Genomic DNA, 57,671 nt, shown 5'->3' with positions numbered 1-57,671 from the left:
CAATAAGATCAAACAAAATATTCAAGATATTAAAGGAATTGAAGATGTTACAACGAACCAAGACGAAAAGAAAACCATTTATTCATTCAAGGTAGATCCGGCTAAAGGCAACACAGAACAAATAGGGCAACAACTTGGTATCATGCTTAATAGAACCCCAATAGGCAATATTACCTTGGAGGATAAGCAGACACCTGTAGTCCTTGAACCAATCTTAGATCCTAAAAAACCAAAGGATTTAAAGAATATTCCTATTATGACAGATGGTGGTTTAGTCCCGGTGTCAAAAGTTGCTTCTTTAAAGAGTGAAGAGAGTGCAACTACCCAGTTCCATAAAGACGGAGAAACGTATCTTCAATTAACTGCAACCGTAGATCCGGCTAAGCTTTCTGATATTGCAAGCAAAATAAATCTTGAGATTTTTGGAGACAAGGAGAACAAAGGCCTTGCTATTCCGAAAGATGTAGATATATATGTTGGAGGAGCTAGCGCTCAGCAAACAGATGATTTTACTGATTTGTTCCTTACCATGTTAATATCTATAGGCATTGTCTTTCTAATCATGGTTATAACATTTAAATCAATTAAAGCACCGGTCGCGATTTTATTTTCATTGCCGTTCGCTGCTATTGGAGCAGTGTTAGGATTGGTTATCAGTCGAATTCCAGTGGATATTACAGCACTGTTGGGTGCGCTTATGTTAATTGGAATTGTGGTGACAAACGCGATTGTGCTTCTGGATCGAGTCAAACAAAACGAACAAAAAATGATTATTCGTGATGCAATTATTGAAGCAACGGCTACAAGATTCCGTCCGATTATTATGACGGCTGTAGCAACCATTTGTGCAATGCTGCCTCTTTTATATAAAAAGGCAGAAACAGGAAGTCTGGTTTCACAAAGCTTAGCCATCGTTGTCATTGGCGGGCTAGCTGTTTCTACACTGCTCACACTTATCGTCATTCCATGTATATACGAATTGCTACACTATAAAAAATCGAAAAAACAGAGAAAGAAAAAGAGAGAACCCGTTAACGAACACATCGAGATGTAAGGAAGCTTAATAAAAAAGTTTGTAGAGAAAGCGACGCTTTCTTTACAAACTTTTTTTTCTGTAAAATGGATATAAAACTTACAGTTACAAGAGCCAGTCAAAGAATAGGGAAGATGGCCTTTAGATTCTTTGTCTGTTTTTCCTGTAGTCCTTTAGATTCAGCGTAGATATATATCAAAATACATATGATCATCTCATGCTTTTTAAATTTTATTTAAAAAATAGTTGACTTCCGTTCAACCTGTAACTAAAATAGTTACAGCAGAGGTGATAAATAAAACAACCGCAAGAATCAATGGAACAAGTAGTTACATCACTACTAAATCAAATAATGCTTGCACAGTGAATGTGTAGTTAATCAATTGCATTCTATATTGTAGAGAAAGCATATTTTTTTACCTTTATTGTAACTAATTAAGTTACAAGTGGAAACTATTGATAAAAAGAGAGGATTATAATATGACTGTAAAAATTAAAGCTTATTCTGATTTCATTTGTCCATTTTGTTTTTTAGGAAAAGGTCCTTTAGATGAAATCGTAAAGGAAAAAGATGTAGAAGTAGAATGGATGCCATTTGAATTGCGTCCGAGTCCATATTCCAAAATTGATCCATGGCAAGAGCCTGAAAAATTGAATTCATGGGATTCTTATATTCTTCCTACTGCGAAAAAGCTCGGAGTCGATATGCGTTTACCACGTGTTTCTCCACATCCATATACACATTTGGCTTTTGAAGGGTGTCAGTTTGCAAAGGAGCATGGAAAAGGGAATGAGTTCCACAGCAGAGTGTTTACGGCATTTTTTCAAGAGGAACAAAATATTGAAGATATTGAAGTATTAACAAAATTAGCAGGTGAAGTTGAACTGCCTGAGGATGCTTTTAGAGAAGCGTTAGTGTCACGTAAGTATCGCGAAGTGCATCAAGAAGCTCTAAAGCATGCTTACGAAGAAGCTAACATTATGGCTGTTCCAACGTTTATTATTGGTGATGAAGTTATTCAAGGACTAGCTAGCAAAGAAAGGTTAGCACAAGCCATTGAGAACGAAGCAGAAAAAAATAAACAAAATGAATTTGATGGCTTGCAATGTGATATGAAGGGAAATTGCTAATAACGGTTTAAACTATTAGAAAAAATCTATGAATATATAATTTTAAAATTAAACATAATTTGGAGGAATCAAAATGTCAGTAACTAAAACAAATTTAAAAGACGCAATCATCAATCGTCGTTCCATTCGAAAGGTGAAAAAGAACGAAAATATTACGAAAGAAAGAATCAATGAAGTATTAAAAACCGCAATACATGCACCATCTTCATTTAATATGCAAAGTGGACGTATAGTGGTAGTGATGAATGACGAGCATGAAAAGTTTTGGGATATTGTAAAAGAAACACTTCGTTCTCGTGTTCCAGAAGAGAACTTTGGAGCGACTGTAGAACGATTACAAGGATTTCGTGATGGAGTAGGTACAATTCTATTCTTTGAAAACCAAGAAACAATAGAGCAAATGCAAGATAAAGCACCATCATATAAAGAACAATTTCCATATTGGTCCCATCAAGGAAGTGCAATGTTGCAGTATGCAATATGGATGTCTTTATCAGCAGAAGGTATTGGGGCATCTTTACAACACTATAATCCAATTATTGATGAAGAAGTAAAGAAAACTTGGGATATTCCAGGAAAATGGAGTTTAGTAGCCCAAATGCCATTTGGTGAGCCGAATGAACAACCGGGAGAAAAAACCTTCTTACCTTTCGAAGATGTTGTGAAATTTTATTAATACAAGCAAGTATATGAAGGAGAAAACATGTCAAATTTACAATTTGAAGTCTTTACAGAATCTACGTCAGCATATCAAGCAGATTTTGGTACATGTTTAGGAACTTCAAAATAAGAAAATAGTGAAATTTAATCAATATGTGGATAGTCATGTTGTTCAAAAGGCTATTACAGTCTAAAAAGATCAAGTTTCTTAATGTAACATTCCAACCATTAAATAAAAAGAGCCTGTTTACTTTTAACGTAGTAAAAACTGGCTCTTTTTTTGGCGGCATTTGCTAAGCTGGATAGTAAATTAGTAAGGAATTTTAAGAACTGGTGATCTATCAGCTGAAGAAAGGCATCTCATAATTAAATTAATTGTAAACAGACCACCATTTAAATTTTAGATGGTGGTCTGTGCTTATCATTGATAAGAGTTATTATCCAAATTTTATATAGTTAGTTTCAATTGTCTGCGATATATCGTATGGCCCCTCATCTTTATTTGAAGGTATGACTGTTGTAATTCCAGACTGCGGATAATAAGAAGAGTTAAAACTGACACCTGGGTCATAACCCATGACATGATATTTACAAATTGTATTATCCTTCTTACTTATCCAAATCCCGTATCCATAATATTCTTCGTCCTCCTCACAAATGTGAGGGGCCAAAAGTAGATGGGTTGTCTCTTCTTTTAAAAGTTTATAGCTAAGTAGAGCTTCCCAAAACTTCATCATATCAGGTGCCGTAATAAATGCTCCTCCATCTGCCCCACCTTGAATTGGGACGGCATAATTATTGGTTTTCCATGTTCCAGCGTCCTCTAAATGTATATAGCCAATTGCGGTATTTTTAGGTAGTCTATCTAAAGAGAAATAACCAGAATCATGCATATCACACTTTGCAAAAAGATTCGTTTCTATATATTTAGTAAAACTTATACCTGTTTGTTGCTCAATAATTAGTCCTAATAGAATATAGCCAGCATTATTATAATGAAACCTTTCTCCAGGAGTAAACATCATCTTATTATTTTGAAACATAGGTAAAAAATCAGATAAACTTGTTAGTAGGTACATCGGTTTTTCTTTCCAAAGGTCTTCAAAATTCTCTATTACAGCTTCATCAAAATAATCAGGTATCCCTGAACTATGTGTTAGAAGATGGTGGATCGTTATATTTTCATCAAAATTTGGAAAATCAAGGTCTAAGCAATCTTTAAGCCTTGTTTCGAAAGCAATATCTCCTTTTTCTACTAACTGACAAATCGCTACAGCTGTAAACAATTTACACCCAGAAGCGATTCCAAACTTAGTGCTAATTTTATTTTTTATTTCATCAGCTCTGTTAGAAAAACCAAAGGCTGACTTCATAAACGCAATTATTTTTATTCTTTATTAAAATAACACCAGAAAAGTCTATCTTACTTGTTAAATCTACTATATCTTTATTTATATTTATCATAAAAACACATCCTATATCTGATTTACCAATCTTTTTTACTGAGTAATTATTAGCTACTATTTTAATTAACTGTTCCAGGACTCCTAGTAATTTTATCACATTATTTTTATCAAATGGAATTATTTACTAAATCGATGAGATATCCTAGCGATTTAACTAATACTAATAAAGGAGGGGTTATTGAAAAGTTCAAGTGAAAATCTACTAGGATTGCTTGAGGTGGTTGAGTCTTTGTTGCACCTTGATAGTTGAAGCCAGACATATTTTTAGTTGTTATCGTTGTTAACCTATTGTCCATTGATGATACTTTGGCAAAGAACCTTGAAGATCATGGAGTGTTATGTCTTCCTTTTTTTGTTGTAGAAATATAATTTCAGTTTTGATGTTCTTTCTGCATAGAATTAGTTTGGAGATAAATAATTGACAATGAGAATCATTTTCATTTATATTAAGTGTATACTGAAAGTGATTCTCAATTAGGTGGGTGATATAGATGAAGGTATTCATTGGCTACGTTAGTTTATCCGGTAATACCGAGAAAATGGCTGTAATCATAAAGAATAGAATGAAGGCTGCAGGCTGTAAAGTATATATGGAAAGATTGGACACGCTAGAAGTAGATACCTTAAAGGATTTTGATTTGGCCTTTATTGGATTTTATACATGGAATAAAGAAGATTTGCCATATGAAGCAAACGAATTTTATGAAGAAATAGAACAAGTAGATTTTCAAGGAGTAAAAGTCGCATTTTTTGGTGCCGGCGACTTGACCCATACAAAACCTTGTGCAGAGCAATAAATATTCTTTCCGATAAAATGAAGGAATATGGTTTTCATGTATTTGAGAAAATATTAAAAATTCATCAAGAAAGCTCTACATATGATCAACTAAAGAAATGCGAAGATTTTGCAGTTTATGCTCTTATATGGGGAAACAAGAGGAAAAAATGGCGATTTCTCTCGTGGAATCGGGTGCTAAGCATCCCGAAATGCTAAAAGTTTGCATATTTGTAAAGGAGGCCGCTTGATGAATACGCAATTAAGTATAAAAGGAGAAGTAAAAAAAGATCAGCTTATACAAGAACTTCTGAAATTTGGGATATTTAAAAAATATAATAAACAACTATATGAACTTCCAATTGTTGTCCTCCAAAAAGAATTCAATCACTTAAGAGGTGAATAAAAAATGTCTAGAAAAAGGAAATCTTTTAATGAACTACTCAAAGAAAACCGCGAACATTTGTTGCATGACAAAAGTGAGTTGGAACGAATTTTTACAAAAATAGATCAAAAAGCGATTGTTGAGTTAAAAAAAGATCAAGTACAATCATAATAGACAATGACTTAAACATCGTTTGATAAATAGTTAAACAGTTTATAAAAATGATGAACCGAAATCAAAATGTGATTTCGGTTTTTTTACTTATCGTGCATTTTTTCATGAATCCTAATACATATACCAACTGCTCGATAAATCTCCGGAAAAAATCCTCTATAAATTATTTAAGGGCTAAATGAGTATGTCGTTTAGGATCTTTTTTAATTACGTCTTAAGTACGTCGTTAAATCGAAAAATCATTGTTTAAGCCTATCTCTTTATAGAAAGCGTTCCTCTCCTACGAGCACAAAGGGTGACTTCATCCTTGCATATGTAAAAAGAATTGCAAAGTTAAAAGAGTATAAAAATGTGTAAGTGGTTGTTAAATTTGAAGATGAATAGAGAATAAAAACTGTGAGAAAAGAATGAGAAAACTAATAAAAAACCCCAAATAGGGGTTTATATAGTTAATATCTGAATGGTCTTCGCGGACAACAAGGAGGTTGTGGCACTCCACCAACAAACCTTTGAGTGTAACACTCATTCACTACAGATACATTATTTGGAGAATGATGTATATACTTTTTCACATGTCTATTAACGATTGTAGTATGTGTCGGATGAACAACAGGTATTACTGTGTTCGTGACATTGGTTTTAACAAATTGTTTTGTGGGTGAAATTTGAGGTGGACTATGCTGAATAGGAAAAGTTTGTGGCGGACAATATTGTGGTGGACATTGACCATTGTGTGCATTAGCCCATGTTCTATTATACATTTCAAAACCTCCGATTCTTATTTTATAAGTCATTGATAGTTTATGAAATGCAATAATAAATGGACTAGTATAAATGCCTCATTTCAAAACAATAACATCGAAAAGGTTAACTTTGAAAATTATCAAAAATATATAATTTTCATCTTGGTAATATTACTCAGTACGGCTAAAGCATAATAAAAATAACTATTCCGGATAAGAAATAGTTACAAAAGTTAATCGGGGTCTAAGGGAAATGCAAAAGAAAATTCTATCTATTGTCAGTATAAGTAGAGATCCAAAGGCGGTTCCAATGAACACGATAGACCAACTAACATCTATACTTTTTAAAAAAGCAGCCGTTTTGCATCTTTGGTTCTAGAAACAGAGAACATGTACATCCACATCTGTTTATTATGTGCCTAAAATGGAAGGGGGTATCGATTGAAGAGACGTAGTTATAAGAGGGTGAATTTGTGTAGGATTATCAAATCTAGTCTTTTAAGTTTAATCCACCTATAAGCGCAATGACATACGGAAAGCTATTTATTAGGCTAGCATTTAATTTGAATAGTGCCCTACTAAAACAGTAGACTAAGTTTCGAAACAAGTTTACGAATATGTAGAGCAAGATGCTGATATGGACACCTGGCCCCTTTTAATTTTTAGGTAATGTATGTAGGTTAAGGTGACCGATTTCTTGATTAATTTGTGGAGGGAACCAAAGAGGCAGTAATACTGTTACAGGTTTAAGCAATAATATACATCTTGCCTAAATTTTTCATGAGCAATCTAAAGGCTGTGGAATGGCTTTGAGCGAGTGATTAGCGCAAGCTTGACCCTATCCGTGTTGATGTGGTCACTTCTACATGCGGTACATTAATCAAACCCCACAGGAAGTCATTGATCGACTTCTAGTGAGGTTTTAATCTTTTGTTTAGCTTAAAAAACAAAAATTATGAACAAATTATCATTTAAATATATTTATACTGATAATTGGCAAAGCAAAAACATAAATTAGAAACGCACCTACTATAGGAACGATTAAGAGCGCTTTACTTGAAGGCCCATATTTAGCAGAGATTGATCTCGATCTCGATGGTCATATTATTATTTCTTGTCTACGCACATGAATACTTCATTTATTAGGTTAGCAGCTAGTTTTACCGTGCGATTATCATAATCTAATGATGGATTTACTTCACAGATATCAAATGAAATAGTTTTCTTATGTGAAGTAATTTTGCGAATTAATTCTCTAACTATTTTTCCAGAGAGACCAAATGAGGAAGGTGCACTAACACCTGGTGCTTCAGAAGCGTTTATAACATCCATACAAAGTGTTAATATAATACAATCATTTTGATTCATAAAATTTTGAATTTTCTCTTCATTTTCATTGGAAATCTCATTTACTAATTCTTCTTCATAAATCCAGGAACAGTTAAGTGAGGTAGCGGTGTTAAATAATTTTTTTGTGTTTCCATAACGTTGAATCCCAATAGGTAAATAACTTGCTTGACTATCATTGTCCAATATTTGTTTAAACATTGTTCCAGAAGAAGTCATTTGGTCATAAGAACGTAAGTCAAAATGAGCATCAATGTTAAGGATCCCTATTTTAACATTTGGTCCAACATACGACCTTACTCCTAGATAATGTCCATAAAAGGTTTCATGTCCGCCTCCCAAAATAACCGGAAACATATTTTTAGTTAATATTTTCTCAACGTGACTTCCTAATTCAGCTTGAGCTGCTTCTAACTGTTGATTTTCACAAATGATATTTCCAAAATCAACTAGACTATCTGTTGATTGGCCGTGCCAAGATAAAGAAGATAAGGATTTACGTATTTCATTTGGAGCTTCTTTGCTTCCAAGTCTTCCTTTATTCCTGCGCACGCCTTCCTCACAAGAGAATCCTATTATCCCGCATGAATCATTTGTTGATGTTTTTGAATGATCACTAACTATTTGATGAATTCTAAATTCATCTTTATCTATTAAACTATCTGTTCTGCCTTTCCATAAATCCATATTTGGTACTACATACATTTATTATCCCACCCTAGAAATTATTTATTTATTAGAGTATATCTGCTATTATTTATAATATCCAATACGTATTTTCAATATATTAATATAAAAAAACTATAAATGGGGTGCATTTTTGGATATTAGGCAACTAACTTATTTCATTTCTGTAGTAGAAAATAAGAGTTTTTCAAAAGCAGCAAAAAAATTGCACCTTTCTCAACCCTCGTTAAGTAATGCAATTACAAAATTAGAACATAATATTGGATTTCCTTTACTTGAACGGTCTACTCGTTCTGTTCGACTATCAGATTCAGGAGAATTATTCTATCAAAGGGCAATTGAAATATTAAAAAAATTCCAACAATTTGAAATAGAATCGGCAGAAATACAACAAGTTGGAAATAAGCAGCTGTCTATCGGAATTATTGAATCAACAAAACATTGGATATCTCAGGTAATTAGAGATTACAATAAACATCAATCAATAACTCATTATCAATTAGACGAAATATTAAGTAAAGATAATGTAATTAACGCATTACTAAATTATAAAAATCATCTTGTTTTAACAAATCAAGAAATTACTCACCAAGAATTAAATGTACAAAAATTATATTCTGAAAAATTATGTTTAATTGCAAATGTTAATCATGCACTGTTCAAGATACCGAATATTTCATTATCGGATATTCAGCCATACCCTTTTATTATATGTTCAGATGGATTTGAAACGAGGAATAACATTTTCAAAGCCTTTGAGGCCGAAAATCTTTCTCTAGATGTACAATTTTCCGTCGAACGCTTTGAAACAATTTGTGAACTAATTTCAAATGACTTAGGCATCAGTATCTTACCTGAACGATATTGTGAAAGTATAAATGATTCTAGATTGCATTTTGAATATTTGGATTCTTCATATTTTAACCGTACTGTGTATCTAGTTACATGTAAGAATCGTTTTGTTGCTCCACATGTTAACTTATTTATTAAACATATTTTTGATTTTCACAATCTCGAAGTCCCAATAGAGTAAAGCCTATTGAGGCTTTTTTGTCGTAAGAAAGCTATAATCCGAGGGTCCCATATGAAGTTCACATAATAGGGGTGGAGGATTAAGCACCTATAGAAGTATCTCGTTTGTAAAATGTTATTCCTGAAAAGTATGATTATTATCCCAAGTGATCTTGAAAAACACCAGTTTCATGTTTCTTTATATCATGAAACAATAATCCGAAGGGGGTAACTGGGATTTTTCGTATGTTGTCTCTAACAGCCCAAAATTAAAAGAGTAGCAATTGCTAATCTTTTAATTTTTAACCAGTCCTATTTTAATTTAATTCTAATTGAATTGTAGTAAAAATATTAGCATCATCGATCCATAAATAAACATTCTTACATTTGTGCGTGAAATATCTAATAGCAAAAGTATCTTTTAAAGAATCTTCTAAAGTCCAACTTGATAAGGCAAGAGAAATTATAGGACCCTGTGATGTGTTTTTTAAACAATCTAACACCTCATCGAACTCCATATCTTCGTATTTCTCTATAAATTCAGATAATATCTTGTATGATTTTTGAGGTCTCCATTCATATTGTGTGTTGTTAATTGTCCCATATAGATTTTTTATTATTGGATTTAAATTATTCGATCTGATCAAAGAGAGAGATTCTTGATTCGGCTTACTTAACATTATTTCTGATGGTAATTCATTTTCTAATACAATTTTCGTGTTGTCAAAATGCATAATAATTTCTTCTATTACTTGATTATCAATTCTATTATCGACAAATAACGAAGTAACACTCTTATCATCTTGAGAACCCAACAATAAAAAGAATTGAGTTAATAGTGAATATTTTTTTTGGATATTTGATTCGGGAATACATTCCCTGATCTTGAAATCTAAAAGACTGTTTGTATTGTCTTCAAACTGATTATTTGCTTCAAAAGGTTTCAACCATTCCAATATAGAAAACCACCTAGTATGTTTTTATTTTACCTCAAAATAACTATAACCATTTGCAATCGCTGAATAATGACCATTTTTTACTGTCATGAACGTTCCATCTAGTTTTGCACGATATTTTCCAGCAGACAATCTGTCAGATGATATTGTTTAGTAGCTTCCAATAAGGTCAATTATGTTAATTAGAGTTGCAAACGTTATTCAGAGTGGATTTATTCTATTCGAATATTAAAGAATCCCCAATATTATATTGTTTTTTATCAATAATTTTATCTTTTTTGTAAAAAATAACCTTGACCTCTTTTTCTTCAAAAGCTTTTATGATGGTATCTTCCGTTATCCCCTTAGAATAGAATATAAATTCGCTCTTGTATATATCAGAATTATCACTTTCTTTTTCGAAGGAATTCCCGAACCAATATCTCTGCTGATTATCAATTGTATTAATTACTTTCTTAAAGTCTGGTATATTTACTCTCTTCTTACTAGAACCATCTATCTGGAAGGTAAGAGAAAATTTTCTAAAGTCATCTTTTTTTTTAGGGTCTTTAAGGTAATTCACCTGTACTTCTTTAAATTCATCATCCGTTAATTTATCTATTTGAACATTCAAATTTACATTTTCCTCTTTACTAGTACTTTTATTACTACAAGTCCCCATAATAGCAATAATTAAGATTAATAAAATAGTTTTAATAAATAAAGCTTTTTTCATGTGATATCTTCTCTTAATTTATTTTTAACCATTATAAATAATCTAATGAACTGTTTCCCTTTTAAAGGGATTGTAAATGGGGCGAATTGTTAAAATGTCTGTGTCTTAACTTTCCTCTTTAGAAGGTACTAATTTTAAAGCTTTTATATTATCAAGGACACCATATCCATATTCATGAGGATTCCCAATTTTTCTGTTGCACCTGCAACATATGGTGTCGCCACAGAAGTTCCGTTTATATATATAATTATTGTCAATATACGTACTATAAACATTTTCACCTGGAGCCACTATATCCAACTCTCTACAGTATGCTTCTTGATAAAGTAGGATCAGCTGACAATAAATTAAGGCTAGCTCGGTGGAATGACGCGGTTCAGATCATTTAATAATCTATACAATTAGCATATGTCAATGCCACATATGTTAATTGTATAAAGAGTAATCGAAATGATAATTAAGGAGTATCGAAATGTATCCTTCCAGCTTGTCTTCCCCGGTAAGTGATGGAATAGGCTACCCGTTTATTTTGATTGGTGTTGTTTTCATAGTTTTTCGATTCATTCCATCTTATTAATACATTTAGGACTAAAGCTGATTCACTAAACGTGATTAGACCCTAATTGTTAAATTATATTTTTAACATCTTTATGGATGGATTTCCAAATATTTAAAGCTATTCAAATCATTGTTTCCAGAAATAATAAGAAAAAACATAATGGAGAAATCAAATGAAAAACAAAAAAATTTATCAAGTAGTTATTGTTACTTTTTTATTTGTGTTAATGATTAATCACACTGTTTATGCAATTGAATGGGAAGATGAAGATGTACCTATAAGCTTTAAAATTGAGATGTTGCCTTGGGAGATTGTAAATAACATTATTCCTAATAAAACAAATTTCACCATTATAGATATTGAAACTGGTTTATCATTTAAAGTACAACGAAGAGCAGGTAGCCATCATGCCGATGTACAGCCACTAACCAAGGAAGATACTCAAATCATGAAGAAAATTTATAATAATAAATGGAGTTGGAATAGAAGAGCTATTATTGTATTAATCAATAATCAAATGATTGCTGCATCTATGCATGGAATGCCACATGGCGCTGGTGCTCTTCAAAATGGTTTTTCAGGTCACTTCTGTGTTCATTTCTCTGGAAGTATAACGCATCGTTTGAAAAACGAAGATCTTTCTCATAAATTAATGGTATTGAAAGCGGCTGGTAAGCTTGACGATTATATAGAAACGGTAAGTCCCTATGAACTTATTCGTATTTTTACCATTTCCATTAATCAAGGAAATCAGAAATTATTAGCACTGACCTTATCAAATCCGAGTCATCTTAATCGTGTCAATAAACTTGTTGAAGATATTACATATTTTGGTGTGGTTGACCCTTTAAGACAACCACCTGAGCAACTAAATGGGGTATTTCTCGTGGATGTACCCGTTCAAGTAGCTATCTATAAGAAGAGAGAGGGCAAAGAAAAAAAGGTTATGCATTTTATGATCCGAAGGGACAGTTTGACTGATCGTTGGTTTATTGATCAAGATTCGCTCTATGAAGACTTAAAATAGGTTATGTAAAATGAGGAATACATGAAATGATAAATTCCAACCCATATTAAATTAATGTGGGGGTGGTTTCACTGAGATTAACATGGATTGCCGGCCTTTTACTATTCGTTCAACAAGTGTATATTCCTGACAGCTTATCGGTAACCCAGCAAGGGCAAACGATTGCTGTTGTCAAACGCGCTGATGTTTCTATGCCATTTCTTGATGTTCCTATGATGGACGTGGATAAATACAATCAGCTTATCGAAAAAATAGACCGTCATGTGTATCAAGAGCCTGTAAATGCCACAATCGACAAGAATGGTAATATTCTTCCTGGGCGGGTGGGTTACAAGTTATACCATCAAGCATTTAAAGAGCAATTTTTTTCCTTTCTATACGGACGTAGAGAACAGAAAGTTGAAGTTCCCTTACTTGCCATTCATCCAAAGGTTGATAACGAACTACTTGCTCAGATTCGTGTAAATAAGATTGGTGAATATAGAACCTATTTTAATGTGAATAATAAAAATCGTTATAATAATATTTCGCTCGCTACAGACGCCATTAATAATTATGTCGTGTTTCCAGAAGAGACGTTTTCTTTTAACCAAGCCGTTGGTAAGAGAACAGTGAACAAAGGATATTTGCCCGCTCGCGTTATCGTCAAAGGAGAGTTTTCTGAAGGGGTCGGTGGAGGGATTTGTCAGGTTTCATCCACTCTGTATAATGCCATCGACAATTCAGGGTTACAAATTATTCACCGCTATTCCCATACTAGGCATGTTCCTTATGTTCCACCAGGCCGCGATGCCACGGTAAGCTGGTATGGTCCTGATTTTAGCTTTAAAAACAAGTACAATCAACCAATCCTAATCCGAGCTACAACGCAAGAAGGCACTGTAAGTATCAGTGTTTACTCTTCAGATATGATAAATAATGAGACACGGAAAGTTCCCTATGCTTCAAGTCAGATATTAAAGGAAGCTTTGGATTATACGAATGTGAAAATTGTTGATTAAACAAGGGGCCCACCAATCTGTGCGGCCATATTATCTCGTTTTTTTTAGCGGTATGGAAGTAGCGGAAAATGGTGATCTGGCAAACTGGATGATCCCAGACAAGGTCTTCAAAGGACTTGAGTGGAGCGATGGATCTTGTCAACGGAGCGAAACACGTTATCGGAACATGTGAGTAAGCATAGCAAAAATACACATTGAACAAATGAAAGAAGCAGTTGGTGATGGTGTTGAATTAATAAGATATCGAGACATCAGCTTTTGTTTATTTAATAGCTTGCGCTGTTTTTACCATCATTGTAGCAGCGGGACTAGGTCTTTCCTTCAAAGATCCATTGTAATTAGCAGCGGAAAACAAACGTGACCAAACAATAAAGTAATGAATATGTATATCAAACTTTCAACTTTGTTATTCAAGCGATGTTACGAGGCAATTCATCATCAATTTATAGCTAATACCTTTATACAGTAAATTCTTACTGAATCATGGTATTAGTGTTTATTCAACTAAAATTAAATTTTATAATCGATTAATAAAGAGCTGATAATAATAGATGAAACAGAAAAATTCTGAAACGTTCGAGGAAATACTGAGTGGAGGAACGGAATAGTTTAACCAGATTTTTCTTTTCATTATTCGATTTTGTGGGTATAATATATTAAATCATATTAGAAGGGATGATGGGTGGCCGATGAAGTTCTAATCTTATTTCAAACATTTGAGAAAATTTTTCAAATTAAAAAATAGGATTAGTCTGCCCATTTTCCATATAATTTTTTAAGCTATTCATTAAATAGCTTATTTTCATTATGAAAAATGCAACTAATCCTTCCAAATTCATTTGGGAGGATTTTTTTCTCCCTTGAAAAAGAAAGGGTGATACGATGAAAGAAATCGTAAAATTAAATCAAATAAATTTAGAAATTATGGACCGTATTATATTTAAAGATCTTAACGCAACGATTGGTCGTGGAGAAGTGATTGGTCTAGTTGGCCGTAATGGTAGCGGAAAGTCCACGCTATTACAAATTTTACTTGGACATGTAAAACTATCTGAGGGACAGGTTGAATGGGAAAATAACAAAACCGAAGTCTTTTTAGTGGATCAGGAGAAACAAACATACGCATCTGAGCATGTTACACAATTAGAAGCTACTCTAATGGCGAAATGGCATATTCCAGATGTTCCTTACGAAGTGTTAAGTGGCGGAGAAAAGCTCAAAATTCGTCTTGCAAAAGGTTTCGCGTTAGCACCGCATTTACTCTTATTAGATGAACCAACAAACCATCTAGATATAGAAAGTACGGAGCTGTTAGTTAATCAAATAGAAAATTATACGGGTACAATCATTGTCGTTTCACATGACAGATATTTTTTGGATACTGTAGCGACGAAAATTTGGTCGATTGAAAATACGAAATTATTCGAGCAAAAAGGAAATTATACACATTATATAAAGATTCGAGAACAAAGAAGATTAACTCAACAAAGAGAGTACGAAAAACAACAAAGAAAAATGGAACTCGTAGAAAATCAAATAAACGAACTGACATCGTGGTCGCAAAAAGCGCATGCACAATCGACTAAGCAAGAAGGATTTAAAGAATATTACCGCCTAAAAGCGAAACGAATGGATTCTCAAGTCAAATCTAAGCGTAAACGTCTTGAGAAGGAACTTGAGAAGACAAAGGTTGAACGTGTTGAGGAAGATTATCTTGTTCGATTTTCGTTAGAAGCGAATACGAAGGTCGGCAAAAGATTTTTAGAGGTGAAAAACTTAAAAAAGGATTTTGGGGAACGAATATTATTTGAACAGACGAATTTTACAATTCAACACGGTGAAAAAGTAGCACTTATTGGCCCGAATGGTAGTGGGAAAACGACATTTTTAAATATCGTAATGGGCAATGAGTTTGCTGAAGGGGACATTTGGGTTTCCCCATCTGCGAATATTGGTTATTTAACGCAGCAAGTATTTGACTTGCCTCTAGAGGAAACGCCTGAACAATTATTTAAACGTGAAACATTTAAAGAACGGGGCAAGGTTCAGAATTTAATGAAGCATTTAGGATTTACAGCAAGTCAATGGTCTGAGCCAATTGAACAGATGAGTATGGGAGAGCGCGTGAAGTGTAAGCTTATGCTATATATACTGGAAGAAAAAGATGTACTAATTTTAGATGAACCGACAAACCATTTAGATTTGCCTTCGAGAGAACAATTGGAAAAAACGTTAGCGGAGTATATCGGTACGTTGGTCGTTGTTTCACACGATCAATATTTCTTGAGTAAAACGACTTCAGTTCAGTTGATTTTTGAAAATCACCGTATACAAAAGAAATTAAAGCAGTCAAATGAAAAGGTTGATTCACTTGCAGAACAGCGCTTAAAGCTTGAAACAGAACGACAAGAAGTATTAGGGAAATTGAGCTTTTTATCATCCAAAAGCCCAGAGTATATAGAACTCGATCAAAGATTCAATGAACTTACAAAAAAGATTAAGGGATTAGAAAATCTATAATTCAGTAACGAATGCACTTTAGTGGAAATTAAACGAATTTGATTTTAGTTTTATTAATTGTATTTACTCTGAACGAATCATATTAAAGAGCTTAAAAAGGAGGTACTACGTTTTAGATAGTATCTCCTTTGGGTTTCTTAAAGCAAAATAAAAGACTTTATTATCTCTATACAGCTGCCAGTTTATCTGCTATTTGTATTGCCATTCAGTTAGCTCTCCTTTATTAGGTCTTGATAATTTCAAAATGGAGTAAATTTATTACTTAGGGTACAACTTTGTATTACATCCACAACAGACTCTTTTAAATCCAAAAAAACCTGTAATCCTTGAGAGACAAGGATTACAAGGTTTATATAAGGTAATTCTGATTTGAACTAGCAACTGTCAATCCTTCCAACCTATTTGGAACAATTAAGAAGCTAATTTAGCTGATTTTGAAACTTTTTCAGGAAACCATAAACTCACTACAATACCAACAATAAGACAGATAAAGAAAGTGGCCGCTTTAGCAGTCACGATGGCTTCTAAAGGAGAAGTGGTCCACAGGATGGCACTGATAAACCCTGTAATAATAGTGGCTACTACGCCTGTACCAGATGTTTTTTTCCAAAAGAATATAAGTAAAATGACGGCAGAAAATGTATTGCCGACTCCTGCCCAAGCAAAACTGACCATATTATAAATAATGGAGCCAGATGCTAACGAAACAACAATACCTACAAGACCAGCTACAATGGCAATGCAACGAGATAATTTCACTAAGGTTTGACTCTTTATCGTCATACCCATTGCTTTATGAACAATATCTTCACTTACTGATGTTGTAATAACGAGTAATTGAGAAGAAGCTGTTGACATGATAGCAGCTAAAATTCCTGCAATGATGATTCCTGCAACCCATGGTGGCAACAAATCGAATACCATATGAGGCAAAATCATTTCAGAATCTTCAATCGTTCCTTGTTTATAGATAACGGAAGCAAAAATGGCAGATAAAAAGGCACCGACGTAGACAATTAATGTCCAAATAATCGCAACAATTTTTCCTGTTTTTAGTTCTTTTTCATCCTTTAACGCCATAAAGCGAGAACTTAATTGCGGCTGTCCGCCAAGCCAGCCAAAGAACCAAGAAAGGTTTGTAAATAGCATGGCTCCGATGGCTAGTCCAGATAATCCTCCGATCCAACTATCTGCACCACTTCCCATTGAACTTAAGGTATACGAAATCGATAAATCATTTTGTTGAATTTCAAAAAATCCTGCAATTGGAACGATAATAAACGCTAAAACCATTAAAAAACTTTGAATTGTATCAGTCCATACAACTGACATAAACCCACCCATACAAGAGTAGGCAATAATGATGAGGGCAACTACAATGGTTCCTACCGTAATATTAAGTCCAGAAAAAGAATAAAGAGTTTTACCAACACCGGAAAATTGAGCTGCTAAGTAGCAAGTAAAAAATATGACCATAATGATCGATGACAACCAACGAATCAAATTAGTGTGATTAGGAAATTTCACAGCTATATAGTCGGTTAATGTATACACTTTATATTTTTTTGTTTCATTCATAAATCTTTTGGCTAAAAAGAGCCAAGAAAAGAGGACGCCTATAAACATTCCCGATAAGATCCATATTCCTGACAAACCTGTTACATAAATAAAACCTACTGCCCCTAAGAACATATAGGCGGATTCACCTGTAGCTCTTTCAGAAAAAGCTAGTGCCCAACCAGGTAACTTATTTCCTCCGAGAAAATAATCAGCGTGGTCCAATTTTTTTCTACTAAAGAGCACACCCACTCCAAGCATTAAGAGAAGGTAAATGATGATTTCGGCAAAAACAATCGAAGATCCTGAAAAATTCATTTTATTATCTCCTTTATAAATTATATTAAACAAAGTTGTATAGTGAGAATAAATACAAAATTTTTTTCCCATCAGGGATTATTCATGGTTAACAACTAATTTCAAAAACATGATTTAACCCTTGATTTATATAAATAACAGAGCCAGATTTTGAAAGAGTATAATCATAAACAGGCTCTGAACATACTACAATGATATATTCTTTAGTTTTGGTCTAATTGTAGAATTGTTAAATATAAGACTTTAGCGGCTTTTTCAATATCTTGCTCTGAAGAAAATTCTCTTGGATTATGACTGATCCCATCTTTCGATCTAACAAAAATCATACCAATTGGGAATCGATTTTTAAACTGCATGGCATCATGTCCGGCACCACTAGGTAAAGAGACGATGGATTCACCTAATTCTTGAATACTTTCCTTTATGACATCTTGAATGTTGTCTTCACAACGAACAGGTGCAACACGTTGTAATACAGAGATTTCTAAGTGTAATTGTCGATCATTAGCTATCTTTTTCGCGAATTTTCTAATCTCTTGTTCGACTTGATCTCTGGTTTTTTCATCGATATCTCTAATATCAATTGTCCATTCCACCTCACCAGGAATGACGTTCACGCCGTTTGGTTTTACAGAAAGTTTGCCCACAGTAGCTACAGATGAAGGGGACTCCTTAGCTATTTTTTCAACCTCTGCAATAATTAAACTTGCTCCTACTAAAGCATCTTGTCTTTGATTCATCGGTGTTGCACCAGCATGCTCTGACAGTCCTGTTAATTTGAACTGAAGCCACACTGGACCAGCGATACCAGTTACATTACCTACTGCTGCTTCATTATTTTCAAGAATCTTTCCTTGTTCGATATGTACTTCTAAATAGCACTTTACGTTTTCTATTTTCGCACTTTGGAGATGCTGCTTTTCTAATCCATAATCCCTCATGGCTTGTTCAATCGATATCCCTTGATTATCTACTTTTTTTAAATCATTGGATGTCAATGTACCTGCGACAGCTCGGCTCCCAATCATACCAAAGCCAAAACGGGTTCCTTCCTCATCCTTAAAGGCAACAATTTTAACGGGATGTTTCAGTTCAATTTCTTTTTCTTTTAACGAATGTATGACTTCAATGGCGGTTAAGACTCCTAAACTCCCATCATACTTTCCGCCATTTGGAACGGTATCAATATGTGAACCTATTAAAATAGTGGGTAAATCATCCGTAGCCTCTTGACTCCCAATCAGATTGCCCACTGTATCATAATGGACGGTTAAACCAGCAGATTCCATATATTGTTTGACTCGTTCATTTGCTCGTCTCTCATCACTTGTATAAGAAAACCGATTTATGCCACCTTCCATTGTTTTTCCAATGATAGATAACTCTTCTAAATGGGTATTTAATCGCTTGATATTAATCATTTTTTTTCTCTGAATCTTTTAATTGAAAACGAAAATGACATTGTCCTTCTTTTAACACAAATTGATCATGTACGACGTTAAATTTATTGTTAAAACCATGAGCAATTGCATCATCTATCACCCTACAATAAACAAGTCCGTAAGAATGCATATCGTCATCAGCCCATTGTTGGCCTAATGGACATACTGTAAATGTTTGCTCGATTTCCTCAGGTTTATTCACCGTTTCAATGGTAAACAAATCACTTCGCCCCATATCGTAGTTTGTTAAGTATTGATCAATTGTGTTGTCTGCCCCATTCACTCTGGCTCTTTGTGCAATACCACGACCACGCTTTTCACCAAATTGCCATATACCTTCTTGAATAGCTTCTTCTCCTTCATCGCCATAAGTATCTACTATAGCTTTCGTAATTTGGGCAAATAATCTTGCAAATAGGGCAAAGGGTGTAAGATTTCCATACTTATTTTGACTGTTATGATCTTTAGGAATATAGTCAAATAACGTATGGTTTTCTCTTTCTGTCGTTGCTTTTATCGCAATCTCTTCCGCGTCTTTATATCCAAAATTATCAATTCCTTGTTGCAGTAATGCCTTTCCATTTTCTTTATATTTCGAAACAATGATTTTTTCTATTTCTGTAAATAATTTAGCTGTCATGACTTCCATGGAATATGGTGGGATAACATGATTCGTTTTACTCAATATAAACACTCACTTTCTATTTTTCATTTTTTAGTATAATCCTAGCTTTCGTTTAAGTTAGTTTTCTAAATTTATAAAACCGATAAATTTACTAGCAATTGATTAATTGTTATTATAAATTCAATTCTTTATATAAATCAAATGAATAATTGTAATATAAAATATGAAAAAAATTAATAGTTGGAGTGACTATGAATGACACTGATCAAATATGAGATCTTTAGAACCGTTGTAGAAACAGGAAGTCTATCGAAAGCAGCGGAAGTAGTTGGATTAACTCAATCAGCTGTAAGTCATGCAATCGCAAGTCTTGAGTCCGACTTCGGTTTTTCGTTGATTACTCGGGGACGTTTAGGTATTCATTTAACCAGCAATGGAGAAAAAATGCTGCTTTATATGCGAGAAATATTAAAATGGAATGAGCTGATGATGCAGGAAGTATCTAAAATTAATGGACTAGAAACAGGTATCGTACGAATCGGTACACTTCCGAGTGTGTCTATTCAATGGTTGCCTATGATTATTAAGCAATTTAATAAAGATTTCCCGTACATTGAAATAAAACTATTTGAAGGAGATTACGATGAAATTGATCAATGGATCTCGGATGGAACCATTGATTTTGGTTTTATGTCCTTGCCAGTTTCAAAGGCATATGAAGTGATTCCGTTAAAAAAAGATAGACTATTGTGTATTTTACCTGATACGCACCCTCTAAATCAGCAGGATATCATTTACTTAGATCAACTCAAAGATGAATCTTTTATCATGCCTAAATCAAGCATCGATAAGGATGTTCGAAGAATTTTGAAAGAACACAAAATCAAACCAAAAATCAAATATGAAATCGCTGAAGATCAGGCGATCATTTCCATGGTGCAAAATGGTCTTGGAATCAGTATCCTCCCTGAAATGATACTGTATCGAATCCACGAGAGTATTCGAATAATCCCTTTGGAAGGTAATTATTATCGCTCCATTGGAATTGCAGCCACTTCCTTACGTTATATGTCACCAGGATCGAAAAAACTAATTGAGTTTATTCAGGAATGGTTAAAATGAAAACAGCTCTTTAGCACATAAACAAACTATTTGTCGTTGTCACACTTGTATTAATTGTATATTTTCAATAAATGAACAGAAAAGGTTTGCGGAAGCATCTTATATCAACTGAGGATCATGATGTTTTCATGATTCTTTTTTATTAATTAAAAGTTAATAGATGGTAAAAAAATTGTTTAATTGAATGATGATAAAAATATTAAATCTTTTATTATTATAGAGTCGATTCTAATCTACCAATCACATTAATGGCTAAATAATGATTATTTATTGGTTAAATGAGTGAATTGTTTCAGAATTACCTCTTTATCATGGGATTTTTCTTATAGGAAAATTTAAAATCTTTTTATAGTTTGTTTTAGTAGATGAGTAAAAAACTAAATCGATTTGAAGGAGTAGGCAATGTACAACACCAATCAGATAAGGTCTCGTAAAGCACTGGATAAACTTAAGCCGTATACACCAGGTAAACCATTATGGGAAGTTCAAAAAAAAATTAGGGCTGAAAAGGGTTATTAAATTAGCTTCTAATGAGAATCCTATTGGACCATCACCCAAAGCAGGTTTAATCAAAAACGTTCAACAAACTTATATTCTACGGCACATAAAAGAATCCATTTTGAAAAAAGGTTGATCAAAATGGATTCTTATCTTTTTGAATGAATATTCCGTTTTATAAATAAGTTTGATTAAAAATCACTTAGAATTCTTTATTCGAAAAGGAATGAAACGCCAAAAAGGTTATTTCAAAATTAAAAGAGCCAATGTTATTTTATATGCTAATGACATAGATAGAAAAAATGGCATGTACAGAGAATTCGAGATGAAGATTGATGGGGGAACAAGATATTTTCCTTATTGGGTGAATGTAACCAATCCTTCATATGCCCCATGAATCCTATACAATGACTTAAATCAAGATAAGAAGAAGGATTTAACTATTGTATTAACAAAGGGTTATGGCACAGAGGCTTTAGATAGTGAAGTCCATGTACTAAAAAAACCCAAACCAATATAGGCGAGATTTATGAAGAGGTTCTAGTAGACAATCCTATAGCGATTATTTTGAAAAATTAAAACAAAACTGACACAACATGAAGCTGTAGTGTCAATTGGCGAAAAGAAAACGGTAATTAATATCGAAAAGTTTCAAATCCCCCAGACCATTTGTTTAATGATGTTGCTTTTGGCAGTATCGTCAAATTTGATGTGGTTGATAATCATTTGGTGGCTTCTGTAGGTGGTCAAATTACTCCCGCCATGTTCATTGGTACGATTGAAATTTCTTATGAATTTCAAGATAAAATGTATCAAGCATAGAAGATTGAGTATAAATCAGAACAAATAAGTTGATACGAACTTTTTCAACTAACAGGTGCGTTAGCTTAAGATCGGAGCTGTCTTTAAGGCAGCTTTTTCAATAATGATAAGTCGAAACTCCGCCTTAGTGAAAGGATGTTTACATCAACAGAATATTAAACAGTAAAAAGGAAACCTTAATGTTAATAAATTGAAATTAATAGTAGGATTATTATTTTGTTAAGACGCAGGTAATAAAATACAAGATTTTTATATTTACTAAGGAGGAAAGGAAAAGGATGAAACAAACAATAGCAGATTTACTGATTGATTCTTTGCTGAACGCTGGAGTAAAACGGATTTACGGGATAGTGGGTGACTCACTGAACGCTGTTTTAGATTCCATTCGCCGTTCGGGGAAGATTGATTGGATATCGATGAGGCATGAGGAGGTTGCAGCCTTCGCTGCGGGTTCTGACGCATTATTAAGTAACAGTATCGCAGTTTGTGCAGGAAGCAGTGGCCCGGGGAATCTTCACCTAATCAATGGACTTTACGATTGTCATCGAAGTCGAATACCAGTGTTGGCTATTGCGGCACATATACCAAGTAATGAAATTGGAGGAGACTATTTCCAACAAACAAATCCTGAGCATTTATTCAAGGAGTGCAGTCATTTCTGTGAGGTTGTGACAAAACCTGAACAGATGCCCCGCATGGTTACGATGGCTCTACAACATTCCATTTCACGAAAAGGTGTCTCTGTCCTCGTTCTTCCTGGAGATGTTGCTTTACTCGCTGACAATGAAAGTGTTCCTGAACAGGTAATCCACATAACACAGCCGGTTGTTCGGCCATCTGATGAAGAGTTAAAACGCCTGTCAGAATATCTTAATAGTGGTAAACGCATCACATTATTGTGCGGGGCAGGATGTGAAGGAGCCCACGCTCAGTTGATGCAGCTTTGTGACAAACTTAAGTCGCCAATGGTCATTGCACTTAGAGGGAAAGAACATCTTGAGTATGATAATCCATATTTGGTGGGACTAACGGGTCTTATTGGATATTCATCTGGATATCATGCCATGATGGATTGTGATGTATTATTAATGCTTGGTACCGACTTCCCGTATAGGCAATTTTTACCCAAAAAATCTATTATTTTACAAGTTGATATTCGAGCGGAACATTTAGGCCGCCGAGCAGCTTTAACCTTTGGACTTTGTGGAGACGTTAAATATACAGTTGAATCACTTCTTCCTCTTTTAAGTGAAACACATGACACTCATCATCTAGATAAATTTGTTTCAAATTATCGGGATGTTCGCAGGGGATTGGATAAGCTTGCAATAGGGAAGCCAGGAAGGATGCCGATTCATCCGCAATTTCTTACTAAAGTAATAAGCAATCTCGCCAGTGAGGGCACAGTGTTTACATGTGATGTAGGTACACCAACTTTATGGGCTGCACGATACCTGGAAATGAACGGAAAAAGACGACTTCTGGGATCTTTCAATCACGGAACGATGGCAAATGCTTTGCCTCAGGCAATTGGAGCCCAGGCTGCGAGACCGGAAGTTCAAGTAGTGGCACTGTCTGGAGATGGAGGACTCTCAATGTTAATGGGTGATTTATTGACGCTTCGGCAGCATAAATTACCGGTAAAAGTAGTTGTATTTAACAACAATGCTCTAGGTTTCGTAGAACTCGAGATGAAGTCTTCAGGCTACCTAGAAACAGGGACAGGTCTTGAGAATCCAAACTTCGCTGATGTTGCCCAGGCGATGGGAATAGAAGGAATTCGTGTAGAAGACCCGGCAGATCTTGAGAATGCGGTGAAACGAGCGTTTTCACATAACGGCCCAGTTGTACTTGACGTGGTAGTAAACCGCCAGGAGCTTTCACTTCCGCCTAGTATCAAATTAGAACAGGCACAAGGATTCACTCTTTGGATGCTTAAAGCTGTGCTGAATGGCCAGGGTAATGATATTGTGGAGCTGGCTAAGACCAATCTCATCCGATAGTATGTAAGTAAGAGGCAAGTGTTAATAGAAAGCAAATAAGGTGAAGGTTAAAACATAAAAAAATGCAGGCAGGTTGAACATTAGCCTGCTCTGATACTGTAAAATAAAAGGGCTGTGTAAATCTGCATGAGCACAAATAGGGCCTCACATTCTTTTTTCTATGTCTTCTTAAAATAGAAATTATTTCTTTTGTGGGTTCTACGAGGGATGCCGAAATAATAAACGAGTCGCTACTTTTGGTGGTAAAAGAACCACATGATCATTATGCCTGATGCTGATTTAGATCAAACCGTTAATGCCTTCCTAGGTGCGACTGGTATGGATTTAGCTAGCTTCCCAATTTTAAGACCTTTTGCTAAAGTGGCATGATATATATTCCTATAATATCTATTTCAAAGAAAACCTCGATAGAATATATGAATAATCTGTAATCCGTAAATATCTGTCCAACCCAATTTTTGTTTTTTTAAGACTTTCAAAAATTAAGGGTTAAAAATGAAGTATAGATAGACAAAGGGAAACGATCATACTGATGGAAATTAAACATGAAGATTGCAAAAAAGACCGCCTATCTGGCGATCTTTTGAATCTACGTATTAAAAAACTAAGCAGCATCTTTTATCTCTCTTGTTTTGTTAGCAAATAGTTTTTCTATAAGAGTTGTCATAATATACCATACGCCCCATATCTTCCTGCATTTATATCAGAAACTAGTAAATACAAGGGGAGTAATTTATTAGTAATTTTTATTGGAGTCCTAATATGAGAGATAAATAAACGCATAGCACTAATAGGATACACATAAAAAAAGAAACGACAGCAGGGGCTTTCTTGGTGAATGAAAAAATGGTTAAAACTAAGAATAAAAGGGCTAACAAAATAAGAGACATACTTGTTGAGTTTAGAACAAGTTGAACAGTCATTTCTGGCTGAAACTGCCCTTGATAAAACATCGTAAATAATTTAGAAACCACTTCACTTGTTACAGTTGTTTCGTGTGGTGGTGATTGTTGTCCTAATGCTGCAGTTGCTGAAAATATAAGCAGAATTACGATACTTTCTACTCTTGCCCAAGGTTTTGGATTAAAGTTTATATCTTTCTCTAATTTCCTTTTCATAAGAATACTATTGATTAATGCGTAAACCATTAAAGGAATAATCAATATATGTTTAAACAATAGGGCTTGTCCATAAGGAATCATCCAAGAATTGGGATAATCCTTAAACTCAACAACAAAGGTCATTAGTATAAGACCTGTCACAATAGTACTTGCAAAGCAAACAATAGCAACAGGTGTAAACCATTTTAAGAAATTCAACCAATTAGAATGATTTTTTGAAAACCAACTAACAACGATTAGTATCCCTGTCCAAACACTAACAGCAGTAAAATGGGCTGATTGATTTAAAAAGCCCTTCACCTGATCATACGAACTGGCATGACTTGACCAACCAAGTGCAAGAATTAATATGAGCGTGAAGATAATCCCAATGTAAGAATAGAGAGCCCTTTTTCGATAATCAAACCAAACCACTAAAATAAATAATAAATTTGAGAAAATGTAAGTAAAAACCCACGCTTTTCCTACTTCAAATGTAAAAAGAACAGACTGAAAAGTTTGTGCAAATCCAATATCCTCATATAGGTATAAAATCAATTGTAAAACGGGGATAAACGAAAAGATGGCTATACCCCCTATAGCCATCATTAAATAACCCTTTGGTACGTTTATATCCGGTCGATAAGAGCTTGGCACAAGATATAAGAGAAAGCTACCGATGAGAAGAGCAAAGCAAAGATATAACAATGCCTCACTAATGATTCCTATTAAAAACATTTTATTTTTTCCTTCTCAATACCCATATGAAACTTCCAACAACGATCACAATTAATACACCAATGATAGATGGAATTATATAGGAGGGCAATTTGTTTTGTTCAATTTCTTCTTTTGGTTCATTTGCTGTTTTTGGTTTATTTTCTTCTACTTGTTTCGCATCTTCTTTTTTTGGTTCCTTTTGTACTTCTGCAGGAGTTTCAGTAACAGGCATATCTACCGAGAAGGAAAAATCTCCATCAATAGGATGCCCATCTGCTCCGATAATCTTCCATTTCGCTTGATATTTCCCATTCTCTAAAGGATTTGAAAAACTACCTATCATTTTATTCTCTGTTATAGAGATATTTTTAACAGGTATTGAATCTCCATTTAAATTTTGAATCTCAAATGTACTGTTCTGTTCTATCTTTGATTCAAAAGTTAATGTGATTTCTTGCAATTCCTCTTTAACGATAGCTCCATTTTGAGGAGATGAGCTTTCTAAACCAGTGTGAGCCAAAGCATTGTTTACAAATGCTAGGAAGAATATAAACGTAAATAAAAATAACTTTTTTATCATAATTAACCTCCAAATAGTAATAACGCACTCATTGTATCAGAGTGGGTATTATATTCAAACCATCATTACAACAAATTTTCGACAAATTGGCAAACTCGGCATAAACAAAATATTTGAATGTGGTGGAACAATAGGAGTGAAAAGATTTTATTTTCAACTCAAAATGACAATAGTGAGGACTTTTTGATAGGACGAGGAAAAGGGAAATCGAGTAAAAGAGGAATTGAAAAAAATTCTATCAACCTTTAATTGCACCCTTTTTTCAGCACCCCAATTCACTCACTTTTATAAAAATTTAATACTCGTTAACATCGCAATGTAAAAGGGAAACACAAGCAAAACACCTCAAAATAATCCCATCCATGCGCTTGTTTTTCGATAACTAACGAATAGATAAATTAAGAAAAGTATCGATAAATAGAAATATTGCTGATACAATTCTACAACTCAAATGTAAGAGTAACTATACATGCAATTTGGGAGAGAGAAGGTTTATCCCCTTATTCTTCAGAGGTCTTTAATGGATTAATTGATAACAGTTGTATCGCTCGTGGGTATGAATTTTGTTCAATAGTTGAACCAGCAGGAACTGTAATTACTAATTGCCCTACACCTGCACCTCCAGGAGTATAGGTTAATAGATCATCCATCTGCAGTACACAATTAACATAACCATTAAAGTAACTATTATGTGTTGCTAAAGCTGGTAGTGTAGAAGCATCTGCTCCTGTGTCAGTCCAGAAGTCTTCAACTGCAATTCTTAAATTCCCTGCACCTGTAACAGTGGCAGTAACTTCATTGAAGAACCTTACAACAGATGGAAACAACGCAACTTGTGCAATAGGAAGTGAAAGCCTCTGACGGGATTCGAACCCGCACTCCTTTCGTAAGCATAGGATAGGGGAGAACACGCTTCCCTACGGATTTTCACCGGCAGGAATTGCACCTGCCTCAGCTTATTTGCTTTTCGGTGCTTCTGAAACCCTTACCTTGCGACCCGGTGGCTACAATGTTTTCCGGCGCTCTTCCCTTCTAGAGCTACAGAGGCGAAATATAATACTCTAATTTTACGAATCTTATAAGTGGTTGTGAACGATAGTATAACCGAAATTAAAGAATGAAAAACCTGACTTGTTAAATATTAGAATCCTACGATAAAAAAGGGTTCTTCTTATTGTGCGGTAGATTTTGTGGGATTGCTGCAAAAATTAATAATGGTCCAACCTGGTTGATAGATGAAAATGACCAGGGCTTCCTTGATAGAGAAATAAATTAAATGACAAAACATCTAAAAGAGGGTGAACCTTCGCCCAACTTTAAATGCTCACGATTGGAATTATCAATCGTATATTTTTATTGCTTGAACTACTTTTCCTAATATTCGAACCCGATCTTTGTTGATATTATAAGTTTTTTCTTCATAAAATGGATCTGTGCTGGATGGAATCAGTGTGATGTTTTCTTCGAAAATGTTCACTTTTTTGACTGTAGCATCATGACCATTTACTAAGACCACACCAATTTTACCGCTTTCAACATAGGTTGTTTTTTCAACTAGGATAAGTGAACCGTCGCTGAATTCTTTATTCATGCTGTTGCCATTTACCTTAAGATAAAAATATTCTTTGTTTGTTTCAAGCATAGAATTTAATGTCGGCATATATGCTTCTATATACTCTCGGGCAAAATTGGGTTCACCAGCAGGGATATTGCCGTAAACACCAATTAATCTGACGTTCTTCTCGTTTAAATATTCCATTGAAGGATTATCTTCAACTGTAGGTGATCCTTCAATGAGGTGGGAAAGCGGTATATCAAAGCAAGTAGACATCAGGCTTAATTTATCCATTAAAGGTTTGTTACGCCCCGATTCCCAGGCTGATACTGCTGTAGGAGCAACTTTTAATATTTTTGCTAAATCTTCTTGGGTCATTCTTCGTTCTTTTCTTAACTTTTTAATTCGTTCTCCAATGTGCATATTTCTTCACCTCTACCTTGAATATACACTATGAGTGAATATGAGTAAACTTAAAGTGTGTGAATTTTACAACAATTTGTTGTTAACTATACTTCAAGTGTGATATTCTTTTTTTAGACAGGAGGTGACAAGATGTGACAAATGTAAAATTTACAATCAAACAGGCGAGAAAGTATAAAGGTTTAACACAAGAAGAAATGGCAAAAGTGCTAGGAATGGCCAAGAGAACCTATATCGATTACGAGCAATATAAAATTCCTTTACGTATTGATAAGGCTTTTTTGTTTGCAGAGTGTGTTGGTTTTTCGATTGACGATATCATTTTTTTTGACCCTAACATACACTTTAAGTGTAGTTAAGGGGCAAGTTTACTATCTGGCTTAACAACAAGTGATTGAGCAACCCTTTTTGAATGGGGTAATAAAACCACTCAATTATATGGAACAAATGCGAACATTTTAGGATACAAAAGAACATTGCTTCAAACATCTTTGGGTGAATGGACTATCTAACAGTTCGGAAAATAAAACACTTGTATAACAATATGGCTGATGGTCGTTTTAAAGGAATTAAGTCATATGAGTGATGTTATCTTTTGGTTAATGACTGAAGAAGCCGGCTTTATTATATTGAAAATCATCCGAACGTGCCACTGTGCCACTGGAAAACCAGACTAAAAATAGAGTTTTCTCAAAAATCCATACTTATGATGATTTGAGAAAACAATTGGGAGGGTGGATAAAGTGGAAAGAGAAATTAAATCATTTGAGGTAGTTTCAGGAGCCGTTGTTAATACCATTTCGATTGGTAGAGAATTTGGTGGAGAAGTTGTTGAGGACATTATCTTACACGATGGAGTATTCAAATTGTTTAATCGCAAGGACGAGCTTATCACAGAAATTAATTTACCTGTTGTTGGTGTGAAATACGAGTATAAAGGAGGCGAGTTAAGTGCCTAAAGAAATCAAACATCCAAAAATTTCTCAGACTCTAAAGATAGGTTTTCTTAGCTTTAAAGCGCAACCAGAACATGCAGGCATTGATTATTATGGCCATGGAATTTTATTGGGTGATTCAATTGTAATGGATCCATCCACAGGTGAAGTTGTGTTGAAAGTAAACCTAGATAGTTACCTTAGTGAAGTTTATGGTTTTTCATTTAAAACTGCTGATTAAAAAAGAACTCTTGGATCAAATCCAGAAAGACAATCTATTTGTTTTTGGAAGGCAACATGAGTTATCGAAAAGAAAGGATTTAATTACAATCTATGAAATGAATTATTTAGTACACTAAGACTAGGAGCAATTGGACAGTGGCGCATTCGAAGAAATTGCAAATTAAATTAATAAAAATATTTGAGCCCTCTTTCCTTTGTAGGAGATAGGGCTTGTTCCTTATAGAAAGACAAATATGAAGGAATGACAAAGTATTACACCCGTCAACTTGTGGAAAAGCACAAAGAAATTCATCAAAAAATTGAAGGGCTGAGGTATCCAAATGAAAGCCCAGTTGCGTTCCGTGGGAAAATTTAAAATCTCGACGAGCGAACGACACAACAGCTCTCAAAAGGTTCAAGGCGCTATTTAACGTGGGAAGCAAATGGAAAGAAAGGGGTTGGAATTTGCAGTGATATAACGGAATGCAATCGAAGGGAACTTCTGTACATATTGAGTGTTATGCTTGTGATTGGTTTGTGCCAAAACTTGAGTATTATGACGACTATAAAGCTGAGCAAACTCATTGGAAGAATGTTATAGATCAAACATCAAAAGATCCAAATCGAGCAGCTCATTTTGAAAATGCGGTACGCAATGCCAGTTATTTAGAGAGAATTATCAACATATGTGAAAAGGGTATTGAAAAATCCAAGGAAGAGAAACTTCAAAAGCAGGTCAGCCACCTGCTTAGACCACCTGAATGGGAGTGAAAATATGGCTAATGAAGGATTATTTGAAAAGCAGCAGATGCGTGAAGACAGTATTGAGGGTGTCAAATGGTAAGTTCAGTACTTGAGAGATTTAGAGGATACTAGAATTAGAGCATAGAAAATCGCGGATATTTCTGGACTAAGTCGTACGGTTTTATATAAATCTCATTTGCGCCCTTTATGGGGTAGAACGTGGAGCAAAAGTGAAAAAGAACGGCAAAAAGTAAACACGATACAAATCGTCAACTTCGGGTACAAAAGAAGTTAGAGGGCCAGATTGTTCTTTTAGAACAACAACTGCAGAAGAATGAACATCAAAAAGAACGCCTCTTAAATTCTCTAGAAAAGGAGAAATCACGTTCCAGCGTATATCGTCAGGATTATGAAGAACTTAAAGAGAGACATGCTAAACTCCTCCACCATAACCTGCGCCTCCTTCGAAAGCTACATCTTCATGGAGTAGACACAGATGAATTTGATGATAAAAAAAATGCTACTTTCGAGCCACAATAATTTTATCAGACAGTCAGTTCTTAATTACTGTCATGGCTGCTCTCAATCAATTAGAACAAGATCTTATTCTTATGTGACAACGTGAAGGAATTGTGCTTGCTGAGAATGGAGGACTGATATTGAGATTGTGAAGGTTGCTACTTAAACTGAGGGAGTGTTAGAAGAGGAATGAAAATACCTTTCTCTTTAATATCGCATTTGACCCATACTACGTAGTAGATAAGGAAGCTCATAAAAAAAGCGTGAAATACCACGCTTTTATGACTGTCGTTTTTTTAATTGTAAATTGCCTTTATTAAACATAATAAGTCCATTAATTCTCTCGTATATGGCATACAAAGGATATAGCAGACCAATAAACACGATAATGGAAGGTATTTTATCAATGACAGGTATTATGCCAGATAGCAAAGTTATTAATGTTTCTGTTAAGTAAATAAATAAAGGAATTATTGCGATCAAACCAATTAAAAGAAATGGGGTTACTTTTGTTTCTTCGACAATTCCAGCTCGTTTTCTTCCTTTTCGCGCAGCTGTCCGTCTGTATAGAGCGCCAAGATAGTTTTTGGAGGCTCCAACTGAATGAGCAGCTTCAGTTAAAGCAGATTTTAAATATTTATTTCCCTTTTTGCCTCTGGTTGATTTCCTTTTTCCTGCACTTTCATTGTGTCCTGGTACGAGGGCGGCCCATGAACATAATCTGGCTGCACTTTCGAACTGTTTTTCAACGTCCGTTCCGATTTCAGCTAGAATTTGTTCTGCCATTCGAGTGGCAATTCCAGGTATTGAATCCAGTCGTTCTATGTTTTCTTGATACACACTAACTCTTTGGGCAACCTCTTGATCTAGTTTTTCAATCTGCCAACGAAGTGAATACAATGAATGCACGTAGTCCGTCGGTATTTCTTCTAGCGACGTGTTCGTGATATATACATTCATGCCCATTAAACGTTTACTTTTATCTTTCATGACAATGCCTTTCTTCTTTTCACGTATCGCTTGATTTTTCAGGCGTGTTTGCGTTTGATCGTCGGTTAAACGATGGATAATGACACGTGCTGGAAGCTTCTGATTTTGTTCAATGTATGCCTCGGGTATTTTCATCGTGTCACCAGGGGTTAGACCAGACATCATTTGTGTCATATCAAGCTGGATGTATTCTGTTTGCTTTTTTAACGTGCTATTTTTGAAGTATTCTGGCTCAGGGTTTTTAATTTAAATGCGGGTATTCAGCTTCAACCGCGAGATATAGTAAGCCTCTTTATCATGAATGGCTTGTAAGTCTCCTAAATCGAAGTAACCAAGATCACGCAAACATAAATCGCCAGCCCCTACGGTTTCAAGACAGATGGTACCGTATGTTTTATCAATTCTTTCCTGGTCCAAGTTGCACGTTAAGAAATTGACCACTTAGTAAATCATATTCCAATTGAATTTTCACGCCTGCCGTATTACTACTCCCACCTGAACCTTGATAGTCAGTGGGAAAGAATCAGGTAGCTGAAACACAGTCGCATCTAAAATCCGAATACGTTCGAATGATGAAATCATGTGTGAAGATAGCGATTGTGTCGCACAAAGTTTTTGTGTTAGGAGTGAAGTAAAGACTTCTCGAAGGAATGCGACAGCTGCTGGATTAAAGCGTTAATTGAGTCCCTCTTGGCTCATTAGTACACCCGTCGAAGCCTCTAACCGACTACATAGTTGCGTAAGCGATGTACTAGCGACTTCTTGGCTGAGCCAAACGCAAAGGGCGATGAGTTCATTTGCTTGATACTTACTAGATCGTTGCACAAAATCAACTTGTTTGGCAGTTTCTTGTAGGACTATTGGAGATAGAAAGCGTTGTAATTCTTGTGCGAAAAGTGTCAGTTCACTGGAGTTGATAGGATTCATAAAAAACACCATCCTTTCTCGTAAACTTCTTATGATAAGCATAGCGTTTTTTCATTTATTTATCTCGATGCATTTGAAAAAGCATAGAAGAAGACAAAAAAAGTGGATATTGATATTTGGACATTAGAAGATCGAACTGCCACAGCCTTTTAGGTTGTGGCAGTTTTTTGTTTGTAACATTGCTGTCACAGAGGATTGTTACTATGTAAATGAAAGGAGGATACGATGGTTTTTTCAAGTCTTTTGTTCATTTATTTATTTCTACCAATCAATATAATACTGTATTACTCAGTGAAAAATAGAAGCTTTAGAAACATCATTTTGTTAATAACATCATTATGTTTTTATGCTTGGGGTGAGCCAGTATGGATTGTCCTATTACTTATTAGTAGTTGTGTTGATTATTGTCATGGATTGTATATTGAAAGATTTCATGGAACGAAATGGGCTAAATACGGTGTTGTTTCTTCCATTATATTAAATCTTTCTTTGCTAATAGCATTTAAATATAGTGCTTTCATCTATGGAAATATTAATCTTATTTTTAATACGTCGTTCCAAATACCCGATGTTGCATTACCAATTGGTATATCTTTTTATACCTTCCAAACAATCTCTTACACAGTGGATGTGTATCGAGGAAAAGTACAGGCACAAAGAAAATTTTCGACTTTCCTTTTGTATGTGTCATTATTTCCACAGCTAGTGGCGGGACCGATTGTTAGATATGCGGATATTGCCAAACAAATAGAGCATCGAACTACAAATATTAGCCAAATTAGTGATGGTGTGAATCGATTTATAATTGGATTAGGAAAAAAAGTATTGCTAGCTAATACAGCTGGTAGTTATGCCACGATGTTTATGGATCGTTCTTCGGAAAGTTTAACCGTAACAGAAGCATGGTTTGGTATTGCGATGTTTACGCTGCAAATCTACTTTGATTTTTCCGGATACTCAGATATGGCTATAGGGTTAGGAAAAATATTTGGCTTCGAATATAAAGAGAATTTTAACTATCCATATATTTCACGATCTGCTACAGAATTTTGGAGACGTTGGCATATATCTTTAGGTAGTTTCTTTCGAGACTATGTGTATATCCCACTTGGTGGAAACCGAAAGAATGAATTTTTTAATTTGATGATTGTATGGTTTCTAACTGGAATTTGGCATGGCGCTAGCTGGAACTTTGTTGTTTGGGGACTATATTTTGGGGTTTTAATTTACTTAGAGAAAAAAATGATAGGAAGAGTTTTAGAAAAACTGCCGAGAATTGTTTCACACTGCTATTTACTAGTGGTTGTAATTATAGGATGGACTTTCTTCTACTTTACTAACATGAATGATGCTTTCTCTTATTTAAAAGTTCTCTTTGGTTTTGCTAATCAAAGCTTCGCTAGTACTGAGTTATATATTATTGTCACTAATAATATTTTCTGGATAGTGATTGCTATTTTATTATGTACACCACTAATCAAAGTCATTGGGAAAAAGGTTTTCAAAGGTGCTATGTATAAAGGTTGCTTGATTACTGGGAATGTTATGATTCTAATCCTGTGTACAGCTGTTCTGATTAGTGAAAGCTATAATCCATTTCTTTATTTCAGATTTTAAGGAGAGTAATGAATGAAAACCGGTAATAAATTCGAGATAATCCATATCGGTATTATGGTTGGAATTGTAATAGTGGGCTTTACATTATTCATTATATTACCAACAGATAACATTTCTGAAAATGAAAGACGTCAATTAACATCCTTCCCTACTTATTCAGCGGAAAACTTTCTAAATAAAAGTTATTCCAAACAAATAGATGTATATGTGAATGATGCATTTCCATTTCGTGAGCATGCTGATTGAGTTGAATTCCCTTTATAGTAATGCAAAAGGAATACGATTAGGAACAGATGAGATACAAATATACAATATAGAGAAATAAACAAAAGGACATTTAAAAACAATGAAAAAATATATGATAGTTTCAGCAATTGCGACCCTACTAGTTGCAGGATGTGCTTCTAAAGACATAGAAAATGAAAGTAAGGGGAGCATTGTTGAAGATAATAAACAAGAAGTTCCAGAGAATACCACTGCTGAAAAATCCGGCACCATTATTACACTTGGCGATCGAGCAGTCGAAATTTTTTACGGAAATGAAGAAACTGAAAAGCGATATTCCAATACTATTTCAAGTATGAAACAAGCTCTAGGAGAGCAAGTAGAAGTATATAATATGGTAGTTCCAACAAGTGTAGAATTTGCGCTACCGAAAAAGTATCAACATATGTCCAAACCGCAAAAACCTGTTATTGATAAAATTTATGACAATCTTAATAGTGAAATTAAGACAGTCGATGCGTATAAAGCATTAGAAAAACATAAAAATGAGTATTTATATTTTAATACGGATCATCATTGGACATCACTAGGTGCATATTACGCTTACGAACAATTCGCGAAAGAAGCAGGATTTAAAGCGAAGTCATTAGATGAATACGAAAAATATTCTAAGAAAGATTTTTTAGGTACATTATTTACACAAACTCAAGATACTAAACTAAAAGAGAATAAAGATGTTATTGATTATTACAAGATTCCCGTTGATTACAAGGTATTTCGTTATGAAAAAGGGAAAGAAGATACAGCAGTACCTTCAACGTTATATGCCGATTATGCAAATGGTGTAAATGCTTACTCTATATTTTTACATGGAGATTTTCCAATGATTAAAATTCAAAATAATGATAGTAATAAAGGGAGAAAACTAGTCGTTGTAAAAGAGTCTTATGGAAATGCATTTGTGCCATTTTTAATACCTCATTATGACGAAATATATGTAGTGGATTCTAGATATTACAATAGTAGTTTAACGAAATTAGTAAATGAAGAAGAGGTAAAAGAAGTATTATTCATCAATAATATATTTGCTGCTAATACGGAGAAAATTGTGAAAACACTTGAAGGATTACAGTGAAAAAGCAGAAGCCTATTCCAAGTGAGGAAACCATGTACGTCTTTGATTGCGGATGCGTAGATTACAAACACTTAAAAGATCGAACTGCCACAGCCTTTAAGGTTGTGGCAGTTTTTGCTTGTAACATTGTTGTCACACTGAGAATGTATGGTAGTAGTTAGTCTTCATACATAAGAGAGGTAGTGTGACTTTGAAAAGAGTAATTTGGAGAGTTATCAAATGCTTGTTCATCCTAAGCATAGTCGTAATAGGAATCATTGTTTCTGCATGTAAAATAGAGCCAAAACGTTTGGTGACAAGGGAATTTGAAGTAGAGCTGTCATCGGAAAGTCGGGAATCTATCAGAGTTGTTCAGTTTTCAGATGTGCATTTGGGTCCTAATTATTCATTACACCAGCTAGAGAAACTGGTCGATAGAATAAACGAGCTTGAACCTGACATCATCGCTTTTACGGGCGATCTCATAGATGTAGTATCTGAGTTCGAGGGAAGGTCAGAAATAAGTGGCATATTGGGTAAACTAAATAGTAGATATGGCAAATATGCTATTTGGGGAAACCATGATTACGGAGGTGGCGGGGTCAGGTTTTATGAAGACATTATGATAAAATCAGGATTTAAGCTACTTAAAAATCAGAATAGTGTCATTGAACTTGACGGTGGACAGTTAGTAACGATTATAGGGTTGGATGATGCGATGCTTGGACACCCAGATATTGAAAAATCATTTGCGGGTGTTAACAGCCAGGAAGCCAAATTGTTACTGCTGCATGAGCCGGATCTTGTAGACGAAATAGAGGCAGATCGTTTCGATTTAGCCTTGGCGGGACACAGTCATGGCGGGCAAGTGGTTGTCCCGTTATTTGGTCCTCTGGTGACACCCCCTTTTGCGAAGATATACACAAAAGGGATGTATCAGTTAGCGACGGACACATATCTGTATGTAAATAGAGGAATCGGCACGACGAAGATAGCTGTGAGATTTTGGAACCCTCCGGAGCTATCAGTGTTTGACTTAGCTATGTAAAACTTAATGCCGAAGGAGGAATAAGAAATGGATGTTTTAATCGCAGATGATGAGCCGCAAATGGTTAAGATACTTTCAACCTATTTCAAAAAGGAAGGCTTCAATGTCCTGACGGCTAATGATGGGCAGGAAGCATTGGATATATTTGAATCGACCAAGATCGAGTTAGCTATTTTGGATTGGATGATGCCGAAAATTGATGGTATAGAGGTATGTAAATATATCAAGGATAATAGCCAGACTAAAGTTCTGATATTAACAGCGAAAGGTCAAACGGAAGATGAAATAAAGGCCTTACATAATGGGGCTGATGAATATATTAAGAAGCCATTTGATCCACAAATACTACTATTAAGAGCTAAAAAACTTATGAATAATAGCGAAGAAATTAAAGTAAGAGATATTAGGATAATGGAGCATGAAAAAAAAGCATACAAGCACGAAGAATTATTACAGCTTACCAAGATTGAATATGATTTGTTGCTGTTTTTCAGTAGAAATAAAGGTGTTATTTTATCGAGGGACAGGCTGGTTGATAGCGTTTGGGGCATGGATTATGATGGTGATCTTCGAACAGTCGATACGCATATCCGGAGACTAAGAACTAAAATCGGTACTGATATTATCAAAACTTACCGAGGTGTGGGCTATTGTCTGGAGGTGAAGGAAGATTAAAATCGGGAGCAAGTTTTCAGTTGGTGTGTCATCCATTGTTATTTGCACTTTTATATTTTCGATGGTAGCAAATATTTTCCTGGTAGACAGATATTACATCTATGAGCAAAGGAAGATTTTAGACAAGATAGCGAGCGATATACGTAGTGTATCTGAAAATAATTTTGTGAACGACTTGGAACGCATAGAAGAGGAACACGCCGTAACCATAGTGTATTCAGAAATCGGTGGCAATTTGGATCGACTGAATGACAACATAAAATCAGAATTTGAAAGGAAGAAATTAAAGCTAAACAAATTTTGGATTACGGAAAGTACGTTACATACTTTGCAGAACAACAGTGTGAATAAAATCTATGACCAAGGCGTAAGCAAATATAAAGTTCTAACTAAATTTATCAAGATAGATCATTTTATTATTGCCATAGCATTGCCATTACCACATATGGAAGAAACAATTTTAATCATCAATCGATTGAATATATTTCTAATGACTATTTCAGTACTATTGATTGTTTCTTTAGTAGTCATTCTATCTAAAAAAATTACAAGACCTTTAGAATCCTTGAAAGTTTTGTCTCAGGATATAGCTGATTTGAAATTCAGGAAAGAAGAGATTAACACCAATGATGAGGTAGGCGATCTTGCAAAAAGTATAAATAGTATGAGTGAAAAATTAGAGAAAGCCCATGATGAAATCAATGGTCAAAATAAGCGATTGAAAGAATTAATGTCAGATGTGTCCCATGAGTTAAAAACGCCACTATCCATAGTGAAAGTGTATGAACAAGGTATAGTGGACGGTTTAGATGACGGAACATTTAGAGATATAATTGAAGAACAGATTGAGAAAATGGATGTCTTAATTGAAAAGATGTTGTTTTGGACAGAATTAGAAAGTAGCGCATATACCAAATCTAATTTTGATTTGGGTAAAAGAATGGTAGATATTATGGAGAAATACATGTTGATTCTAAAGGAAAATGATATTGATTGTTCCTTGCATTTTGATGCGAGTGAAGAATATTTTGTTAGTGCAGACAAAGAAGGAATAGATGTTGTTCTCGATAATTTAGTTACGAATGCAATTAAATATTCCAATGATAAGCGAATCGACATTACGTTAACTAGAGAGGCTAATGGCGTGAAGTTGACAATTGCTAACGGGGTTGGCGACATGGAAGAAAGTGATTTGGACAGTATATGGAGACCTTTTTATGTATTAGAAAAATCAAGAAGTAAGGAGCTTTCTGGCACAGGTTTGGGATTACCGATTATCAAGACCATCTTGGATCATCATAATTTCGATTTTGGATTTGAATTAAAAAATAATAGATTAGTGTTTTTTGTAACATTCGTGTAACACACCGGGATTACACTAGTTATGGAGGTGCAATACATGAAAAAAATACTATCAATCATGTTAATCGCTACAATTGCAACGAGTGTCCTTACCGGCTGTGTGAAGGACAAAAATATACCTAGCAAAGAGGTCCATTCACAGATAGATAATTTGGACTTTAACTTTAGTGTGGATCCAGAAACTTTAGCGTTTGAGGTAGAGTCCAATGGAACTATTGAAAGAGCATCGGAACCACTGGAGAAAATGGAGGTTTCAAATTTAGAAGACAGTGGAGATACTATTACCTGGAGCTATTTAGAAAAGGAAATTGATGTTGAAATTGAAAAAAAAGATGAGTATGTAGATGTATCCATAATATCTAACAAAGATGGAGATAACATGTTCGCGTGGCCGAAAGTGAAAGGTGATGGATATATGCTCCCGTTAAATCAAGGGAAGTATATTCCAAGCAATGATTCTATTTGGAAAGAATATTTAAGTGAAGAAAAAATGAAGGTGATTGAGGCTTTCTCTATGCAGTTTTTTGCAGTTGAAAAAAGTGAGTATTCACTAGTCTATATAATTAAAAATCCTTATAATAGTGAAATTAATTTTAAGACAAAAAATGATATTGAGTTTACTTTTAATCATGAATTTCCAGCTATTAACGAACAGAAGGAATATGGTTTTAGAATATATGTAACGAAAAAAGATCCAGTAGATGTTGCAAAGACTTATAAAAATTATTTGGTTGAACAAGGGGACTTCAAAACCTTGGGCGAAAAGACGGGAGAAAATAGTAATATTGAAAAGCTTTATGGTGCCCCACATGCTTATTTTTGGAATAGAACTGTGATTTCAGAGGAAAATATAGAATGGGCTATACTGAGAGACGCTATCCCTGAAAAACTGAAATTATGGATTCAGAGGTTACTAAATACTAAAGTTGAGGATGGTTCAGAACTTTCATCGGCCTTTAATGATTTAAATAACTTAGACTATGTAGACAAATATACTAAAAATAGAATTGTCAAAGGCTTAAGTGCTTTAATTCAGCTAAAAGAATTCTATAATCCAGAAATTTTTACTGAAGCAGATAAAGAAACACAGGAATTATTGAACAAAGGAATAGACAATATAAATGCTGTTGAATTAATTGACCTAAATAAGAGATTATTAAAAAGCGTACTTGGAAATGCAGTTGACCCAATAGAGCAGTGGGCAGATGCAAATACTGTAGAAGTGATTAAGGATATGAAGGATTCAGGGCTAGAAAAAATGTGGATTGGTTTGGATGACTGGCAGGAAGGATTTATTAAACCGGAGCTAGTAACAGAAGCCGAAGATATGGGCTATTTAATTGGTACCTATGATTCGTATCATTCAATCCATGAACCAGGTAAAGAGAAGTGGGAAACTGCTAAGTTTAAAGATACTTCACTTTATGAGAATGCAACTGTAACCAAAAAAGATGGGAATAAGATTGAAGGATTCCAAGGTGAAGGTAGAAAGTTGAATCCGACGCTTGCAATGCCTAGTGTAAAAGAAAGAGTAACTTCAATTTTAAATACTGGTTTAGCATTTAATTCATGGTTTTTAGACACGGACGGCACTGGGGAGATCTATGATGACTATACGCCAGAACATGTGACTACTGAAGAGGAAGATATTCATGCAAGAATTAAGAGAATGGAGTATCTGCAAAAAGAATGGAATATGGTAGTTGGAACTGAGGGCGGCAATGATTTTGCTAACAAAAATGTTGCTTTTGCACATGGAATAGAAACGCCATCATTTTCTTGGATGGATAAGGATATGAGCAAAAACAAAGAAAGTGACTACTATGTAGGGAGATACTATTCGAGTACTGGTGGAGTTCCAGAATTGTTTTCAAAACAAATACCTTTAAAGAATAAGTACAAGAAGTTATTTTTGGATTCAAACTACACAATCCCATTGTATAAGTTGGTTTACAACGATTCAGTGATCACGACTTATTGGTGGGGATGGGGAACCTTAAAAATAGAAGATGAAATATCAAATAGGATGTTGTATGAAGTACTTTATAATGTACCTCCTTTATATCATATAGATAAACATGAGTGGGAAAAACATAAAGAAACAATAGTAAGACATTCTAAGGTATGGTCAAATTTTAGCAAAAAAGCAATAACTGAAGAAATGACGGGTTTTAAAATTATATCAGATGATAGGCTAGTTCAAATGACTGAATTTGGTGAAGCATTAAGTGTAGTAGCCAATTTTTCGGAAGATGAGTTTAATTTTCAGGGTGAGACAATACCAGGAAAATCATTGTTAATTATTGATGGAAATAGTAATACTATCTATACACCGAAAAAGTAAGCGTGAAATCGGCAACATTCTAATTCCTTATTTTTCATGAGACAATCTTCCAAGAGACTGAATCCTTGGTTGGCTGCTTTTACCACAACTTATCGCTAGTTTAAAAAGCATATTACCAGCTTAAATGTAAGAGGCCATTGGAAAAGTCCATGTGAATCAAAAGGCGTTGTTTACTCATTTTTTTGAGCGAACGATGCCTTTTTTAAAAAGTAAATTACTTTCTACACAGTTAAACCCATTTTGATTTATTAGGGGTCCAGTCACATACCCATCAAGCTAACAACGGAAATGACTAGATATAAAATGCCCATTGTCGCAAAACGAGCGAGTGATGGAGAAGTAGGCACGCCAAAGAAGCCTACTAAAATATGATTTTTTTGCTAGGCAGCTTGTCTAGGCTTCACCGTCTTTTCATACACAACCCCTAGATTATCAAAAACGGTCTGCTTCTTATATCGATGACATTTACGACCGTTCTTTTTGAGTAGCTGATAAAGGCGATGCAGAATCGTTACAAGTTCATTTGGGTCATCTTTCATTGCTCGAAACAGTAACGGAAAGTAATCTTTAATCATGTAAATCGCTTTGTATTCACTCAGCTCTTGCTTTTTCTTTTCAAGTAGAAGCTGTCGCATTTGAAACATCGTAGAAGAACAAAGGAGAATACCGATGAGTTGCCCATATAAATGGCATTCTAGGCGTTCTTTTTTGATATTTTTACACTAGTCGATTTCAAAGAACGACTTCCATGTTTTAAATAACATTTCAATCTGCCAACGTAACTAATATAACGGATGTACATATTCTGTTGGCACTTCTTCCGGTGATGTGTTCGTGATGTATACGTTGATTCCCATTAGCCGCTTACTTTTGTCCTTCATGACAATACTGTTCTTTTTCTCACGTACGGCTTGGTTTTTTAGTCGTGTTTCGGTTTGATCATTCGTTAATCGGTGGATGATTACATGTGTCGGTAATTTCTGAATCTGGCCAATGTAAGCTTCCGGGATTTCAATGGTCTCACCTGGTTCCAGTTCCTCCATGATCTGTACCATATCGAGCTGAGTATATTCTGTTTGCTTTTTCAACGTGCCATTTTTGAAATACTCTGGTTCCAGATTTTTCACATAAATACATGTATTTAATTTCAAACGAGATATATAATAGGCTCTCAACTCATGAATCGCTTGTAAATCTCGCAAATCAAAATAACCTAAGTCACGCAGGCATAAATCACCTGCCTCGACACTTTCAAGGCAATCCGCATCATATGTTTTGTCGTTATTTTTTCCTGGCCCTAGCTGCACATTTAAGAATTGGCCACTAAGCAGATCGTATTCAAGTTGGATTTTCACACCAGCCGTGTTACTACTCCCTCCAGAGCCTTGATAATCAGTGGCGAAGGAATCAGGTAGCTGAAACACCGTCGCATCTAGAATCCGAATACGTTTGAAAACAGAAATGATACGTGAAGTTAGCGATTTTGTAGCACAGAGTTTCTGTGTAAGGAGTAAAGTAAAGACTTCTCGAATAAATGCGACAGCTGTTGGATTAAGCGTTGATTCAGTCCTTCTGGGCTCATGAGTACGCCCGTCGAAGCCTGTAATCGACTACATAGTTGCCGTAAGCGATGTACTAGCGACTTCTTGGCTGAGCCAAACGCAAATGGCGATGAGTTCATCTGCTTGATATTTACTGGATCGCTGCACAAAACCAACTTGTTTGGCGAGATCTTGTAGGACTATTGGAGATAGAAAGCGTTGTAATTCTTCAGAAAGCGAGAGGTCCATGAAAAAACGTCATCCTTTTCGAGTAGTTTACTGAAAGAATAACGCTTTTTTCATTTTGGGGGAAATTCGTTTCATTAGCTTGATGGGCATGTGACTGTACCCCTATATGGTAATTGCATTACAATATTTCCTACTGCACCGTTATCACCTACATAAGAATCTTTAAATTGAAATATATCCTCATTTACATTATTTGAATTACATCCGTTTAAGAAAAGTAATATCAATAGCGAAAAGAAGAAAAATTTTGTTATTTTCTTCATTTCTTATCCCCCTTAAATTCAATATTTAAATTCACCTCCTACAATGCCTTCAAAGTCGTCAATTTCCATCTTTTGAATTCCCTGACCATTGCTGATCCTAAGCCAAACAACTATACCACCTCTAGCAAAATAATTAACATATCATATTCAAGAAAGGTTAGTTAGCTAAAAGCATATGTTTTATTGAAAGGATGTGATCGAATTATGGATCGGAAGAAATGGGGCGTTGGAGGATTAGTATTCGTTGGCTGCATGTTTCTTGGTGGAGGAGTGGGAGATTTGTTAGGAAGTTCCCACAACGGATGGCTGATAGGAATGGGTGTTGGATTTCTTGGGATAGCTTTAACGAGACTGATTGGAAAATGATCTTCTGCAATTTGGCCCTTTTGCTGAATAAGGTTTCTAAGGAACACATGAATGCTCTATACTAGTTAACATAAAGTCAACTATAAGAAGATAGCAAAAACGCCAAACCCATATGGTTCAAGAGTTTGGCGTTTGTGTGTTTTTTATCCTTTATTCAGGATTTTATACAACCTTGATGTAGCAAGGGTTTGCTAGATGATCGATAAAAAGCCCTAGATTTACCACTAGAGCTTTTTCTATTTCATCTTTATTTATCTAATTATGAAAGCTGTAGGTTCGTAAAAGTAGACAATTCTGAACGGTGCTATTTCTTTACAAAACAGCCAGCTTTAGTGTTCGTTTTAGTAATAAAACAGTTTGCGAACGTTCGCAAATTAACATTAACTTTTACGAACTATGAATAAATAAAATTAGGTGTTGATTTCCATGAGTTTGCAGGAACATTTTCATCTAAATAAAAGGTACCCAACCTCTTTTGAAATGGGTACCCATTTTATCCGAAGGTACTCAAAAGATTACACCTTTTGGAGACCTCTTTAATTTGAATATTTTATAATTATAACAGGCGATTTTTTTTAAAGTATTTCCACATGCCCCAGGTTAAAATGACTAAGATCCCTAAAATGATAATCGTTGAGAATGGAGAATCTTGATAGGGTAAAGGAACATTCATTCCAAAAAAACCGGTTACGAAAGTTAATGGTAACATTACGGTTGAAATGATGGTCAAAACGTTTAACTTTTCAGAGGATTTTGCGTTAATAATGGAATAATACGTCTCCAAAGCACTGTTTACAAGATCTCTGTACGTTTCAGTAGAGTCCACTATCCTCTCGAGATGGTCAATTAAATCCACATAAAACGGCGCATTTTCTTCCCGTATTTCAAACTTCCACTTTCCGTCCACAGTCATGAAGATCCTACGCTGAGGAAGGATGACGCGTCGAATTAAAATGATTGTTCTTTTTAGTGCAAGGAATTCTTCTGTCACTCCCCTTATTTCTTCATCGTAAATCTCATCTTCTAGTTCATCAATACGGATGTTAATGCGGTCAAGAATCGGAAAGTATTCATCCGTTATGCCGTCTACAAGAGCATACAAAAGAAAATCTGCACTCTTATCCATGTATTTTGTGTTCTTAGAACAAATCACATCCATCTGGCCAAGCCATTTCAATTTTTCTTTATGGATTGTCACTACGTAATTGGGGCCGACAAATACGTTTAACTCTAGGGTCGTAATTTCCTTATCTTCTTCCTCGTTATACCGAAGGGCATGTAAAACGAAGAACTGGTAATCTTCGTAGTTGTCAATCTTAGCCCGAGGACTGTCATGCAGGCAATCCTCAATTGCTAAAGGGTGAAAATCAAAAATCTTTGCCACTTTATATAATTCAGGGGTTTTTACATCGTAAATATCGATCCACAACAAATTATTAGGATGTTTTAAATGCTCTTGCACGTTAGATAGGTTAAACTCAGTGGTCATCTCTTGGTTCTCATGATCGTATAAATACATTTTAATCATATTACATTACACCTCGCGTTATAGATCAAGGCATTAAAGGTTATGAGTCTTCTTAGTTGTTACAAGAGGACATGAACACCTTCGTTGCCTCTTTCTTGTTGTCGACTTGCGTTTTTCCAACGAATTGGGGTCGTCAGTGCCCATGCATTCCTCACCTCCAAAATATAAAGGCTCCTTTCACACAGAAAGGAGCCCATAAAAAAACAAAAAAAATGCTTAAATGTTCTCCCCTTGTTGAGTTTTAGCATTGTATAGCATAGGTTTTACCAGCTACATTAAGAAAAACCATAATCCGATTTTTCCTGTTGACCCATCGGCGCCTTTCGACATTTTTGGGATGCAACGTATCTCTATACAGGAGCCTCACCTAACAGAAGACTATTCAACTAAAGTTAACCCTAAGGTTAGAAAATAACCATTAAAAGATGAGTTCACTCCATTTATAGAGGTAATTGTTTGGGTAAGACAAGATTGCTCAATGGATTTGTTTTTCGATGTTTCGCAGATGATAAGGAGTTTCAAGCGTTATTTAGTGATAAAGAATACTATTAAGATGAGTTCCCCGGTAACATGATGGCTGCTAAAAAGGTTGGTCCTGTGTCTTCAGTAGCTCCAGTCGCTTGAGGGGATAAATGATAATAATACTTTTTTATTTAAATCATGTTTGCGTTAGAAGAGGTTATATCACCAGTTTATGTAAAAGGATGAAAAGAGTTTGGACAAGTACCTAAATAGAAAAATTCATTGGAATCGAGGGTTCCAATGGATTTACTTCTGATAAGGTGGTTTATGTAAACTAGCTTGCTTGTTTGAATGACTTATTAAAAACAGCGAGACTTTGTTAAATAAAAGATTGGAGGAAGATTAGCTATCGCACCTCCAACCTTATTGATAATCACTTTGGAACTAATTGTTTATTAAGATTTAAACAGAGTATTTGCAGATATTTTTTGAAGGACGGGTTATGGTACTAATTCAGTGCCGTTTAAAAAAGAGGTTTATTTTTTTCTTTAAGGGGTAGCGTCAGGAAAATGCGGTTTTACAACGTTAAGGAAATTACAATATTAAAAAGGCTAATTTCTCACATTAAATTGAGAAAATAGCCTTTTTTCATTACTCCATTGAAGCGATCTATTATGAAAGAACAATCCTAGCACACGGGAGTTGCAAATAGAAGAAAGATAACATATTAATTGTTAACTTATTAATTTGGCTCTACATGGACATGAACACGATACACTCCGTAATCTTTAACTATTATTTCCTCCACATGGGGTGAAATATCATGAGCTTCTTTGATATCTAACGTAGAATTAACAAGAATGACAACATCTATCACTTCATTATTTCCGTAGTTTCGCTCTTTAATTTTTTTATGCAACTAACGGGGCAGGTTAGCTGAAGAAGCCGACCAATAAAGGTCGGCTTTTTTCATACTATTTTGCAGCAGCCTTCGTAACCGCCGCCGTATCCTGAATAATCATAAAGCAGAAATTCAAAGGCTCAATGGTGAATTGGATTATTCGTCTTAACTAAGCGCATTTTACGCAATAGTGCAAATCTAATACTAAACTTCCTGTTGCGTTGGCTTCAGGTGTTGCTCCTGTAAGACTTTCGATAGTAATGGTTTTCAAATCTTCAACGAAGATCGTTTCCGAGCGACCAGGTGTAACAACGATGGTTGATGTCGTGACTCCCGTTGTATAGTCAACATTAAAGACGGAAGAAGTACTGGTATTAACTACGGTAAATGAACCATTTATTACTAACCCCGTTGGATTAGTAAAGTAGGTAAGAGGAGTAACGCTCGGAGTAGGTTGGAAAATGGGATTACATTGTTGAATGTTGACAATTTGCTTGGACACATTATTACAAAAATTAAACACGGCAGAACTTGATGAATTTCCACACATAATATCACCACCTCTTTTCATAGTATGTAAAGCCTGTACATTTTTAACTGGTACAAGGCCTATTTTCCCGAAAAATGGATGTTTGTTGTGGTGCATTCGGCTGAATTCCTCATACAAAGTTATATGGGGGGAGCTGGCTTTATGGGAAAGAAGTGCAAACGAAAAAAAAACAAAGATTGCGAATGTATCTGTCACTCCAAAAAGAAAAAACGGAGTAGAAAATGTCCCCGGAAAAAGCTTATTTGCATACACAGATGTGTTCCCATTAACCAAAAATGTGATGACGTTACGACACAAACGTATTTTTGTGCCTCGTCGGATTCCAATATAAAAAATCCTTCGGGAACCATCACAATAATAAACACTAGTAATTCATGTGCAATGCAAGTTACCATAACAAAATTGTCCAATGATCATGAGGATATTGATGTTGCTCCGAATTCATCGTTTACTGCAATTGTCGCTAATCTAAAATCCGTAAAAATCTTATGTAAAAGTCAATCCAATAATGATATATATTGTACTGGTTCTATGGAGTTGGATATCCATTACACTTTAATGTTCTAATTTTCTACAGCCGGCTGCAAACTACTGATTGGAAAGAGAATTTTACCAACTTTGACTAAAGTGTTTTTTTAGAAAAATAGTTCAAGAACTCGTTTGTATCTTAAATTTCAAGCTTTAAGTCTTAGTGAAAGACACTAAATATGTTTTCTAGGCATTATTCGTTTCTTCTTCGGTAATGCCGATATACCGCAAGGTAACAGAAGGATGGGAATGATGCAGGATCCATTGCAACATGGCAATATCCTTCGTGGCTCGGCATGGGACTTTGAGGATTTGGTTTCCTCGGCATGCGTATGGGTATTGAGAAAGTCAGTTAACATTAAATCCTAATAATCTACACCTACTTTCCTTGTCCACATTTCAATGTATTCAAGGAAAAGAATGTCGTATAGGTACGCGTAATGGATAAGCTAAATATACTTGTGTTGTTGAACTAACGGGTGCGTTAGCTGAAGATCAGGGCTGTCTTTAAGGCAGACTTTTTCTTTTTGGAACTAAAGGGGTAGTTTAGTTTAAGAAGGATTATCTTAAGATTAAAGTGAATTACTTATTATAAAAATTTTTTATAACTCAATAGGAGAGAAATAATGGAATTTCCAGAAGAATTAGACCTAATTTCTGTATTTGGAGCTATTCCTAAGAGGAAAGATGAGACAGATGCTTTTTATTACGACACATCAACTTTTGTTTTAGAAAATGAAAAAGAAATATATGAGATTATCCTTTCCCCTTTTTATCACGAATTTACTTTAAGTGTTAAGGAAAAGAAAACAAATAAAGTATGTCATATATTGAATTACTTTCTGTTAATAAAATTGAAATTGTGGAAGAAAAAAGGAGCATTCAAAAATTCGTTTGTTTCACGGTGATTCGGACAGATATGTAAATATTATCGAAATAACTTTAAAGCCTAGATTCAATATGATTTTCAGAGAACAATACTGTTAATTTTTTTCACTAACGGGTTCTTTACTTCAATAAGGGAGGTTGCTGTGGCAGCCTTTTTATAATGGAACTAGAGAGGTAGTTTAGTTGAAAAAGCTTAGTATAAACGCACAGTGAATGACGTTTGCTTTCACAATAGGGCTGTATGGATATGTGTAGTACAGTCTCTCAGTTTATTCGTACTATGCGGTAATGCGATATCATCCTAAAGATGATCCATTAAAAGTCTGTTATCTTTAAAAGATGCTCTTTACAGTTGCATTATTAGGATCAATCATTAATATCTCTTTAGCTATTTCATTAGCTGCCTCTTTACTTAATAACTGTTCTGGCAAGTCATAAAAAAGCAGTAAATATTCCTTAAAACTAATATCGTCAGGAGATAATTCTGCAGCCTTTCTCGCATGAAAACAAGCTGTTTGATATGCCCCCTTTATATTGTTTAGTGCCATACTAAGTAGAAATGATGCCAAATGATGTAATTCTGAGGTCTCCTTATCAAGTAATAAGTAATTCACAAAACTATATGGTGAGATATTTTCATCATCGTAGGCAACAATAAAAAGAATCTCTTTAAGATTTTCCGCGTCTATATTCAAAGCAATGTGTTTTGCTTTAACAAAATCACCATTAACTATTGCTTGCTTAAAGTTATCCATTAAAAGTCTCCTCTATCACAATCTCTTTTTAGTTAATTAAATAACTTCATTTCTTCTTCAACCAACCTTCCCAGGAAGTTTTACCGCACAGTTTGTGTCAACTCTACAATAAGTCATAATGAACTCCCTCAGTTTAACCATCGTGGTGTCTAGGTTTTTCATGTGTTTTAGTTCCTTGATCCAGTTTAGTAATCTAGTAAAACCCTCTTCGTTATTTTCAAAAGACAAAGGTTTCCCGATCACAATGCCCCGATAGTTTACAGCACGGGCCACGTGTACGTGTTGGGCGATATCCACACCAACAACTAGATGTTGATCCGTAATTCTTTCAATTAGTTGATTTTGTTTGTTTTGTATTTTAAAATTCATAGTAGGGCTTCCTCCTTAAGACTTTGAGTTAGATTGGACTCTATACTCGTATCTTACTGAGGGGCTCTATTTTTTTCAAACCTGTATAACTTATAACAGCAACTCAATTTTTATAAAAAAGATTGATTAAAAAATTTATAAACGTTGTTAAATCAACGTTTCACATCAAATATAGCCCATATTTCAATCAATCTTTTTTCAAAACGATACAACTTTATTAGGGGCACGGAAACGATTCGAGGATTAAGGGGCCACATTCCAATTGTTATAAATCGAACCAAGTAATCGAATTAACAAAATTAATGCGGATTCTACCATATTTCAACAGGACTTAAAAATGCTAATTGAACCTTGGCTAACTGTTAAACAATATGATGAAAAAGATATTAAAGAAAAAGTGTGATCAACAATAAGATAAGTCTTTTCAAACAAAGCCCTGAATCTTCTACTTAGCGTAGAAAGTTCAGGGCTTTTTATTCCAAAAATTGTCTTAGCGTATTCGCGTTTTGTCGGCAGGACCCCTATTAATAGTATCCAGTAATACCATAAGCTTCAAAAGGATTCGAGCTTGTTGATCGATATCCTTCTGCTTTCGCATAATTTCCCACTGGATCATCAACCATGGGGGTATAACATGATTTTTGTCCGGAAAGTACTTTTCCATTTCCTCCAGAACTATTACAATCATATGATCGGAGCTTTATTGAATGATCGGAATTAAACTGGTGAATAAAGGCATTCCCTGTATAACCGGATGGCAAGGCAGAATTAAATGTAGTTTTCGCCCAAGCAGACTTACAGGATGGACTATATTTTACCTGAATTGTTCCAACAATGGTTCCATTATCCTTCTTCACACTCGTAGAAACTGCCGTGTAGGCATCATTTTGACAACCAGTAGAAACTGGACTCTTCCCGTTATAACTTGCAGCCTCTACATTGGGAATAGAAAATGACATTGTGGTTAACGCCAAAAATGAAAGAAATACGAACAATTTTTGTTTCATTATAATCCTCCCCTTAATATTATTTTTTAAATACTCTGAAAATTTTAACATTATGCGTATTTATAATCTATATAACTAAACTACTATCTTATTTAACAATCTGGCCCTTTAACGGAATCATTTTATTGTCATGAAACATCTAATTCTTTATTGAAGAAAAGGGACTTGGACATTGGACTATTACACAATTACTTAATTATCTTCAGGAAATGAACGCTAACGGTTAATTTACATTCACTTATACATAGTATGAAATAATAAAAAATACGATTCTAAGGTAAGAAGAACCTTCCTTTGTTGAAAGTATTCATAAACCACCTGAATCTTGTAACGAAGTTTAAATATAGATGGAGTTCATCAACAACGAACTCTTCTGGTTCATTGCCTCTAGTCTCTCATCATAACTAGATAACTTAAACTCGTTCGATTTTTTACCCCTAATTTACGATAAATATTTTGAAGGTGACGCTTCACTGTATTTACGCTAATGAAAAGCTCTTTTGATACTTCCTCATTGGTATATCCTTTAGTAATGTATGCTAGAATATCTCGTTCTTTAGTGGTTAGTTTTTCTTCGATTAGATGGTGTACTTCTTTTTCATCACTTAGACTTAAGTAAGCTACGTAATGATCTTTTGAGATGTCAGCCTTCATAATATAAATCGTAACTTCTTGCCGGGTAGGCAATAGAATCTTGCTGATTAAGCCTAGTTTCCAGTTTTCTTTCCATATCACTTCCTGCAAAAATTGCTGAACAGGGTTTCGAATAACTTGGGATGCAAAATGGATAGAGCAGATTTCCTTAGCCGCAGAGTTTGCATGATAGATAGTCATGGCGGAATTAAAAAGAATTTGACCAGTGGATGAGGCGTTGGAAAGCATTTCTAGTGTTTTCTTTTGAGCCCCTATTTCTTCTAGTGAAAGAAAGTTCGCTAAAGAAAATGATATGGACTTAGCCAATATCTCTAATATAAAAGTATCCTTCGCATTAAATGGCTCTTCGTGCTCATATCGAACAAGGCCGATTGCACCTAACAGTTTTGCTTGATGGACTAGATATACGCCTAATTCGTCATAAAATCCGTACTCCTTCATAAAGGACTGATAGTATAAGCTTTTCTCGTATTTAAAAGTGCTCATTACATCATTTATGGTAATAACTTGTTTGCATCTCATTTTTTCTTTAATATTCATTGGATATAAAATATCCATTTGGTAGTACTGACTACAGTAAAGATCTATAATATGGTCGTGAATATTATGGTTTGTTGGGTCAACCAAATGTCCATTAGATTCTGATATCCAGAATATAGATTTGTCATATCCAAACGTAAGGGATAAAGCTTGAAGAACCTGTCTTCGGTATATGTCAGGTGATACCATGGTTTCATGAAGGACACGATGTATATCTTCATAATCTTTACGAGACAACTTTTCCATTTTGATACCCTCCACACAAATCAAAATATTCCAACTCCATTATATTGAATTTTGCAACCGATTTCACCTAAAAGTAGTACATTCTCCTCCTTTTTTGGTCCTTTTAGGTAATTGGCGAGTTCACCTCGCTTAATTATACTGAAAATATATAATATTTTAAAAAAACAGGAGGGATTTTTGATGAAGTTTTCGGAGTATCTTCAGTATGATGGTGTTGGTTTAGCAGAGTTAGTAAAAAGTAAGGAAGTCACCCCTGAGGAGCTGATAAAAACAGCCTTACATGCTATAGAAGAAATAAATCCCAAGCTGAATGCTGTAGTTAGTATTCAAAGGGAAAACGCGAAACGTGACCTGGAAGCTTTACCAAATGGACCGTTCAAAGGGGTTCCCTTTCTCATCAAGGAAATGGCTCTTCATGCCTCTGGCATCCCTTCCCGAATGGGGAGTAAACTAGCTGATGGTTTCGTACTCCCTCATGACACAGAATTAATGGCACGTTTCCGCAAAGCTGGTTTTGTAACCATCGGGACGACAGCCACACCTGAATTTGCATTTAATGCGACTACTGAATCTATTCTCTATGGCCCTTCACGTAACCCTTGGAATAATGAAAGGAGTTCAGGAGGTTCCAGTGGTGGATCGGGAGCAGCTGTTGCGGCAGGAATTGTACCTCTTGCTCATGCCAACGACGGTGGTGGATCGATTCGAATTCCTGCCTCTTGCAATGGACTCATTGGGTTAAAACCTACACGAGGTCGTATACCAACTGGTCCGGATATGGGAGAGGTGCTTTGTGGACTTGGTATTGAATTTGCGCTCACACGAACCGTGAGAGATACGGCAGCACTACTTGATGCTGTAACAGGCCCAGATCTAGGCTGCTATGCTTGGGCTGAACGCCCTACCACTCCTTATCTTAAGGAACTCTCTACACCACCTCAACGTCTTCGAATTGCTTGGACAGACAAACCACTTTCCGGTGTACCTGTTAATCCAGAATGTAATAAAGCTTTATATGAGACTGTGAGACTTTGTGAAGAACTGGGACATGAAGTAGTGGAAACTACTCCATACATTAATAACGAACAGCACATGCTGGCAACAGTTCGACTATGGACAAGTAATCTGGCAAATATGATGGATAACGTGGCCCAGTTTCTGGGGAAAAATCCATCCGAGGAGAATTTAGAAGCTACAAGCTGGGCTTGCTATCAGCATGGAAAATCGATGACAGCTGTCGAATTGTTGCAAGCTTTGGATATTATGAATATGGTGTCAAGAACAATCGGAGATTTTTTTAAAGACTATGATGTTTTACTAACTCCTACCACGGGACAACCACCTCTTCTTTTGGGTCAACTTAATGCCAATGCCCCAGGAGTAAGTGCAGAACAATGGACGGAGCAGATCTTTACTTACGCTCCATTCACAAATGTTTTTAACACCACCGGACAACCAGCTATCTCGCTTCCGCTTGCTTGGAGTCATAATGGTTTACCTATCGGTATGCAGTTTGCTGGTCGATTTGGGGAAGAGGCCACTCTCCTTAAGCTTGCTCGCCAAATCGAAGAGGCTCGACCTTGGAAAGACCACCGTCCGCCTATGGTAAAAGAGTTCGTAGAATCCCAAGGGTAACCTTCACAAATAAAGGTTCACCACTAAAATATAGTCCATCGGACTGTCGAAAATGTCTCGACAGTCTTTTTTGTTGGAAACAAAAAACTGATTCTTCTAGTTCGTTTATTCCCCTATAAATCCCCGTTTGCATTCCGAGAAGGGAACCCACCAACTAAAAGCTCAAAACATACGCAAAGTGTTGTACAGAAAAGGAAAATGAACCATACATTGAAGACCTTTCATATCTTTTGAAATGGGCTTCAAAAACCGTCCTATAATTGATTTAGCCTGTGGAACAGGCAGAGCAACAATTCCTTTAGCAAGTAAAGGATATAAACTAATAAGTTGAGCCCTCAAGTCTTATGTAAAGAAGAATAAATTTCTTTTTTTTGCACCTCAAAACCGAACCCGTTACTGGAATTTGAAGATTTTTTCTTTTTTTGGACGAGAATCAACAAAGAATTTCAGTAAAAGTGCATAGTGTAAGAGAAACCAGCTTCAACTTTCTATATATTAATTAGCAATTCACGAAATGTTGGGGTACCCCTTTAGAGGTAAGGGCCAGGATAACTCTTGCGCAAAGTATCTCGTTTAGTTTTCAAATCGTAGACAAACACTTGACAAAAGAAAAGAAGAGCTTATCACAGAAATTAATTTACCTGTTGTTGGTGTGAAATACGAGTATAAAGGTGGCGAGTTAAGTGCCTAAAGAAATCAAACATCCAAAAATTTCTCAGACTCTAAAGATAGGTTTTCTTAGCTTTAAAGCGCAACCAGAACATGCAGGCATTGATTATTATGGCCATGGAATTTTATTGGGTGATTCAATTGTAATGGATCCATCCACAGGTGAAGTTGTGTTGAAAGTAAACCTAGATAGTTACTTTAGTGAAGTTTACGGTTTTTTATTTAAAACTGCTGATAAAAAAAGAACTCTTGGATCAAACCCAGAAAGACAATCTATTTGTTTTTGGAAGGCAACATGAGTTATCGAAAAGAAAGGATTTAATTAAATCTATGAAATGAATTATTTAGTACACTAAGACTAGGAGCAATTGGCGCAATCGAAGAAATTGCAAATAAGATTAATAAAAATATTTGAGCTCTCTTTCCTTTGTAGGAGATAGGGCTTGTTCCTTATAGAAAGACAAATCATCCTGAATTTCATGTCAAATATCGATAATAATACACTAATTTCAATTTAATAATTTTCTCTAAGAAATTGTACTTTAATCTTTTGGATACATTCGGATGTGCAATTGTAACTGTCCAGGGAGATATTTACCTAATAAAGTAATATCGAAGAAGGTAATAAGTACATAAATAAGTATAAAAATGTTAAATTCTCTAGCGCAGGTTCTTTACTAATTGTTCCTATCTGCTTCTGTTCAATAGTTGTGTGCTATATTTGAAGTTGAGATGCTGTCACCCTATACTTTGTATGGGAATTAATTCGACAAATCATAGAAAACTTCTATACTATCGGGAATTCACTACTCCTAAGCAAAAGAAAAGTTGAAGTTGTGAAAAAAAGACTTTGGGGAAAATACAAAACAAATGGCTTTTTTATGAAGAAATCTTATTCTGAAAATAGGCAAATATACGATCTAACTAGAAGAACAAAATAAGAATCAGTATAGGTCAATCTAATTATTGTTGGCTTTTTTGTTCGATAATGGGATGATGCCACAAGTTAGTAAGCTGATAATGCAGTGATTTAAGAATAATCTAATTAATAATTTAAAGTAATATATTCTATTAGAGGTGTTGGATTATGAGGTCGTTCAAATATACAGTTTGTTTTATTAAGCAAGGGAGTAAATTGCTCATGCTTAATAGAGAAAAAGCGCCAATTATGGGGGTTTGGAACGGTGTGGGAGGGAAAATTGAAAGAGGAGAATCACCAGAGGAAACTGCTCTGTGTGAATTAGAGGAAGAAACTGGTATACACTTAGAAGATTTTTTCTCACAAGGTACAATAACATGGGAAACTGCAGAGGGTGTAATCGAGGGGCTTCATGTTTTTTTAGGTGAGTTAGATAGCAGTCATGTATATGAGACACCAAAGAAAATGCGAGAAGGTATTTTAGATTGGAAGTCAATTGACTGGATACTCGACCCTCAAAACCTTGGAATTCCAGAGAAAATACCTCACTACCTGCCAGTATTATTGGAAAAAGAAGGGGTTCATATCTTCAGCTATATGGATGGTAATATGATACATGAGGCTAATTAGCTATCATTAAACTAGAGCTTTGATAAGTTTAATATGAAAAATGATAAAGTCAGCATAAATATTGTTGGCTTTCTTATTGTGGGGTTGTATTGATTAATTCTATAACATGTAACAAAAGTAAGATTAAATACACTTATCAAATCGGAAATGAATTTTTTAGAAGCGGCTATAAGTAGCACCGAAATAAAACCTATGCCGACCTTTACCTTTATAGCTGAATAATGTTAAGTGTTGTATTGATTGAGTCGACATTTTATAATGTTGGCTTTTTGTTTTCCCATCCTGATGCCGATAAAAATGTTGTAAACTTTTTTTGAACCAAAAATTGGCCGAAGTGCACCTGCTACAGATTTTAGAGATTTTATTTATGAGAGTACCTCTTGAATGAGATGGACCTATGTTTATTAATAAGATATAGATATACTAGTCATACTTTATCTCTACATTGTTGAAGCATCTCTAGTTTTTTTCACTCATTTTTAGAAAGATTGCAGGTAATAGATTGCTAAAGCACAAATATAGACTTAATAAAGACTTGTAAAATGAGAAAAGGAGGTTTTGGATATTCGGAAAATACAAAAAAAGGTCTAGGAGGAGAAAATAATTGAAAAGAAATTTAATTAAATATATCGTTTTTCTAGTCCTCATTTCAACAATATTAGTTATGGTTAAGCCAAACATTACCTCGGCAGGGAAATTAAAGCCGCCATCTGAAACTTTCACACCAGGGGATTGGTTTCTAGGAGATATCCCACCTAATCTAGATGTAAATAAACCACCAATCGTATTTGTTCAAGGAAAAAATGGGAGTTCAACTAGCTGGTACGGAGAAACGGAATATCATGGTGTAAATGATATGTATACAAAAGCATATGAAGCGGGTTACCAAACTGTTTTTGTTCAGCTCTATGATGCGGCTGGAAATGGTTCAGTAAGCCAATATACTAATGGTAGGCTTTTAGCATCAAAACTTGCTGATATCAGTAACCATTTTGGGGGAAGAAAAGTTAATATTATAGCTCATAGTAAGGGAGGGCCAGACACTCAAGCAGCCCTTGTTCACTATGGAGCACATCTTTATGTTGGAAGGGTTATAACTCTGGCTTCTCCTCATCATGGTTCTAACTTAGCTGATTTAGCTTATAGCTGGTATGCGGGTTGGCTGGGTTCGTTGCTTGGTCAAAAAGATGATGGAACATACTCTTTGCAAGTAGGAAAAATGGCAGAATTTCGTTCAGTCACAGATAACCATGTAAACTCTCGAAAAAATAAGTATTACACCGCTACAGGAATG

48 protein-coding genes, 7 pseudogenes and 1 riboswitch (2 of these 56 running past the window's edge) are annotated in these 57,671 nt (G+C 35.0%); of the genes and pseudogenes, 33 read left to right on the top strand and 22 right to left on the bottom strand.

The window, feature by feature from the left end; genetic code table 11:
• The 3 genes from JFU24_RS06570 to JFU24_RS06560 form a co-directional block, all read left to right on the top strand.
• A protein-coding gene (locus tag JFU24_RS06570) for an efflux RND transporter permease subunit (protein WP_201224975.1) crosses the window boundary here: on the top strand, positions 1-1,054 show its 3' portion. The gene continues 1,982 nt to the left of window position 1, outside the view; 1,054 of the gene's 3,036 nt are visible here — the last part of the coding sequence; its start codon lies beyond the left edge, outside the window; its stop codon occupies positions 1,052-1,054.
• A 459-nt stretch (positions 1,055-1,513) separates the two neighbouring features.
• On the top strand, positions 1,514-2,164 hold the full coding sequence (locus JFU24_RS06565; RefSeq protein WP_053345480.1) for a DsbA family oxidoreductase: 651 nt from the start codon (positions 1,514-1,516) through the stop codon (positions 2,162-2,164).
• A 73-nt stretch (positions 2,165-2,237) separates the two neighbouring features.
• On the top strand, positions 2,238-2,840 hold the full coding sequence (locus JFU24_RS06560; protein WP_056523889.1) for a nitroreductase family protein: 603 nt from the start codon (positions 2,238-2,240) through the stop codon (positions 2,838-2,840).
• Between the two features lie 421 nt (positions 2,841-3,261).
• On the opposite strand, the pseudogene JFU24_RS06555 reads toward JFU24_RS06560, so the two are convergent.
• Positions 3,262-4,288: pseudogene (locus JFU24_RS06555) on the bottom strand (serine hydrolase domain-containing protein).
• Between the two features lie 493 nt (positions 4,289-4,781).
• On the opposite strand from JFU24_RS06555, the gene JFU24_RS06550 reads away from it, so the two are divergent.
• The 3 genes from JFU24_RS06550 (at position 4,782) to JFU24_RS06540 (ending at position 5,621) form a co-directional block, all read left to right on the top strand.
• Complete coding sequence (locus JFU24_RS06550) at positions 4,782-5,087, top strand: flavodoxin domain-containing protein (protein ID WP_201249748.1); 306 nt, start codon at positions 4,782-4,784, stop codon at positions 5,085-5,087.
• A 228-nt stretch (positions 5,088-5,315) separates the two neighbouring features.
• On the top strand, positions 5,316-5,471 hold the full coding sequence (locus JFU24_RS06545; protein ID WP_083450699.1) for a Fur-regulated basic protein FbpA: 156 nt from the start codon (positions 5,316-5,318) through the stop codon (positions 5,469-5,471).
• Between the two features lie 3 nt (positions 5,472-5,474).
• A complete protein-coding gene (locus JFU24_RS06540; RefSeq protein WP_152952254.1) occupies positions 5,475-5,621 on the top strand; it encodes an FbpB family small basic protein in 147 nt (48 codons plus the stop codon).
• Positions 5,622-6,073: 452 nt separating this feature from the next.
• Here JFU24_RS06540 and JFU24_RS06535 read toward each other — a convergent pair whose 3' ends face one another.
• Together JFU24_RS06535 and hutG are read right to left on the bottom strand one after the other, a co-directional pair.
• Positions 6,074-6,385: a CotD family spore coat protein gene (locus JFU24_RS06535; protein WP_098177553.1), complete on the bottom strand. Its 312-nt coding sequence runs from the start codon at positions 6,383-6,385 to the stop codon at positions 6,074-6,076.
• Positions 6,386-7,474: 1,089 nt separating this feature from the next.
• A complete protein-coding gene (gene hutG / locus JFU24_RS06530) occupies positions 7,475-8,419 on the bottom strand; it encodes a formimidoylglutamase (RefSeq protein ID WP_201249747.1) in 945 nt (314 codons plus the stop codon).
• Between the two features lie 115 nt (positions 8,420-8,534).
• Between hutG and JFU24_RS06525 the strand changes: the two genes are divergently transcribed.
• Positions 8,535-9,434: a LysR family transcriptional regulator gene (locus tag JFU24_RS06525; protein WP_201249746.1), complete on the top strand. Its 900-nt coding sequence runs from the start codon at positions 8,535-8,537 to the stop codon at positions 9,432-9,434.
• A 295-nt stretch (positions 9,435-9,729) separates the two neighbouring features.
• On the opposite strand, the gene JFU24_RS06520 is transcribed toward JFU24_RS06525, so the two are convergent.
• On the bottom strand, positions 9,730-10,368 hold the full coding sequence (locus JFU24_RS06520; RefSeq protein WP_201249745.1) for a hypothetical protein: 639 nt from the start codon (positions 10,366-10,368) through the stop codon (positions 9,730-9,732).
• A gap of 217 nt (positions 10,369-10,585) precedes the next feature.
• Positions 10,586-11,083, bottom strand: coding sequence for a hypothetical protein (locus JFU24_RS06515; RefSeq protein WP_201249744.1), 498 nt, complete (start codon positions 11,081-11,083; stop codon positions 10,586-10,588).
• A 731-nt stretch (positions 11,084-11,814) separates the two neighbouring features.
• Here JFU24_RS06515 and JFU24_RS06510 point away from each other — a divergent pair.
• From JFU24_RS06510 to abc-f, 4 genes and pseudogenes are all read left to right on the top strand, one after another.
• The gene (locus tag JFU24_RS06510) at positions 11,815-12,669 is read left to right on the top strand and encodes a hypothetical protein (RefSeq protein ID WP_201249743.1); all 855 of its coding nucleotides are present in this window, start codon (positions 11,815-11,817) and stop codon (positions 12,667-12,669) included.
• 71 nt (positions 12,670-12,740) lie between these two features.
• Complete coding sequence (locus JFU24_RS06505; protein WP_201250887.1) at positions 12,741-13,670, top strand: VanW family protein; 930 nt, start codon at positions 12,741-12,743, stop codon at positions 13,668-13,670.
• 46 nt (positions 13,671-13,716) lie between these two features.
• Positions 13,717-13,831: pseudogene (locus JFU24_RS30155) on the top strand (CoA-transferase); the annotation flags it as partial.
• Between the two features lie 721 nt (positions 13,832-14,552).
• On the top strand, positions 14,553-16,190 hold the full coding sequence (gene abc-f / locus JFU24_RS06500) for a ribosomal protection-like ABC-F family protein (protein ID WP_201249742.1): 1,638 nt from the start codon (positions 14,553-14,555) through the stop codon (positions 16,188-16,190).
• Between the two features lie 411 nt (positions 16,191-16,601).
• On the opposite strand, the gene JFU24_RS06495 is transcribed toward abc-f, so the two are convergent.
• From JFU24_RS06495 to JFU24_RS06485, 3 genes are all read right to left on the bottom strand, one after another.
• Entirely contained in the window at positions 16,602-18,065 is a 1,464-nt protein-coding gene (locus tag JFU24_RS06495) for a sodium/proline symporter (protein ID WP_201249741.1), read from the bottom strand.
• Between the two features lie 203 nt (positions 18,066-18,268).
• On the bottom strand, positions 18,269-19,486 hold the full coding sequence (locus JFU24_RS06490) for a Zn-dependent hydrolase (protein WP_201224965.1): 1,218 nt from the start codon (positions 19,484-19,486) through the stop codon (positions 18,269-18,271).
• On the bottom strand, positions 19,479-20,192 hold the full coding sequence (locus JFU24_RS06485; RefSeq protein ID WP_242485292.1) for an L-2-amino-thiazoline-4-carboxylic acid hydrolase: 714 nt from the start codon (positions 20,190-20,192) through the stop codon (positions 19,479-19,481). The genes JFU24_RS06490 and JFU24_RS06485 overlap by 8 nt, the downstream gene beginning before the upstream one ends.
• A gap of 195 nt (positions 20,193-20,387) precedes the next feature.
• Here JFU24_RS06485 and JFU24_RS06480 point away from each other — a divergent pair, with 195 nt between their 5' ends.
• The 3 genes and pseudogenes from JFU24_RS06480 to poxB all read left to right on the top strand — a co-directional run bounded on the left by JFU24_RS06480 (position 20,388) and on the right by poxB (position 24,577).
• On the top strand, positions 20,388-21,254 hold the full coding sequence (locus JFU24_RS06480) for a LysR family transcriptional regulator (RefSeq protein WP_201181249.1): 867 nt from the start codon (positions 20,388-20,390) through the stop codon (positions 21,252-21,254).
• A gap of 402 nt (positions 21,255-21,656) precedes the next feature.
• Positions 21,657-21,816, top strand: a pseudogene (locus tag JFU24_RS30150) (histidinol-phosphate transaminase); the annotation flags it as partial.
• Positions 21,817-22,852: 1,036 nt separating this feature from the next.
• Entirely contained in the window at positions 22,853-24,577 is a 1,725-nt protein-coding gene (gene poxB / locus JFU24_RS06475; RefSeq protein ID WP_201249740.1) for a ubiquinone-dependent pyruvate dehydrogenase, read from the top strand.
• 746 nt (positions 24,578-25,323) lie between these two features.
• Here the strand turns inward: poxB and JFU24_RS06470 are convergent.
• The 4 genes from JFU24_RS06470 to JFU24_RS06455 form a co-directional block, all read right to left on the bottom strand.
• On the bottom strand, positions 25,324-26,415 hold the full coding sequence (locus JFU24_RS06470; protein WP_201181246.1) for a CopD family protein: 1,092 nt from the start codon (positions 26,413-26,415) through the stop codon (positions 25,324-25,326).
• A gap of 1 nt (position 26,416) precedes the next feature.
• Positions 26,417-26,977 (bottom strand): copper resistance CopC family protein, encoded by a 561-nt coding sequence (locus JFU24_RS06465; RefSeq protein ID WP_201224963.1) that lies wholly within the window; start codon positions 26,975-26,977, stop codon positions 26,417-26,419.
• Positions 26,978-27,477: 500 nt separating this feature from the next.
• A complete protein-coding gene (locus JFU24_RS06460; protein ID WP_342214676.1) occupies positions 27,478-27,888 on the bottom strand; it encodes a DUF4183 domain-containing protein in 411 nt (136 codons plus the stop codon).
• A gap of 428 nt (positions 27,889-28,316) precedes the next feature.
• Positions 28,317-28,955 (bottom strand): LexA family protein, encoded by a 639-nt coding sequence (locus JFU24_RS06455; RefSeq protein ID WP_116821842.1) that lies wholly within the window; start codon positions 28,953-28,955, stop codon positions 28,317-28,319.
• A gap of 134 nt (positions 28,956-29,089) precedes the next feature.
• Between JFU24_RS06455 and JFU24_RS06450 the strand changes: the two genes are divergently transcribed.
• The 4 genes from JFU24_RS06450 to JFU24_RS06435 all read left to right on the top strand — a co-directional run bounded on the left by JFU24_RS06450 (position 29,090) and on the right by JFU24_RS06435 (position 30,883).
• Positions 29,090-29,314: a helix-turn-helix transcriptional regulator gene (locus JFU24_RS06450; protein WP_309558928.1), complete on the top strand. Its 225-nt coding sequence runs from the start codon at positions 29,090-29,092 to the stop codon at positions 29,312-29,314.
• 384 nt (positions 29,315-29,698) lie between these two features.
• Positions 29,699-29,914, top strand: a complete 216-nt coding sequence (locus JFU24_RS06445) for a hypothetical protein (protein WP_056523836.1) — start codon at positions 29,699-29,701, stop codon at positions 29,912-29,914.
• Entirely contained in the window at positions 29,907-30,131 is a 225-nt protein-coding gene (locus JFU24_RS31015; RefSeq protein ID WP_313889159.1) for a YqaI family protein, read from the top strand. Before JFU24_RS06445 ends, JFU24_RS31015 begins: the two co-directional genes overlap by 8 nt.
• A gap of 464 nt (positions 30,132-30,595) precedes the next feature.
• A complete protein-coding gene (locus tag JFU24_RS06435; protein WP_201224962.1) occupies positions 30,596-30,883 on the top strand; it encodes a hypothetical protein in 288 nt (95 codons plus the stop codon).
• Between the two features lie 1,014 nt (positions 30,884-31,897).
• Here the strand turns inward: JFU24_RS06435 and JFU24_RS06420 are convergent.
• A pseudogene (locus JFU24_RS06420) lies at positions 31,898-33,292 on the bottom strand (IS4 family transposase); the annotation flags it as partial.
• A 225-nt stretch (positions 33,293-33,517) separates the two neighbouring features.
• Between JFU24_RS06420 and JFU24_RS06415 the strand changes: the two are divergent.
• The 8 genes from JFU24_RS06415 to JFU24_RS06380 all read left to right on the top strand — a co-directional run bounded on the left by JFU24_RS06415 (position 33,518) and on the right by JFU24_RS06380 (position 41,677).
• The gene (locus JFU24_RS06415) at positions 33,518-34,909 is read left to right on the top strand and encodes an MBOAT family O-acyltransferase (protein WP_201249739.1); all 1,392 of its coding nucleotides are present in this window, start codon (positions 33,518-33,520) and stop codon (positions 34,907-34,909) included.
• A gap of 12 nt (positions 34,910-34,921) precedes the next feature.
• The gene (locus tag JFU24_RS06410; protein WP_201249738.1) at positions 34,922-35,155 is read left to right on the top strand and encodes a DHHW family protein; all 234 of its coding nucleotides are present in this window, start codon (positions 34,922-34,924) and stop codon (positions 35,153-35,155) included.
• A 100-nt stretch (positions 35,156-35,255) separates the two neighbouring features.
• Positions 35,256-36,269, top strand: coding sequence for a DHHW family protein (locus JFU24_RS06405; protein ID WP_201224959.1), 1,014 nt, complete (start codon positions 35,256-35,258; stop codon positions 36,267-36,269).
• Positions 36,266-36,430, top strand: coding sequence for a hypothetical protein (locus tag JFU24_RS06400; protein WP_201224958.1), 165 nt, complete (start codon positions 36,266-36,268; stop codon positions 36,428-36,430). Before JFU24_RS06405 ends, JFU24_RS06400 begins: the two co-directional genes overlap by 4 nt.
• 29 nt (positions 36,431-36,459) lie before the next feature.
• Positions 36,460-37,296: a metallophosphoesterase gene (locus JFU24_RS06395; protein ID WP_201181230.1), complete on the top strand. Its 837-nt coding sequence runs from the start codon at positions 36,460-36,462 to the stop codon at positions 37,294-37,296.
• Between the two features lie 27 nt (positions 37,297-37,323).
• Positions 37,324-37,971 carry a response regulator transcription factor gene (locus JFU24_RS06390; protein ID WP_201249737.1) on the top strand — a complete coding sequence of 216 codons (648 nt, stop codon included), beginning with the start codon at positions 37,324-37,326 and terminating at the stop codon, positions 37,969-37,971.
• Positions 37,972-38,146: 175 nt separating this feature from the next.
• A complete protein-coding gene (locus JFU24_RS06385; protein ID WP_201249736.1) occupies positions 38,147-39,334 on the top strand; it encodes a sensor histidine kinase in 1,188 nt (395 codons plus the stop codon).
• 36 nt (positions 39,335-39,370) lie between these two features.
• Positions 39,371-41,677 (top strand): glycoside hydrolase, encoded by a 2,307-nt coding sequence (locus tag JFU24_RS06380; RefSeq protein ID WP_201181225.1) that lies wholly within the window; start codon positions 39,371-39,373, stop codon positions 41,675-41,677.
• 380 nt (positions 41,678-42,057) lie between these two features.
• Here JFU24_RS06380 and JFU24_RS06375 read toward each other — a convergent pair.
• Together JFU24_RS06375 and JFU24_RS06370 are read right to left on the bottom strand one after the other, a co-directional pair.
• A pseudogene (locus tag JFU24_RS06375) lies at positions 42,058-43,467 on the bottom strand (IS4 family transposase).
• A gap of 74 nt (positions 43,468-43,541) precedes the next feature.
• Complete coding sequence (locus JFU24_RS06370; protein WP_201224957.1) at positions 43,542-43,730, bottom strand: hypothetical protein; 189 nt, start codon at positions 43,728-43,730, stop codon at positions 43,542-43,544.
• A gap of 204 nt (positions 43,731-43,934) precedes the next feature.
• Here JFU24_RS06370 and JFU24_RS06365 point away from each other — a divergent pair, with 204 nt between their 5' ends.
• Positions 43,935-44,096, top strand: a complete 162-nt coding sequence (locus tag JFU24_RS06365) for a hypothetical protein (RefSeq protein ID WP_200949483.1) — start codon at positions 43,935-43,937, stop codon at positions 44,094-44,096.
• Positions 44,097-44,652: 556 nt separating this feature from the next.
• Here the strand turns inward: JFU24_RS06365 and corA are convergent.
• The 3 genes and pseudogenes from corA to JFU24_RS06350 form a co-directional block, all read right to left on the bottom strand.
• Positions 44,653-45,624: a magnesium/cobalt transporter CorA gene (gene corA, locus JFU24_RS06360; RefSeq protein WP_201181223.1), complete on the bottom strand. Its 972-nt coding sequence runs from the start codon at positions 45,622-45,624 to the stop codon at positions 44,653-44,655.
• 220 nt (positions 45,625-45,844) lie between these two features.
• A riboswitch (M-box (ykoK) riboswitch) is annotated at positions 45,845-46,006 on the bottom strand.
• An 822-nt stretch (positions 46,007-46,828) separates the two neighbouring features.
• Positions 46,829-46,999: pseudogene (locus JFU24_RS06355) on the bottom strand (cation transporter dimerization domain-containing protein); the annotation flags it as partial.
• A 157-nt stretch (positions 47,000-47,156) separates the two neighbouring features.
• Positions 47,157-47,633: an S-Ena type endospore appendage gene (locus tag JFU24_RS06350; protein ID WP_201224955.1), complete on the bottom strand. Its 477-nt coding sequence runs from the start codon at positions 47,631-47,633 to the stop codon at positions 47,157-47,159.
• Here JFU24_RS06350 and JFU24_RS31245 point away from each other — a divergent pair.
• Together JFU24_RS31245 and JFU24_RS06345 are read left to right on the top strand one after the other, a co-directional pair.
• Positions 47,616-48,104, top strand: coding sequence for an S-Ena type endospore appendage (locus tag JFU24_RS31245; RefSeq protein WP_446728154.1), 489 nt, complete (start codon positions 47,616-47,618; stop codon positions 48,102-48,104). The genes JFU24_RS06350 and JFU24_RS31245 overlap by 18 nt on opposite strands.
• A 587-nt stretch (positions 48,105-48,691) precedes the next feature.
• Positions 48,692-48,973: a hypothetical protein gene (locus JFU24_RS06345; protein WP_201249735.1), complete on the top strand. Its 282-nt coding sequence runs from the start codon at positions 48,692-48,694 to the stop codon at positions 48,971-48,973.
• A 312-nt stretch (positions 48,974-49,285) separates the two neighbouring features.
• Here JFU24_RS06345 and JFU24_RS06340 read toward each other — a convergent pair whose 3' ends face one another.
• The 4 genes and pseudogenes from JFU24_RS06340 to JFU24_RS06325 all read right to left on the bottom strand — a co-directional run bounded on the left by JFU24_RS06340 (position 49,286) and on the right by JFU24_RS06325 (position 52,524).
• Positions 49,286-49,708 carry a hypothetical protein gene (locus JFU24_RS06340; protein WP_201249734.1) on the bottom strand — a complete coding sequence of 141 codons (423 nt, stop codon included), beginning with the start codon at positions 49,706-49,708 and terminating at the stop codon, positions 49,286-49,288.
• Between the two features lie 135 nt (positions 49,709-49,843).
• A pseudogene (locus JFU24_RS06335) lies at positions 49,844-50,077 on the bottom strand (IS110 family transposase); the annotation flags it as partial.
• A gap of 524 nt (positions 50,078-50,601) precedes the next feature.
• Positions 50,602-51,084, bottom strand: coding sequence for a DUF2690 domain-containing protein (locus tag JFU24_RS06330; RefSeq protein ID WP_201181217.1), 483 nt, complete (start codon positions 51,082-51,084; stop codon positions 50,602-50,604).
• Positions 51,085-51,471: 387 nt separating this feature from the next.
• A complete protein-coding gene (locus JFU24_RS06325; protein ID WP_201249733.1) occupies positions 51,472-52,524 on the bottom strand; it encodes a LuxR C-terminal-related transcriptional regulator in 1,053 nt (350 codons plus the stop codon).
• Positions 52,525-52,704: 180 nt separating this feature from the next.
• On the opposite strand from JFU24_RS06325, the gene JFU24_RS06320 reads away from it, so the two are divergent.
• The 4 genes from JFU24_RS06320 to JFU24_RS06305 all read left to right on the top strand — a co-directional run.
• On the top strand, positions 52,705-54,159 hold the full coding sequence (locus tag JFU24_RS06320; protein ID WP_201249732.1) for an amidase: 1,455 nt from the start codon (positions 52,705-52,707) through the stop codon (positions 54,157-54,159).
• A 683-nt stretch (positions 54,160-54,842) separates the two neighbouring features.
• Positions 54,843-55,127, top strand: coding sequence for a YqaI family protein (locus tag JFU24_RS30140; RefSeq protein ID WP_342214675.1), 285 nt, complete (start codon positions 54,843-54,845; stop codon positions 55,125-55,127).
• 788 nt (positions 55,128-55,915) lie between these two features.
• Positions 55,916-56,377, top strand: coding sequence for an NUDIX hydrolase (locus JFU24_RS06310; RefSeq protein ID WP_201249731.1), 462 nt, complete (start codon positions 55,916-55,918; stop codon positions 56,375-56,377).
• Between the two features lie 664 nt (positions 56,378-57,041).
• Positions 57,042-57,671, top strand: the 5' portion of a protein-coding gene (locus JFU24_RS06305; protein WP_397444178.1) for an esterase/lipase family protein. It continues 903 nt past the right edge of the window; the window shows 630 of its 1,533 coding nt (coding positions 1-630); the start codon lies at positions 57,042-57,044; its stop codon lies off the right edge, out of view.

Origin of the sequence: Peribacillus sp. TH27, from assembly GCF_016650915.1 — a bacterium.
Classification (GTDB): Bacteria; Bacillota; Bacilli; order Bacillales; family DSM-1321; genus Peribacillus; species Peribacillus butanolivorans.
Note: the sequence above shows the minus strand (reverse complement) of the source record. Positions and strands in the feature narration are given on the sequence as shown.

Excerpts from the sequence above, each read along its gene's own strand:
- JFU24_RS06565 (WP_053345480.1), top strand. The coding sequence starts at position 1,514 with ATGACTGTAAAAATTAAAGCTTATTCTGATTTCATTTGTCCATTTTGT.
- JFU24_RS06560 (WP_056523889.1), top strand. The coding sequence starts at position 2,238 with ATGTCAGTAACTAAAACAAATTTAAAAGACGCAATCATCAATCGTCGT.
- JFU24_RS06550 (WP_201249748.1), top strand. The coding sequence starts at position 4,782 with ATGAAGGTATTCATTGGCTACGTTAGTTTATCCGGTAATACCGAGAAA.
- JFU24_RS06545 (WP_083450699.1), top strand. The coding sequence starts at position 5,316 with ATGAATACGCAATTAAGTATAAAAGGAGAAGTAAAAAAAGATCAGCTT.
- JFU24_RS06540 (WP_152952254.1), top strand. The coding sequence starts at position 5,475 with ATGTCTAGAAAAAGGAAATCTTTTAATGAACTACTCAAAGAAAACCGC.
- JFU24_RS06535 (WP_098177553.1), bottom strand. The coding sequence starts at position 6,385 with ATGTATAATAGAACATGGGCTAATGCACACAATGGTCAATGTCCACCA.
- hutG (WP_201249747.1), bottom strand. The coding sequence starts at position 8,419 with ATGTATGTAGTACCAAATATGGATTTATGGAAAGGCAGAACAGATAGT.
- JFU24_RS06515 (WP_201249744.1), bottom strand. The coding sequence starts at position 11,083 with ATGAAAAAAGCTTTATTTATTAAAACTATTTTATTAATCTTAATTATT.
- JFU24_RS06510 (WP_201249743.1), top strand. The coding sequence starts at position 11,815 with ATGAAAAACAAAAAAATTTATCAAGTAGTTATTGTTACTTTTTTATTT.
- abc-f (WP_201249742.1), top strand. The coding sequence starts at position 14,553 with ATGAAAGAAATCGTAAAATTAAATCAAATAAATTTAGAAATTATGGAC.
- JFU24_RS06495 (WP_201249741.1), bottom strand. The coding sequence starts at position 18,065 with ATGAATTTTTCAGGATCTTCGATTGTTTTTGCCGAAATCATCATTTAC.
- JFU24_RS06490 (WP_201224965.1), bottom strand. The coding sequence starts at position 19,486 with ATGATTAATATCAAGCGATTAAATACCCATTTAGAAGAGTTATCTATC.
- JFU24_RS06480 (WP_201181249.1), top strand. The coding sequence starts at position 20,388 with ATGACACTGATCAAATATGAGATCTTTAGAACCGTTGTAGAAACAGGA.
- poxB (WP_201249740.1), top strand. The coding sequence starts at position 22,853 with ATGAAACAAACAATAGCAGATTTACTGATTGATTCTTTGCTGAACGCT.
- JFU24_RS06470 (WP_201181246.1), bottom strand. The coding sequence starts at position 26,415 with ATGTTTTTAATAGGAATCATTAGTGAGGCATTGTTATATCTTTGCTTT.
- JFU24_RS06465 (WP_201224963.1), bottom strand. The coding sequence starts at position 26,977 with ATGATAAAAAAGTTATTTTTATTTACGTTTATATTCTTCCTAGCATTT.
- JFU24_RS06455 (WP_116821842.1), bottom strand. The coding sequence starts at position 28,955 with ATGCACATTGGAGAACGAATTAAAAAGTTAAGAAAAGAACGAAGAATG.
- JFU24_RS06435 (WP_201224962.1), top strand. The coding sequence starts at position 30,596 with ATGCAATCGAAGGGAACTTCTGTACATATTGAGTGTTATGCTTGTGAT.
- JFU24_RS06415 (WP_201249739.1), top strand. The coding sequence starts at position 33,518 with ATGGTTTTTTCAAGTCTTTTGTTCATTTATTTATTTCTACCAATCAAT.
- JFU24_RS06410 (WP_201249738.1), top strand. The coding sequence starts at position 34,922 with ATGAAAACCGGTAATAAATTCGAGATAATCCATATCGGTATTATGGTT.
- JFU24_RS06405 (WP_201224959.1), top strand. The coding sequence starts at position 35,256 with ATGAAAAAATATATGATAGTTTCAGCAATTGCGACCCTACTAGTTGCA.
- JFU24_RS06390 (WP_201249737.1), top strand. The coding sequence starts at position 37,324 with ATGGATGTTTTAATCGCAGATGATGAGCCGCAAATGGTTAAGATACTT.
- JFU24_RS06380 (WP_201181225.1), top strand. The coding sequence starts at position 39,371 with ATGAAAAAAATACTATCAATCATGTTAATCGCTACAATTGCAACGAGT.
- JFU24_RS06370 (WP_201224957.1), bottom strand. The coding sequence starts at position 43,730 with ATGAAGAAAATAACAAAATTTTTCTTCTTTTCGCTATTGATATTACTT.
- JFU24_RS06365 (WP_200949483.1), top strand. The coding sequence starts at position 43,935 with ATGGATCGGAAGAAATGGGGCGTTGGAGGATTAGTATTCGTTGGCTGC.
- corA (WP_201181223.1), bottom strand. The coding sequence starts at position 45,624 with ATGATTAAAATGTATTTATACGATCATGAGAACCAAGAGATGACCACT.
- JFU24_RS31245 (WP_446728154.1), top strand. The coding sequence starts at position 47,616 with ATGTTTGTTGTGGTGCATTCGGCTGAATTCCTCATACAAAGTTATATG.
- JFU24_RS06350 (WP_201224955.1), bottom strand. The coding sequence starts at position 47,633 with ATGCACCACAACAAACATCCATTTTTCGGGAAAATAGGCCTTGTACCA.
- JFU24_RS06345 (WP_201249735.1), top strand. The coding sequence starts at position 48,692 with ATGGAATTTCCAGAAGAATTAGACCTAATTTCTGTATTTGGAGCTATT.
- JFU24_RS06340 (WP_201249734.1), bottom strand. The coding sequence starts at position 49,708 with ATGGATAACTTTAAGCAAGCAATAGTTAATGGTGATTTTGTTAAAGCA.
- JFU24_RS06330 (WP_201181217.1), bottom strand. The coding sequence starts at position 51,084 with ATGAAACAAAAATTGTTCGTATTTCTTTCATTTTTGGCGTTAACCACA.
- JFU24_RS06325 (WP_201249733.1), bottom strand. The coding sequence starts at position 52,524 with ATGGAAAAGTTGTCTCGTAAAGATTATGAAGATATACATCGTGTCCTT.
- JFU24_RS06320 (WP_201249732.1), top strand. The coding sequence starts at position 52,705 with ATGAAGTTTTCGGAGTATCTTCAGTATGATGGTGTTGGTTTAGCAGAG.
- JFU24_RS06310 (WP_201249731.1), top strand. The coding sequence starts at position 55,916 with ATGAGGTCGTTCAAATATACAGTTTGTTTTATTAAGCAAGGGAGTAAA.